This window comes from Pseudomonas sp., from assembly GCF_030690725.1.
In the GTDB taxonomy this organism is placed as follows: domain Bacteria; phylum Pseudomonadota; class Gammaproteobacteria; order Pseudomonadales; family Pseudomonadaceae; genus Aquipseudomonas.
Genome location: NZ_JAUYGD010000065.1, coordinates 1 through 53,219, shown reverse-complemented (window position 1 = coordinate 53,219; position 53,219 = coordinate 1). Strand labels below are relative to the sequence as shown.

Genomic DNA, 53,219 nt, shown 5'->3' with positions numbered 1-53,219 from the left:
CCCAGTCCGTGCGAAAGCGATCAACCGTCACATAGCCACCGAGGGCACTGCTCGGGTTCTCAGTCGCACGCTGCCAAATGTCAAAGTTTCCATTGATCAGCAGGTTTTTACGGAACACCTGGGCCGCAAAATCCTGCGCAGGGCTGGCGATCTGATTACGCACATACTCGGTATTGGCCAGGCGCAGGCTGTCGTCATCGAGCGGCTGGGTCGGCGCGGTTGGGTTGCCTGTAAGTGCAGGTGATGCCAAAGGCGCATAGCCTTTGGTCACGTCCTGAAAGTTCAAGGCCGTTGTGCCCAGTACGATCAGCCCGTCGGTTACCAACTGCCAGCGAGTATCGGCAAGCGTGGCACCCTGCTCGACGCTTACGATCATGGCCGACGTAACCTCGACGCTAGCATCAGCATCAGCAGCGCGCGCCCAGTTACCAACCGCCGCGACATAGATACCATTTAACTTGGCATCGGCCATGTTTTTGACTAGAACGCGGTCGCCAGCAGCAAGCGCCACCCCGTCGACCGCCTGCAAGGTGCTCAGGTTGATCTGGGCGGTAGTTGCCACCCGGACAGACTGCTTATGGTCGAGCTTGGCTAGTTCTGCCGCCACTGTTGTGGTGACAAATTCGCGGGTGGCTAACACCACGCTTGGGTCGATCTTGAGTTGCACTGCTGCGGTGCTGCTGACAATTAGCACCATGCGCAGCACCTGGGTGCGGCCGGAGCCCTCGGCCATTTCCGGCTTATAGCTTGGTGGGCAGTTGCTGACGGCTACCAGATCCCCTGCAGCGTCATACAGGCCCATTTCGCGCAACCAGTACCCGCCCTCTGTTTCCGGAATCACCAGCTCGGCAATGATCTGGCTGGCGTTGAGCGGGTCTGGTGCCAGGCTGTTTAGGTCGGCGCGGTACTGCTCGCCGATAAGTGCGGTTTGGGTGCGTAGCGGTACCGGCAGCACACCGCCGCCATCACCCACTGCCATGCGGCTGATTTGCAGCGGTACGTTAAGGGCTACGGCGTTGGCGAGCTTGGCCTCACCCACGGCGGTCAGGATTGCGAAGTAGGTTTGGCTCATGGGTAGACGCTCATGATGTCGATGGAATGTTCAGCGCCGCCAAACAGCAGCGTCTGGCTGCTGACCTCGATAGGGCCTGGGGCGTAGGGGAATACGGTGAGGACTTCGCCATCCATGGCGGCGACGCCGATATGCACGGTGCCGCGAGTTTCCAGGCTGATGGCCAGACCAACCAGGTGGCGGCTGACGGGCTTGGCGTCGTCGATTAGCAGCACCAGGGAGTCGTACATTTCCTCGGTGATACCGCTGTCGAGCACACCGATATCCAGTGCGAAGGTGCCTGGAACACCCTCGGGGGCGGTTTGCCACCACTCAATAACGCGGATCAGGTAGCCGAGTGGCTCTACCACCCGGCGCAGGCTGCCGATGGTGCCTTTATGGGCGTGCACGTAGTAGCTGCTGGCAATGACCTGGCGTTTGGTGGCCTCGGGCCAGGATTCCTCCCAGCGGTCCACGCTCATGGCCCAGGCGAGGTAGGGCAACAGGTGGACCGGGCAGCGGGTTGGGCTGATCAGATCCCGAATGGGTACCGGCACCCGCTCAATCTGCGCAAGAGCTTGAGCGGCCAGGCGCTCCAGCTGGGTAGCGTTGGAGGGCAGCATGGGGCGCGTCATGGCGTGCCCGCCACGGTTACGGTTACGCCGGTGCAGTAGGCGGCCTGGGCTGTGGTTGGGGTGATGTCGGCCCAGCCAGTGAGCACCACACGGCGCACGCCCTCAACATGCAGGGCGGCGTAGATGGCCGAGGCGGATACCTCAACGCCCAGACGACGGCGCGCGTTGACCAGGGCGAGCAGCGCAGCTTCTGCCGCTTGGCGGATGGGCTCGGCCTCTGGGCCGTTGGTGGCCAGGTGCAGGGCGGCTGTGACGCTGTATTCAATAACATCGGCGCTTTGCACAGTAAGGCGGTCGGCCACTGGGCGGCGGTCGTCATCGGACAGGTAGGTCATCACGGTGTTGAGCAGGGCTTCGTCTGCGCTGCCATCGCCCAGTAGGGCCTGAACGGTGACCACTACCACGGCAGGGCTGGGGCTTTCTGACGTGGCATCCCCCACCAGGCCGGAGGCGCTGCGGGCGTGAAAGATATAGCTGTTGCGCGGGCCGGCAGTGCTGAGGCCTTCAAACGCCATCTGGGCGCGTTCGCGCAGGGCGTCGTCGCTTTCCATCACCGCTGGTTCGTCATCGGTGGCGGGGGTGACCACTAGGCGCGCGACTTGGTAGTTGGCGGCCACTTGCTCTAGATCGGTGCCCTTTGCTTTGGCCAGCATGGTGGCGAGCGCGGCCTCGTTGACTCGCTGGCGCCAGAGTAGCTCGCGGTAGGCGTTTTCCTGCACCAGTTTGGTGAGTGGGTCTGACTCCAGGGCCAGGCGCGCCGCGATTTCTGCCTGCTCGGCAGCGGGCCACAGACTGACGGTGTAAGCCTTGCGCTCGGTGAGGATCTGCTCGTAGTCGAGCTGCTCGACCACTTGCGGGTCGGGCAGGGCTGCCAGGTCGATGGGCGTGAAGACACTCATACGGCTGCCCCCATGCTGAGGGGGATTTTCAGGCTGAGCGGTTCGTTGCTGTCGACCAGGGTGCCTTCGACAGCCAATTCAGCCTGGCCGGCGATGTTGAGGGCGGTGAGTTGCACGCGGCTGAGCCGCACACGCGGTTCCCAGCGGATAAGCGCCATGGCGATGGCGGCATAGCACAGTAACTGGGTGGCGGCGTTGCCGGGCTGGTCGATCAGGTCAACCATCTGGCAGCCGTACTCACGGCGCATAACGCGCGAGCCGATGCGGGTGGTGACGATGTCGCCAATGCTTTGGCTGATGTGCTCAAGCCTGCTGATAGGGCGGCCGGTTTGTCTGTTCACTTAGCCCCCTGCAAATACGTTGGCACTGCCGGAAGCAACGCTGGAGCCGCACGCGACTGGGTCACCGATGCGGCCCAGCGGCATGCCGTTGGCAAATACGGTGGCGCTGCCATCGGCCAGTTGTGAGCCGTGGCAGCTGTTGGGGTCGCAGTGGCTGGCCCAGGTGTCGCCTTTGCGGTGCACGGCGATGCCGTTGGCGTACACGTTGGGGCTGCCGGCGGTGGACGCGCGCGGCGGAAACGCGCCATGGCCGGTGCAGGCGTCGCCTTTGCGGGTTACGGCGGGCATCAGTTGAGGTCCACTTTTGCACCACGGATGGCGACATTGCCGGTGGCTTCGATGGTGATGTTTGCGGCGCTGGTGATGGTGATGTCGCCGGTGGCCGTGGCGCTGAGCGCTGCTTGGGTGGTGATGCTGACGTTGCCCACGGCGGTTACCTCGGCGGTACCGGGAAGGGTGGCGCGTAGGTGTTTGGCGATGCTGTCGTATTCGATCACGGCGCCGTCGCGGTAGGTGCGGCGGTGCAGGCCGTCGCGGTCGCCGTTGGCCTCGATCAGGTCGCTAAACAGGCCTGTGAGTGCAACGCCGTTGGCCAGTTGGCCGGAGGGGCTGAACAGCACGACCTGTTCGCCTTCTGTGGGCGGGTTCCACTCACGATCCAGACCGGCGCGAGGGTTTATCCAGGGCAGCCAGGCGGTAGTGAGGGTGCCGGTTAGAACCTGTACGCGCGGTGGGTCCATCTGCACGGCGGCGATGGTGCCGAAGCGGATCAGGTTTTCCAGCAGGCGGGCGAGGGTGGCGAGATCGTTCATGCCGGTGATGTTGCCGCGCGCGCGTAGGCGGTGCAGCCGGCTTGGCTTGTAGGGCGGGGGCTTACAAGGTGAGGTGGTGCAGCAGGTGGTCGCGGATGAATTCTTTCTCGGCATCACTAAGGCCGAGCAGCTCGCGCTGGGCGTATTGCACGTCGGGCGCGCCTTTCTCGGCCCGGTCGCGTAGGCCGTATTGGTGCACGCGGGCGATGCGGCTGATACGGCCGGCAAAGCTGACGGTGGCCTCGGCGGCGTTGCCTCGGGCCTGGATGTAACGGGCGGTGCGCAGTTTGGTGAACATTTTGGCCTTGCGCTTGATGCGTCCGACCTTGCCGCGCAGGGTGCGCTCTTTGCGCGGGGCGTAGGCGGTGCCGTCGGGGTTGCGCTGGGCGATGATGCGCTGCTGCTGGCTACGGCGCAGCTGCTGGGCCAGGTCGCGGGCCAGCTTGCTGCGCTCGGTGGGTTCTAGCCGGGTGATAAGCGGCGTGAGCCAGCCGCCCAGGTCGTCGAGAAGGTCAGACATCGCGGCGCGGCGGGTGTGGGGTTTCGAGCAGCAGCACGTCTACCGGTTGTGGTGCTGGCCAACTGGTTAACAACTCGCCGCCGGCATAGATTTCGATGTTGCCTTCCACCTCGATTTGCTCGGTGTATTGGGGTTCACCGGGGTGAGTTACGTCGTAACTGCCGTCGGGTTGTTTGCGCACCACTACACGTTCGGTCAGGGGCAGCTTTAGGCCCATATCGACCTTGCTGGCGTCGATGATGTCGGCCTCGAACTGGATGCCTTCTTCGGCTTTGGCCAGGTTGGCCAGCAGCTCACTTTGATTCACGCGCAACCAGCCGAGCAGGGGCAGCATGACGGCATCGGGGTGGCCGGCGTAGTCGGTGAGGATGACTTGCAGGTCGTAGGCGTATTCAAACGACAGGCTTACGGCGGCGGTGCAGCGGATGCGGCCGTTGTCGATGAATATCAGCAACCGATCCGGGTTGTTCTTGAGTTCTGGCACGCTGGCCAACAGGTGGCTGCGCAGGCTTTCGGGCTTGTTCATGGGTCTGCTCGCGGCTGTTGGTGGTTGTAGATCATGTCGACTTGGGCGGCGCATTCGGCCCAGGCCAGTTCGGCGCGTTCGGCGTCGGTGAGCAATTCGCCGTTACTGCTCGGGCTGCTGGGGCCCAGGGTGCAGGGCACGACTGCGGGACAACCAGTCTCGATAAGCGTTTGCTCCGGTGATGGCGGGGCGGCTGCGCAACCGCTGAGCAGCGCTAGGCAAAGGCTGAGCAGCCCAATCCCTAAGATCTGAATTTTCACGTTTAAGCACCTCGATCTGTTGTTCACGTTCGGTCAGGCCCTGGCGCAGCAGGTTTTGCGTGCTGCGCAGGGAGACTTGGGCGGCGCGCTCACCGTCCAGGGCGGCGGTCAGGGTGGTGATGGTGTTGGCCTGGCGCTGGATGCGTTCTTCGGCTGCTTTCTGCCGATCTGCCGCCAGGGTTTCGCGGGCATCCACGGCCTGGCCCTGCTGGTACTGGCCCCAGAACAGCAGCCCGAGGGCGCCGAACAGGGCGAGGCCGTAGCCGATCTGGCGCAGGGTGGTCATTTGCGGTACCAGCCGGCGGCGTTCATGGCGGGCTCATCCAGGGAGTGCACGTTGCCCAGGACGATCAGCACCCGTTTACCTGGGTGCAGCTCCTGCAGTGCATCACTTAACTGCTTGGTGCATTCGTAGCCGGTATCAGCTGGCAGGCAAATGACATCACCGTCGCGCAGCTCCAGCTTGCGGATCTGCTCGGGCTGGATCATGCCGCCACCTTTTGCCCGCAGCCGCAGCCAGCGTGGCGCTCGTAGGCGCGTTCTAGCTTCACGTCGTACAGGTTACGGGCGTAGGCGGGGCCGTTGTAGCGCTTGGCAAACTCAGCCCACTTTTTGGCCTTGAGCGCTTTATGCAGGGCGGGGTCTGCCTCGATGAAGCGCACGAACGCCTCAAACTGCTCGGCCTCGCTGATGGCCATGCGGGTGGTGAAGTCGTCCAGGCTGGCATAGCCAAGGCGCTGCCAGTGGTAGCCCATGATCTGGAACGCGCCCCAGCTGCAGGCCTCTGGTGCGCACAGGGCATCGATCAGCTTGGCACTGGCCAGGCGCTGGTGTTCGGCGGTGTCGCCGGCATAACCACCGGGGCGTACGTTGACCAGGTTGGGGTGCAGGATGGCGAGCTGGTCGGCGTGGGCCTTAAGCGCGGCTGCATCGTCACCCTCATGGCGCGGGGTGCTGAGCAACCGGTGCATCTGGTGCCGCTCAAACAGGATCTTGGGTTTTCCGTTGGACAGGAAGCCAGCCCCGGCGCTTTCCACCTCGTTGACGGCATAGATGCTGGCGAGGTCCACGCCCAGGCGTTTGGCGCCGTCCACCAGGTGGATATTGCCCAGCAGTTTGCTGCAGTCGGCGCCGGCCAGGGCTGCGAGGGTTTTCTCACCGGCAACGCCATCGACCACCAGGCCAATCTTAAGCTGGTAGGCGCGCACGGATTTTTCGGTTTCGTCGCCGAAGTCGCCGTCCAGAAACAGGTTGGCGCCGGCTTGGTTGAGGCGCTGTTGCAGCTGGCGCACGGCCTGGCCTTTGGAACCGTGCTGCAGGCGTTGGGGCTGGGTCATTGGTTGGGCCTCAGTAGGGCGGCGAGGTTGCCGCGCGAGCGGTAAACGAGGATGCACAGCAGGATGGCGATTGCCGCCTGCCACACGCTGACGGGTTGCCGGTAGAGCAGGATCTCTACCCCAGCGCAGAACAGCGCGCCGATCATCAGGCAGGCGAGCAGGGCAATACCGCGGCGAATGCGTGCGCCCTGGCGCTGGAAGCAAACCAGGCGCAGGGCGGCGGCGATGTAGGCGATGGCGGCGATGATGGGCAGCAGGGTGGTGAGCATGATCACTCTCCTTTGCCTTTTTTGAACCAGGCCGGGACAAAGCTGGAAAAGTCGGTTTTTTCGATCAACTCCAGGGCTTTGAGGGCTACCGGCACAACGAGGATGGCCCCGACAAAACCACCGGGACCGGTTTGGGTGATGATGGTTTGCGCGACGATCTCGGGCGCGCTGACGTAGCCCGCACCGACCGATACCAGCAGGCCGGCGCAGCGCTGCCAGGCCTTAAGGTCGCGCTGGTTCATGGCGATAAGCGCCGCACCGATGATTGCGCCGAACAGAGCGTTGCCATCCATGTGCGGCATAACGGTGGCCAGGCCTACGCCTGCTGTGGCGGCGACTACTACGGCGCCGGTTGTTGGCTCAGCCATGGGGCGTCCTTTCTGCTTGGCGTTCGATTTGGCCGTGGGCGAGTTGCACAAACGGCAGGCGGTTAATGCGGTGCACGGTTTCACCGAGCAGCACGGGGCTAAAGCGTTGGCCAATGCCGTGGAAGCCCAGGGCTACGGCGCAGAACTCGCTACAGAACATGCGCCTTTTGTTGTGCATGCCGATGGCGAGCAGCTGGCTCAGAAAGATGCCGGCCCAGTCGTAGCCGGCATCCTCATGGCGGTCGAATACGGACTCAATCAGGCGGGTATTGGCCCATGGCACGGGGATCAGTTCCCAGTGTTCTGGGTTCTGCTCAATGCGTTTGGCGCGCACGCCGCCGTCCATGGCCGAGGCCGACAGCCAGCGACCATCGGGCATGACTATCTCGCAATGGCTGTAGATAGAGCCTGTCCAGAGGCGGATCAGGCGATTGAACAGCTTGCCTTTGCCTTTGTAGAGGGCGAGGTAGATCAGTCCCATAGGTTCACCATCTGGCGTTGGGGTTGTGGGGCTTCTTCGGGAAGGATCACCAGGGTGCCCTGGGGGATCTGCGCGCCGAGGTCGGCCAGGCCGGGGTTGGCGTCGAGCACGGCTTCTGTAACTGCTGCCGTGCGGCCGTAGTGCCGCCAGCAGATGGCGTCTACGGTGTCGCCCTGGATGGCGCGCAGGGTGGTGGCCATCAGATGAGGTCCACTGACATGCGGGGCACGCCGAGCAGGTCACGGATGGCCCAGCGTTGGTCGCGGCGGTATTCGTCGATGTTGAATTGCAGGTCTTCGGCTTTGCGGTCGCCGGTGCCGGTGCTGTCGTAGCTGCGGTAGCGCTCACACACTTCGGCGCCGGTAGCGGCCTGGATGGCGCGGGTGTAGAGGTGCACCAGCTCGGATACGTCTTGGACGGTTTCCGCTGGCACGTCCGCCAGGGTGGCGTAGCCAGCCGCCTGTTGGGCGCCGCGCCACTTGAGCAGCGCGCGGTTGACGCTGATGGCTGCGGCGATAACAGCGGTTTCCAGCCGGGGGTTGGTGACGCTGGCATCGATGCGCAGAGCGGCGCGCATGGCGTCCAGCTCAATGGATGGCCAAAACGGGTCGGTGTTGATGTGTGGGCCGGCTGGTGGGGTGCCGCCGGCTACAAATCCGCTCATGGCTTGGCCTTGGGTAATAAAACGGCGGTGGTCGGGGCGTCACAACAAGGAAAGGAGAGAACCTGTTGATCAGCCCCGAGCCGCCGTGCGCGTGGGGACGCTCGGTTAGCTGGCCGGTGTTACTGGCACAGCGTGTTTCTTGAGGAGGCGTTCGACGCGCTCCAGATCCTTTTTGCCGCCGCAGTTGCTGTGCAGGTCGATGGCTTTGGCCAGGTGCTGTTTGGCTTCTGCCAGGGTTTCCAGCTTTTCAGCGGCAGCATCATCAGGAATGGCCGCCAGGGCCTTGCCGATTGCCAGGTGCAGCTTGGCGCGGGCTTGGTCTGGCATGTCCTGCTCGGCGGTGATGGCTGCTGCGTTCTCCAGAATCGAGAGCGGGAAGCTGTCGCCAGCCTTCTGGGCCTTGAGGGCGGCTTCGGCGATTTCCTCGGCGATCAGGGTGCCGGTGGTGCGCTCGAAGCGGTCCGGCATGTTCAGGCCGTGCTTGATGACGTACTCGGCCACTTCAAGCGCGCCGGGGTAGTCGGCGGCATCGATGCGCCAGAGCATGACGGTGGTGAGCACCTCATCCTGGGCACCGTTGCCAGCTTCCAGCACGCCCTGCACGTAGGGCACGTACTCGGGCAGCAGCTGCGCCTTGAGTTCGGCCTTACCCTGGTTGGACTGCACCTGCTTGAGACGCGCACGGTGCTGTGCGAGCTGGGCAAGTTGGTGCTCGTAGGCGGTTGCGCCTTCCATTGTTTGGCTGGGGCCAGCGACCGCCGCTGCCTCAATGGCAGCGGTAGTGCGTTGGAAGTGGCGCTTGGCAGGGCTCAGGGCCATGGCGATTAAGCCTCCAGTTCGATGTTTTCGATCAGGCAGCCAAGGCCGTAGTCCTCGACGACGTAGTCTTCGTTGCTGGACTCGAAGTTCTCGATACGGCTTTTGCTGGGGTTTTCGATCACGTGGCGACGGCGGCCGCCGATCTGCCAGTAGATAGCGAGGTTTTCCAGGCTGGTGATGAGCATGGCGCCGTCCGGTACGTATGGAACCTCGACCGGCTGCTTACCGCCCATGCGCTTCTGCGCGAGGATCATGTCGGTGGCCAGCTTCTCGGAAGCGGCCTGCTCTTTGTTGACCAGCGGGAAGTACTTGTCGTGCACCAGGTTGCTGCCGAGGATGACCACTAGACCTGGGTCTTTGCGGTGCCAGGGGGCAATCAGGTTGGCGATGGCGTCGTATACCAGGGCGTCGAGGTTGTTGTAGTCGGCATCGACACCGGTGCCGATGAGGATTTTCCCGGCCGCTTTGCCGTCTTTGAGCACGCGGGCCGGTGCGTCGTTACGGTACTTCTGCAGCCAGCCGATGTTGACGTCTTGCAGCAGCGGATTGGCAACGCGGTCGGTGTTGGCTGCAGCGCTGGTGCCGTTGAAGCCAATCGTGATGCGGTCGAGTGCCTGACGCTTGAGAATGGCGTCACGCAGGCGGGCCTGGAAGTCCGGGAATTTGGCCCAGGCGTCGAGCTTGGCGAAGCGGATGCCGGTGTCAAAGTCGGTTTGACGGCACTCGTAGCCGAATTTATCGGTATCAGACACGTCACGCGGCACGCGCACACCGGCGCCTGTGGTGTCGGTGCGGCCGGCGATGGTGCTGCCGACGGTCAAGCCAACTTTTTCGCCCTTGAGTTCATCGACGCCGGGCATACCGATGCTGCTGAGGAATTCACTGGACTCCTGCATGCGGGTTTCCAGCTTCTGCTGGACGGTTGGATCTACGGCGAATGTCTTGGTGGCGTCAGTCACACCGCTCAGCTTGGCGATTTGGCTGAGGTAGGCGTCGAATTGGTGGCGGGTATCGTTACGCATGGGTTTCTCCGGTAATCCTTGGCTGGGCTTGTCCGTTGGTTATCAGCAGTCGGTAACGACTGCGCTGTCGCCGCCGGTTACTACCGGGCGCTTTTGCTGGTTGTGATCCTGGGTTTTGCCGAGCGTGGTTTTCAGCTCGCCGAGGTCTTTTTCCAGCGCGGTGTACTGCTTTTGCAGGGCGGCCAGTGCCTCAGCCGATTTGCCGACCGCTTCGGCCTGCTGGGTGCTGAAGGTGAGCAGGCCCTGCAGGGCTTCGCCCAGGTCGGCAAAATTGGTGGCGTCCTTGCCTTCCTTTTCCTTGCCCTTGCTGATGAGGGCACCGATGGAGTGCTTGAGCGCAGCGAACATGCTGGGCTGATCGGTGACTTCTTCGAATTCGAGTTCTGCCTCCAGGGCCTCGGTAAACATCGAGGTCGCGGAGTAGTGGCGATCCTTGAACGGGCTGGCTTCTGGCTTTTGCGCCGAGAAGGCGAGCACGTCGGTACCCAGGCTGGCCGGGGAGTCGGTGACCGCCAGGCCGACGATGTAGGCCTCGCCGGTATCGGCAAAGCTGTCGTCGATTTCAATCGAGGTGTAGATCTTCTGCTTGGCCTTGTTCATGGCCACCAGGTCGTCAGTCGGTTCGATCTGAGCGAACAGGGCGAGCTTCTTCTGTCCGTGAATTTCCACTTCTTCGGTCTTTACAGCGGTGATGTCGCCATAGGCCTTGAAGGGGCTGTCCGGCAGCAGGCTGCGGAAGTGTTCCAGCCAAACACGGGCACCGTAGGTGCTTTGGTTGAAGTTTTTGGCGGCTTGCTCCAACCAGGAGCGCTCAATTTTGCGTTTGTCGGTGGTGGCACCTTCTACGGCGACACGGAACCACTTGGAGCGGAATTTCTTCGACATGGGGCTGACCTCAATGCGGTGGCGGCGTGCTGCCGTTGCGTTGAGGGCATGTTCGTGAGCTGGCGCGCTACGGGCAACGAGGCGACCTTGTAGGGCGCGCCTTTACAAGGTGCGGCGCGGGTACACCACGCGCGTGCGAGGCAGCATCTGCGCCATGAATGCTGCCGTTGAAATTCCCGTCCGTGATAACCGTCGCCAGGCCAAGTTTTTGTACTGGACGGGTTGGCGCGTCACCGATATCGCCGACTACCTGGGCGAGAAGGAACGCACCGTCCACAGCTGGAAGGCCCGCGATGAGTGGGACCGGGCAGACAACGTAGAGCGGATCGGCGGGGCGTTGGAAGCGCGCCTGGTGCAGCTGATTCTGAAAGACGGCAAGTCGGGCGGGGATTTCAAGGAAATTGACCTGCTGCACCGCCAGCTTGAGCGCCAGGCGCGGATTGAGCGCTTCCAGGGTGGCGGTACCGAGGCTGAGCTAAACCCGAAACTGCATGACCGCAACAGCGGGCCGAAGAAGAAGCCGAGCCGCAATGAGTTCAGTGAGGAGCATATCGAGCTGCTCACTGAGGCGTTTATCGATGGGTGCTTCGGCTACCAGTTGGACTGGTACAAGGCGGGCAACCAGCGCACCAGGGCCATCCTGAAAAGCCGGCAGATCGGGGCGACCTTCTACTTTGCCCGTGAGGCGCTGATTGATGCGCTGACCACTGGCCGCAACCAGATTTTCCTATCCGCCTCGAAGAACCAGGCGCACATCTTCAAGGCGTATATCCAGAGTTTTGCCCGTGAGGTGTGTGGGGTTGAGCTGACTGGCGACCCGATCATTCTGGCCAACGGCGCCGAGCTGCACTTCCTGGGTACCAATGCGCGCACGGCGCAGGGCTATCACGGCAACTTCTACTTCGACGAATTCTTCTGGACGTTCAAGTTTAAGGAACTGAACAAGGTCGCCAGCGGCATGGCGATGCAGAAGCAGTACCGCCGCACGTATTTCAGCACGCCCAGTTCGATGGCCCATGAGGCCTACACCTTCTGGACGGGTGAGCGCTTCAACAAGGGCAAGCCGGCTGCCGCGCGCATTTCGGTGGATATCTCCCACGACGCGCTGCAGCAGGGGCGGTTGTGTGAGGACAAGGTGTGGCGGCAAATCGTCACCATCCTTGATGCCGAGCAGCGCGGCTGCGACCTGTTCGACCTCGAAGAACTGCGCCAGGAATACGACGCCGAGGCCTTCCAAAACCTGCTGATGTGCCAGTTTGTGGACGATGGCGCGAGCATCTTCCCGCTGGCCATGCTGCAGCCGTGCATGGTGGATAGCTGGGTTGAGTGGGCCGAGGACTACAGGCCACTGGCGCCGCGCCCACTGGCTGACCGCCAGGTTTGGGTGGGATATGACCCAGCAGAAACCGGCGACAGTTCGGGCCTGGTGGTGGTTGCACCGCCGATGGTGCCGGGCGGCAAGTTCCGCGTGCTGGAGCGGCACCAGTTCCGGGGGATGAATTTCGACGCCCAGGCCGAGGCCATCCGGATGGTGACCCAGCGCTATTGGGTGACCTACATCGGGATTGATACCACTGGCATGGGCTCAGGCGTGGCGCAGTTGGTGCGGCAGTTCTTCCCTGGGCTGACGACGTTTAGCTATTCACCCGAGGTGAAGACGCGCCTGGTGCTGAAAGCCTATGACGTGATCCACAAGGGCCGGCTGGAGTTCGACGCCGGCTGGACCGACTTCGCGCAATCCCTCATGGCCATTCGCAAAACCATCACCGCCAGCGGGCGCCAGTTCACGTACAGCGCCGGGCGCAATGACACCACCGGCCACGCCGACCTGGCCTGGGCGCTTTTCCACGCACTACACCACGAACCGCTCGAAGGGCAGACCGCTGCCAATACCGGGCGGATGGAGCTTTTTTGATGAATACAGGCAATGAGGTGGCTGTTGCGGCCACGGCGCAGGCGGTTAGCGATCACCGGTCGGTGGCTTTTACGTTTGGCGAGCCTGAATCGGTGCTGTCTGGGCGGGAGATTTTCGACTACCTGGAGTGCTGGTTTAACGGGCGTTGGTATGAGCCGCCGTTGTCGTTGGACGGCCTGGCGCGCTCGGTTAAGGCCAGCGTGCACCTTGATTCGGGCCTGCGCTTCAAGCGCAACCAACTGACGCGCACCTTTATCCCGCACAAGTTGCTGAGCCGTGAGGCGTTTGACCAGTACGCCCAGGACTATCTGGCGCTGGGCAACGGCTATGTAGAGGCGCGGCGCTCAATGATCGGCACGCGGATGGCGTTGAAGCCGACCCTGGCGAAGTACATGCGGGTGGGCAAAGACGACCGTTATTTTCAGGTGCAGGGCTGGAAGGATGAGCACGAATTCGACCAGGGCAGCATCTTCCACCTGCGCGAGCTGGATCTACACCAGGAGATTTACGGCTTGCCGGAATGGCTCTGTGCGTTGCAGTCGGCGCTGTTGAACCAGTCGGCGACGTTGTTCCGCCGCAAGTATTACGAGAACGGCAGTCACGCCGGTTTCATCCTGTACATGACCGACGCGGCGCAGAACGAGTCCGATATCGATGATCTGCGCACGGCGCTGAAGAACTCGAAGGGGCCAGGCAACTTCCGCAACCTGTTCGTGTACGCGCCGAACGGCAAGAAGGAGGGCATCCAGCTGATCCCGGTGAGCGAGGTGGCGGCGAAGGATGAATTCAACTCGATCAAGGATCAGACCCAGGGCGATGTGCTGGCCGCGCTGCGGGTGTATCCGCAGCTGATGGGCATTGTGCCGAAGAACGCGGGCGGCTTTGGCTCGCCACAGGAAGGTGCGCGGGTGTGGGCCACCTTGGAACTTGAACCCATCCAGACGCGCCTGGCGCTGCTGAATGACTGGGTGGGCGAGGAGGTGGTGAAGTTCAAGCCATTTGAGATTGCTGGCACCACGTAACAGCTGCTGCACCACGCATACCAAGCCGCCTTCGGGCGGCTTTTTTGTGCCTGCACGTCGGGCAGGGCAGCCACGGCGCGTATCACGGCCAAGGGGGGGCTGGCAGGGCCATTCTGCACCCGGCGCGCGCCGTCGTCCCCCCACCTCGCCTGCGGGCTAAATGGGTCGAATTCTCTGCACACCTGCATGACAAAGCGCGCCACGCCAGCTCTGGGCTGCGTAGGGGGTGGCTAGGGCTTATTTACCTGCGAATCCCTGCGGCGTCGGGGTATTTCCCGGGCAGGTTGCGGAACGGCTTGTAGATCACAGGTATAGGGGGGGCTTTGCAGAAAGAGTAATTTCAGTAATCGATGCGGGAGGCTTGTCTGGAGCCTGCGTGTTTCGGGGCTTTGGAGATTACAAAGGGGAGTAACAGAGGAGTAACCAAAAAGGTAATTTTTCTCTAAGTGCCTGATCTGTAAGGCTTTTGAGTTTTAGGAATATCACCTATTTAAAGAGTAATCAGATTACTTCAATGTTACTTAAAGATTACTCCTGCTCGCTTTCGGAAAGCCTATGTATTTCAAGGGCTTGCCGGATTTCAGCGGTCAAGATTACTGATGTTACTCTTTTTTAAGACCCCCCCACTACCTTGAGAAAAAGCACCTCACGTGAGGCGCGCAGGCGTGTGCGCGTCTTAAGTCTTGTTACGTGCGTTGTTACGTACGGCGGATAAAACAAAGGCCTGCATCGCTGCAAGCCTTTGGTTTATATGGTGCCGGCACCAGGAATCGAACCCGGGACCTACTGATTACAAGTCAGTTGCTCTACCAGCTGAGCTATACCGGCCTTTGAGGGTCGCCATTATATCCATTCATTTGGCTGAGTAAAGCCGTCTGAGCGTAGTTCTGTGCAGGCATTGTTATCAGTAGCCAAATCGTTATGCACATATGCGGGGCATCTGGTACGGACGTGCGCAGACTTTGTGCGCTGGTTCGCGGTATCGGCTAAGTGCATGTTTTTACAGGGTATATTTTCAGACTAAAAAATGCGCAGGTTGGCGATATGCAGCTGGGGCGGGCTTTTGCGCGGTTTGCTCAGATTCTGTCAACAGAGTTATCCACAGATGCTGTGGGCAATTTTTGCTGGCGCTCTGCCAGCAGTAGCAGGTTTCGCGGGCTCTGTTGGTGGCTGCAAAAGGTGCCTAGGCGCACGGTGTAGCCTTGTTCTTGTAGATAGAGGGCGCGGTCGAGCAGTAGCCAGAGTTCCAGTGGGCGGCGGAATAAACCGCGTAGCAGTTCCAGATTGCGCACCTCGGCCAGGCGTTGCCAGCCTTGTTGCTCAAGCAGTTGCCAGTTTTGTGCGGCGGGTGCTGGTAGCTGTTTGAGTGCGGCGAGGTCTTGGCAGTACTCAGCAAACTTTTTGTCGAGCCAGGCGGGCGGCAGGGATGGCGTTGGTAAGTATTCGTCGACGCTACGCAGCTGGCGCTGCAGCAGGTCGAAGGCCAGGCGCCTGGCCATGGATTTATCGCGCTGGCGGCGTACCCGTGCGCCAGCGGTGACGGTTTCGCTCAGGGGTAGGCCGAGATCGTCGATAGACAGTTGCAGTGTTGAGGCCTGGGCGCTTGCCGAAAGCGGCTGATAGCGCTGTGTGCTGATGCGGTTGTAGCAGCAGGGCGCCACGGCCAGTTGTTGGCAGCCGGCCTGGCTGGCCAGTTGCAGCAGGCGCGTATGCAGTTCGCCGCAGGCGTGCAGGGCCACGGGCGTGTGTTGCGCCTGCAGTTGCGCCACAGCGTTGTCAGCCAGCACATCCTGCTCGATATGCTGTGCGGCGATGCCGAGCTTGTGGCTGAGTTGTTGACCACTGCTGACCAACTGCGGGTCGTATTCCAGGCAAGTCAGGCGGCCGCCGTCGTGTGCGAGCATGCGCCCGAGGTGGCCTTTACCAGCGCACCAGTCCAGCCAGTGTTGTGGTGTATGGCTAAAGCTCAGGCTGCGGGCGAACGCGTCGATTTGCTGCCACTTGCGCCCCGGTACATCGCTGCTAAAGCGGGCGGGTAATACCTGCGCGGGTGACTGTGGCAATTCACCGATCTGGCTTAGCTCGTAAGCCTGAGTGGCCAGTTGCGGGAAGGGTGCGGGTGCTTGCAGCAGATGCGGCTGGTTATGCGCGGCTTCGGCATGCTCCAGGCTTTGTGCCCTGAGCCAGGCGGCCAGTTGTGGGTGCTCGGCTTCCCAGGGCAATGTCGGGTAATGCACAAAGGGTCGTGGTCGCCACAGCGCCTGGTGCTCAATGAGAAAGCTGTCGAGTGCGTTGAAGCGCTGCAACAAGGCAGCGTCTTGCAGGATCTGGGCGGGTGAGGTGGTTGGCATGATGGATGGTGCTTGAGGGCGTGAACCCTCAGGCAATCAGCGGCCCTGGCAGGCGTCGACGCGCAGCCAGCGCTCCAACAGCTTGAAGCCGCGCACCAGGAGGAAGGCGATCAGCAGGTAGAACATCCCGGCGGCAAAGAAGATCTCCACCGGCAGGTAGGTGCGGGCGATGATGGTGCGGGCCATGCCGGTCAGCTCTAGCAGGGTCACGGTGCTGGCCAGGGCGCTGGCCTTGAGCATCAGGATCACTTCGTTGCTGTAGGCCGGTAAGCCGATACGCGCGGCGCGTGGCAGGACGATATAGAACATGGTCTTGGCGCGTGACATGCCCAGGGCGCGGGCGGCCTCGATCTCGCCCGGCGGTACGGCCTGAATCGCGCCGCGCAGAATCTCGGCGATATAGGCGGCGGTGTGCATGGTCATGGTCAGCACCGCGCACCAGTATGGGGAACGCAGATAGGGCCAGAGTGGGCCTTCGCGCACCGCATCGAACTGCGCCAGGCCGTAGTAGACCAAAAACAGCTGCACCAGCAGCGGCGTGCCACGGAAGAAGAAGATGTAGCCGTAGGGCAGGGCGCGCACATACCAGTGCCGCGAGGCGCGGGCGATGCCCATGGGTAGGGCGAGAATCAACCCGGCGAGAACCGCGATGGCCACCAGTTCCAGGGTCAGCAGGGCGCCTTCAGACAGGCGCGGCAGCCATTTGATGATCACGTCCCAGTTGAGCGCAGTCAGGCCGCCCCAGAGCGCATAGGCAATCAGCGCAACGGCAGCCGACCAGGCGGCTATTTCAGAGATTTTTCTCATGACGCGCTCCTGACAAAGCCACGGCTGGAGCGTTTTTCAAGGAAGTGCATGCCGATCATCGCCAGCACGGTCAGGCCCAGATAGATAAAGGCCGCCACCATATAAAAGGTGAAGGGCTCCTTGCTGGCGGTCACGGCGATTTGCGAGCGGCGCATGATTTCTTCCAGGCCGATCACCGACACCAGTGCGGTGTCCTTCATCAGAATCATAAACAGGTTGCCCAGGCCGGGCAGGGCGATGCGCCACATCTGCGGCAGGATCAGCCGCCAGAAGATTCGTGGTTTGGACATGCCCAGTGCTTGGCCTGCTTCACGATGGCCCTTGGGGATGGCCAGGATCGCGCCGCGAAACACTTCGGTGGCGTACGCGCCGAAGCAGATGCCGAGGGCGATGGTCCCGGCGGCGAAGGCATTCAGCTCAAGGCTTTCGATGCCGAGCAGGTCCGCCAGGTTGCGCATCAGCTGCACGGTGCCGAAATAGATCAGCAACACCCAGAGCAGCTCGGGAATTCCGCGCACGATGGTCGAATAAGTACCGCCAAGCCATTGCAGCGGCTTGTACGGGGAAGTCTTGGCGAGGGCGCCGAGCAAGCCGAGCACCAGACCCAGGCACAGCGCGCTAAGCGCCAGCTTGATGGTCATCAGGGTGCCAGCAGCCAGGGCCGGGCCGAATCCGTAGAGGTCGAAATTCATAGGGGCTCAGAAGCCTGCGCCGCCCGGGCGGGCGGCGCAGTGCCGGCAGCTTAGTAGATGCTGAACGGGAAGTACTTGTCGTTGATCTTCTTGTAGGTGCCGTCAGCCACGATCTCGGCCAGTGCGGCGTTCAGCTTGTCGCGCAGGGCATCGCCCTTGCGTACGGCAATGCCGATCTTGTCGTTGTCGAATACCGGGTCGCCTTTGAATTCGAAGCTCTTGCCAGCGTCGCTCTTCAGCCATTCCCAGTTAACGAAGGTGTCAGCCAGCACGCCATCGAGGCGGCCCGAGGACAGATCGAGGTAAGCGTTTTCCTGGGTGTCGTACAGCTTGATATCGACCACGCCATTGAGGTTGTCTTCCAGCCAGGTGCCGGCGATGGTGGCACGCTGAGCGCCGATCACTTTGCCTTTGAGGCTGGCTTTATCAGTCTTGAAGTCGCCGCCTTTCGGGGCGATGAACTGCAGCTTGTTGGTGTAGTAAGGCTCGGTGAAATCCACTGCCGCCTTGCGCTCTTCGGTGATCGACATGGAGGCGATCAGGAAGTCGAATTTCTTCGCGTTCAGGGCCGGGATGATACCGTCCCAGTCGGAGGTGACCACTTCGCACTCGGCCTTCATCTTGGCGCACAGGGCCTGGCCGATTTCCACGTCAAAACCGCCGACCTGGCCGCTGGCGTCAATCAGGTTGAACGGCGGGTAAGCGCCTTCAGTACCCAGTTTCAGCTTGTCCGCGGCGACGGCGCTGGTGCCGAATGCCAGGGTGGCGGCCGCGGCCAGCAGGATCTTCTTATAGTTCTGCATGCGTAGTTGCTCCGTGTTTTCAGTGATTACTGGACATGAATTGTTTGCAGCGCGCCGAGTTCGGGTTATCGAACACCTGCTCCGGGGAGCCCTGTTCTTCAACCAGGCCCTGATGCAGAAACACCACCTCGCTGGACACCTGACGGGCAAAGCCCATCTCATGGGTGACCAGCAACATGGTGCGGCCTTCCTCGGCGAGTGCGCGGATCACATTAAGCACTTCTTGTACCATCTCCGGGTCGAGGGCCGACGTTGGCTCATCGAACAGGATGACTTTCGGCTGCATGGCCAGCGTGCGAGCAATCGCCGCGCGCTGTTGCTGGCCGCCGGAAAGCTGATTCGGATAAACGTGACGCTTGTCGGCGATACCGACCTTGGCCAGCAGCGCCTCGGCCACCTCGATGGCCTCAGCCTTGCTCTGCCCCAACACGCGGCGCGGCGCCTCGATGATGTTGTCGAGCACGCTCATATGCGGCCACAGATTGAAATTCTGGAAGACGAAGCCGATTTCGCTGCGCAGGCGATTGATCTGGCGGCTATCGGCAGCGACCAGGTCACCATTCTTCGCGGCTTTGAGCTTGAGCTCTTCACCCGCGAGGATGATCTGTCCCTTGTGCGGGTTTTCCAGCAGATTGATGCAGCGCAGAAAGGTCGACTTGCCGGAGCCGGAAGAACCGAGGATGGAAATCACATCGCCGTCGCGAGCGGTGAGGGAGATGCCCTTGAGCACCTCAAGGTCGCCGTAGCGTTTGTGCAGGTCGCGTATTTCCAGCGCGGGCGTGGCCTCGGCCATGGAGTGTCCTCTTATTCTTCGGTTGCGCTCAGGCGTTGCGTGGCCTTCCTGGCGAGGCGTCAAGCTAGCATAGCGTTTCGCTGACCGCCAAGCCGTTTACCGGCCGTGCTGGGCTTGGCCGGTCACGGTGTCGCCTGGTTACAGCTGGCTGTCGCGCAGATGCAATTCATTTGCACGGCAGCCCAAAGTGCAGATAACCAAAGCTGATCTTGTTAAGCGGTGTGGGGTGTTTCTCGCCCATGTCGAGCTTACGTATTGGCTTGCCCGCGTAGCGCTTCGTACAGCCGCGCAGGCCCCAGCAGCAGATTGATCACCTCGCGTTGAATCTGCTCCGAGTTCAGCGCCTGCAAGCTCAGGTTGCTCTGCGCCGAATGGCTGTCGATCAGCGCATCGATAAACACCCGCGTCAGATCAGGCGAACTGGCGAATTGTTCTTTGGTGTTGTTCGCCGCCTGCTGCGCCAGCACCTCGGATTCCAGCAGCTTCTCGCGCTGGCTATTGAGCCAGGACAGCTTGTCGCCGTCGGTGGTATCTGCGCCGAACAGCTCGTTGACCTTCTCGACGATTTGGCTGAGGTAGAGCTTTTCCTTCTCCTGTACCTGGCCGCTGCCGGTGGCGCTCATCGGTGGCAGTTTCGGGTATTCGCCGTTTACCAGTGGCAGGTCGCGGGTGCCTTTGTCTTTCAGCTTGTAGCGCACCAGTTCCAGGCGCGACAGATCCACGCCTTCGCGCTCCCGGCCGAATTCGATCAGTGGCAGCAGATGTTTGAAGAACAGCTGGCGCTTCTCGATATCGGTATTGCCGTAGTCGAAGATCTGCGAGAGGAAGGCATACAGACGCTGGAAGCTACCCATGTCGCGCTTGAACAGCACCAGCGCATCCATTTCATCTTTGGCCTCTTTCATTGTCTGGCCATCGCCGTTCGCCTCGGCAGCGCGCAGCTCATCCTGAGCAATGCGGTAACGCACCAGCAGGCGGTTGGCTACTGGCTCCAGGGCCGCACTCAGTTCGCTCTGACGTGCCGCTGGATTGAGCAGCACCGCCACCACACGCTCGACCTCAAACTGGTCGTAGTGCCCGGCGCTATCCAGCTTGGTGCGCAAGTCGTAAACCAGGTGCGGGTCGGTCACATCCTCCAACTCGGCGGTGCTGTAGTAAGCCTTGAACGCCGTGAGGATCTCGTCCGGCTCGTTGACGAAGTCCAACACGTAGGTGGTGTCTTTCTTCGGGTGGGCACGGTTGAGTCGTGACAGCGTTTGCACGGCCTGAATGCCGCCCAGCTTCTTGTCCACGTACATGCCGCAGAGCAGCGGCTGGTCGAAGCCGGTCTGGAATTTATTGGCGACCAGCAGGATCTGGTATTCATCGCCGCTGAACGCTTCGCGGATATCGCGGCCACGCAGGTGCGGGTTCAGCGCCTGGCTGGTTTCAGTGAACGGGTCGGGGCCAGACTCGGAATCATTCACTTCGCCGGAGAACGCTACCAGGGTGCCGATCGGATAGCCCTGGCGTTTCACGTACTGGTCGATTGCCAACTGCCAGCGCACTGCCTCCTGCCGGCTGGAAACCACCACCATTGCTTTGGCTTTGCCCTCCAGCAGCGGCTGCACGTTTTCGCGGAAGTGCTCGATGACCACCTGCACCTTCTGCGCGATGTTGTAGGGGTGCAGTTTCACCCAGCGCATGATGCCTTTCAGTGCCTGGCTGCGCTCCACCTCGGCTTCGCTCAGCTCCTCACCGTTGTGCGCCAGCTTGAAGGCGGTCTTATACGCCGTGTAATTGTGCAGCACGTCGAGGATAAAGCCCTCCTCGATAGCCTGGCGCATGGAGTACACATGGAACGGTGCCGGCAGGTTGCTGCTCGATGCCGGCAGCTCTGGATTTGGCCGCCGCCCGAACAGCTCCAAGGTTTTGGCCTTGGGCGTGGCGGTAAAGGCCACGTAGGTGATGCCGCTTTCGGCCGAGCGTGCACTCATCTGCGCCGCAAGAATGTCCTCGGTACTGGCTTCGCCACCGTCGGCCAGCTCTTTCAGCTCTTCGATGGACAGCACCTGCTTGAGCTTGGATGCGGCCTCGCCGGTTTGCGACGAGTGCGCCTCATCGGCGATTACCGCGAAGCGCTTGCCCTCGGTGGCGGCTAACTCTTGCACCGCCTTCAAGGCGAACGGAAAGGTTTGGATGGTGCACACCACGATCTTCTTGCCGCCAGCCAGCGCCTTGGCCAGCTCACCGCTCTTGCTCGCCGACTCACCGGTGATGGTCGCCACTACGCCAGTGGTGCGCTCGAAGCTGAAAATCGCCTCCTGCAGCTGCGCGTCCAGCACCGTGCGGTCAGACACCACCAGTACCGACTGGAACAGCTTCTGTTGCTCGGCGTCATGCAGGTCAGCGAGGAAGTGCGCGGCCCAGGCAATCGAATTGGTCTTGCCGGAGCCGGCCGAATGCTGGATCAGGAACTTGCCGCCTGGCCCTTCCTCCAGCACCTTGGCCAGCAGTTTGCGGGTGGCATCAAGCTGGTGATAGCGCGGGAAGATGATCGACTTGAGTTGCTTCTTCTTGTCCTTCTGCGCCACCAGGTAGCGGGCGATGATCTCCAGCCAGCTGTCGCGTTGCCATACCTGCTGCCAGAGATAGGCCGTGGCATGGCCAGCCGGGTTGAGTGGGTTGCCGGCACCGCCGTCGTTACCCAGGTTGAACGGCAGAAAGCGCGTCGCCGCTCCTTCCAGGCGGGTGGTCATCTGCACTTCACGGTTGCTCACGGCAAAGTGCACCAGTGCGCCACAGGGGAAGCTCAGTAGCGGCTCTGTCCGGCCCTTGGGCTTTGGCTCGCGGTCGAAGCGGTATTGATCCACTGCATCCTGCACCGACTGGGTGAAGTCGGTTTTCAGCTCGCAGGTCGCGACGGGGATGCCGTTAAGGAACAGCACCAGATCGATGGAGTTCTCGCAGGTCAGCGAGTAGCGTACCTGGCGTACCACGCGCAGACGGTTGGCCGCGTACTTGGCAGTCAATTCCGGGTTCATGCTCAGCGCCGGCTTGAACTGCGCCAGTTGCAGCGGTTGACGCAGGCCCAGCAACTCAATGCCCTGGCGCAACACATCGAGGGTGCCGCGCTCATCAAGGGATTTGCGTAAACGATCAAGCAGTACCGCTTCGGCAGCTGTGCCATGGTTTTTGCTCAGCGCCTCCCAGGCCTTGGGCTGGGTGTTCTTGACCCAGTCAATCAGGTCGGCAGGAAATAGCGCCCGAGCACGGTCATAGGCCTGCGCGTCACCTGCAGCATGCAGCCAGCCGTGGGCGGCCAGCTGCTCGCAGATCTCGTTCTCGAAGGACACTTCCTTATGCAGGCTCATGCCGGGCGCTCCCTATTGTATTCGTTCAGCTGTAGCCGATGCGGCTGCAGTCTTGGTCACTATGGCGAAAGAGTCCACCACGCCGCTTGGGCAGGCGAATCAGTTTTCCTGGTAACTACGTTCGATCAGCTGCTTGGCGCGCTCCAGATCGGCAGGGGTGCGCAGGCTCAGTTCCAGGTCGCCGGTGCCCCAATGGCCGATGCTGCGCACGTCACGGCTGAAGTCCTCGACCAGCTCGACCGAGTCCGGGTTGAGCTTGAGGTACAGCTGCAGGCGTTTGGATTGCACCACGATGCTGGCGAAGTTCTTTAGCCGACGGAAGGCCAGGTAGAGCTTGAGGGGCTTTTCCTGCACATCGTCGCCGAGCGAATGCAGGTAGCTGGTGGTCTGCTCGAACAGCGCGGCAATTTCTGCCGGAGCCAGCGCCAGTTGTTCCTGCCAGGTCTTGTCTTTGCTCGCAGCTGCGGGCTTGCCCGCTTCGGCCTCGGCCGTTGGGGCGGCAACTACGGTACTGGTCACGCTGACCGAATTGACCAGCTCCAGCAGCAACAGGTCATCGCCGAACAGCTTGTAGCGGATCAACTCGATATTGCGCTGGATCAGCTGCACCGCGTGCTGATCGTAGCGGGTGAAGTCGGCAGCGATGCACAGCAAGCGAGTGCCGCCCCATTCGATCTGCTCGGCAGCCTGCTTGCCCAGTTTTTCCATCACCAGCCAGCGGAACTCGGCCTGGTGGTCGAGCAGCCAATCCAGGTAGAACAGGCCCTGGTTGATCACGTTCTCGTTGCTGTGGCGTTTGTATTCGATGATTACCGGGCAGCCGTTCTCGTCAAGCCCAAGGGAGTCGATACGGCCCTTGTGGGTCTTGCCGGTGGCGTATTCACTGGCAAGAAAGCGCACGCCGAGAAAGCACTCCATCTGCGCCTCGATCAGGCTTTGCAGCTGTTTTTCCACCGCCACCGCGCGGCCGGGCAGCTCACAGGCGGAACCATTGGCACCCAGGCGAAATAGCTGGATATCGCTCATGCGGCTTGCTCCTGTTCTTCCTTGATCAGGCCGCGCACATCGATCTGGCCGGTAACAGCGGCGGAGATTAGGGCGGTGCGGCGTTCTTTGAGTAGGTCGATGGCGTGCTGAGCTTCAACTTCGAGTACTTCGAGCTTGTCATTTACTGCGGCAATAAAAGCAAGGATCGCCTTTTGTTCCTCTTTGTCAGGTAGCGCGACCTGGATGCACTTGAACTCTTGCCAGTACAGGCGCAACCGGAAGTCCGTAACGCCTCGGGAGTGCCTGCGCATTTCTTCAACAGCTTGCGGCGTTCGCAGCGTCTGCTCGATAAATGCAGTAATAAAGTCCGCAACAGGCCGTGCTACTACATAAGCGGGGCTGACTTGTCCCGGTACTGTCACAGAGCCAAAGCCGCCTTGCCAGGCCCGCATCATGTTGTAAACCAGATCGCTAGGCTGAACTTTCTTGTATTTACCGCGATCATCGCTACGCGTCACTTTGCGGTCGAGTTCTGAATCATTCAGCTCTTTATCAGATACACCGCTGTGAATGGATACGCTTAGAACAGGCAGGCTGTCATCGCCACTTTCCACTACTTCCTTGAATAGGTTAGCCATGCGCTGGACTTGCCAATGCGTTGGCACCTCACCCAACCACTCCACCCCGGAATCCTTCATCGGCACTGTCGGGTCGAGCCCCTTGGTCACGGCATGAGCAATCACCGCCTGGCGCTTTTCCTTAAGTAGCGCGATCAGCTTTTCCTGCTCGGCCATCAGCTCATCGAGTTTGGCGGTTTCGTGATCGAGAAAGGCCACTATCACTGACTGTTCATCAGGTGTGGGTTTAGGAAAAACAAAACTTCTAAACTGATCTTGAGCCAAATTTTGCATGCTGGAGCTTGTGCCCGCACAAGCCATCTGTACCTGCGCACGGTATCCGCCGGTCAGCGTCCAATAATGTACATACGCAGGCTCAGCATCGGTGAAGGCTACTTGCCAGAGTCGATCAGGCAGAAATAAAGCGCCATTGCTTTTTTGTACTAGCCCGGCCGCCCCTACTAGGTCAGGAGTATTCATCCTGCTAACTACGAGGGTGCCTGCAGTCACCGGGCAAGCGACGCGGTCATACTCTTCAGGCACGACGGCTTTATTCTCGCCTGCTTCAAAGGTGCCACTATAAACGCAGCTGGTTTTCAGTACTCCGAGTTCGCCCTCTCCAGCAGGGGTATCCGTTGAGTTCACACTAGTACCGGATTCGATTTTTTTGATTACGTGCCTGAGTGGTACAACCTCCCAATGCCCCGGCACCTCTCCCAGCCACTCAACCCCAGAGTCTTTATATTCCGGATAACGCGGAAAACTCATGCCGACAGCCCCCCGATCATCGCCAGAATGCGGTCGGTCACGCCTTTCAGTTCGGCGTCGATCTCGGCCAGCGGCCGTGGCGGCTCGAATACATAGAAGTGCTGATTAAAGGGGATCTCGTAGCCGACCTTGGTTTTGTCGTGATCGATCCAGGCATCCAAGGCGTGGGGCAGCACTTCGCGTTTGAAATAGGCCTGCACGTCTTCGTCGAGCGGCACGTTCTCGCTGTCACGAAGGCTGCTATCGGGCTGCCGTTTGCCTTTCTGCTTGCCCTTCTGGCCGATAACGATGGCGCCGTGCTCGTCGCGTAGCGGGCGTTCGACGGTGATGTTCTGGTAGCCGAAGGCCTGGTTGGGCAGCAGGCGCGATAGCGGCGCGAGTTTGACCTTGCCGCCAACTGGCGCGCTGGGCTCGGCTTCGCCGTCACGCAGGATTTGCCGGGCAACTTCCTTGCCGTTGGCATCCAGCACGGTGGCCAGGCGCGCTTCGGCGCACTGGCCGAACAGCTGGGTAATTTCCTCGATGGCGCTGTCGGGCATTTCCTTGCGCTTGGAGCCGAGGCTTTTGCGCATCTTCTGCCAGAAGCTCGACGCATCAATCAGTTGCACCAGGCCCTTGCGCGGGGTTGGCTTGCGGTTGGTCAGCACCCACACATAGGTACTGATGCCGGTGTTGTAGAACATATCGGTGGGCAGACCGATGATCGCCTCGACCAGATCGTTCTCCAGCACATAGCGGCGGATCTCGCTCTCGCCGGAGCCGGCACCGCCGGTAAACAGCGGCGAGCCGTTAAGTACGATGGCAAAGCGGCTGCCGCCTTCGTTGGCGGGGCGCATCTTGGCGATCAGGTGCATCAGAAACAGCAGCGAGCCATCGGATACGCGCGGCAGGCCTGGGCCAAAGCGGCCATTGAAGCCCTGCTGCTCATGCTCCTGGCGGATGGCCTTCTCGACCTTCTTCCACTCCACGCCGAACGGCGGATTGGACAGCATATAGTCGAAGCGCTTGCCGGCATGGCCGTCGTCGCTAAGGGTGTTGCCGGCCTTGATATTGGCTACTTCCTGACCCTTGATCAGCATGTCCGCCTTGCAGATGGCGTAGGACTCGTCGTTGAGCTCCTGGCCATGCAGGTTCAGGCGCGCCTGGGGGTTGTGCTCGACCAGGTATTCCTCGGCAATCGACAGCATGCCGCCAGTGCCAGCTGTTGGGTCATACAGGTTGCGCACCACGCCTGGGTTGGTCAGCACCTCGTCGTCTTCGATAAAGATCAGGTTGACCATCAGGCGGATCACTTCGCGCGGGGTGAAGTGCTCCCCGGCGGTTTCGTTGGAGATTTCCGCAAACTTGCGGATCAGCTCCTCGAACACCAGGCCCATCTGCATGTTGTCCACGGCTTCTGGGTGCAGGTCGATCTGGGCGAAGCGTTCGGCCACCTGGTAGAGCAGGCCGCATTTGTGCAGGCGGTCGATCTGGGTCAGAAAGTCGAAGCGCTCGAAGATATCGCGCACCGGCAGGGAGAAGCCCTGGATATAGCTGTAGAGGTTGTCGCGGATATGGTCGGAGTCGCCCATCAGCGTGGCCATGTCCAGCTGCGAGATGTTGTAGAAGCCCTTTCCAGTTTTGCGCAGCAGGAAGGGCTCGGGGTTGGCCACCAGCTTCATCTTCTCGGCCTGTTCGGCCAGCACCGCTGCCTTGGTCTTCTCCAGCACGCAGTCCAAGCGGCGCAGCACGGTGAAGGGCAGGATCACCTTGCCGTATTCGGACTGGCGGTAATCACCACGCAGCAGGTCGGCAACCGACCAGATAAAGGCGGACAGGGCTTGTTGGTTCATGGGGCACAAAATCCTTGAGTGACAACTTCCTGGGTGAGCGAGCGCGGCACCGGGGAACAGATGGCAGGATTATGCCGGGCGAGCGCCTGGAGGCCTACCTTTGCTTTCGGCCCATAGTCGGGAGTGATGTTGCTGGCAGGCGGACGAAGTGCGCCAGGTGGTGGGCTTTAGGGACGGGTAAATACACGGGAATTGCAGGCAATAAAAAACCCGCACTAGGCGGGTTTCTTAGGTGTTTTCGAGTGGTTTTGACATCACCAGAAAACTATATGTGGTGCCCGGGGACGGAATCGAACCGCCGACACGGGGATTTTCAATCCCCTGCTCTACCGACTGAGCTACCCGGGCTAACGGGGCGCTATTAGACGGATTTGAGGGGTAGGTGTCAAGCGTGAGTTTGAAAAATATTTAATTATTACGGGCGGTTAGGTTCGAGCGAGGGCTGAGCGGCACATTGCGATGTGGTGGATGGATAAGGCGTCATCCACCCTACGGTCTGGGCGATGCGCGTGGGAGGGGCTTTAGCCGCGACTGCTGTTAGAGCATTTCGCCGCTAAAGCGCCTCCCACGTTTCGCTAGGGTTACTCGCTGGGCGGCACGTAGCCGTCGGCCTGGGCGTATTCCTCGCCGGAGAGGAATTTGTCCATCTCGGCCTGGAGGAATTTGCGGTCTTCGGCGTTCATCATGTTCAGGCGGCGTTCGTTGATCAGCAGAGTCTGGTGCTTCTGCCATTCGTCCCAGGCTTGCTTGGAGACGTTGTTGAAGATGTCCTCACCTTTGGCGCCCGGATACGGTGGGCGGTCCAGGCCGGGGAGTTCTTGCTTGTGTTTGCGGCACTGTACGGTGCGGGTCATGGTGTCTCTCCAGTGTTCTGTGTTGTTGCGAGTGCATCGGCCGCGCGCTTCAGCAACTTCTTCACCGGGGCGGCGAGGCCCAGGCGCGGCGGGGTGGCGAGGTTATACCAGAGCCAGTCAGCCTCGGCCACGGCGGCTGGCGCGGCGTCGACCTGGATCAGCCAAGGTTCGATGGCCAGCTGGAAGTGGCTGAAGGTGTGAGTCAGGCCGCTCAGTTCGCGCTGTGCGCCGAGCTGCAGGGTGTGGCGGCTGGCGAGTGAGGCGATGGCCGTTGCTTCGTCCAGCTCCGGCAGGCTCCACAGGCCGCCCCAGAGGCCGCTGGACGGGCGGCGATAGAGCAGCACCTCGCCGTTGCGGTTGGCGAAGATCGGCATCAGCGTGCGTTTCTGTGGCAGCGCCTTGCGCGGTTTGGGAATCGGGTAGCGGATCTCCAGGCCGAACAGGTGCGCCTGGCAGCCGCTTTTCAGCGGGCAGAGCAGGCAGCTGGGTTTGCTGCGGGTACACAGCGTGGCGCCGAGATCCATCATCGCCTGGGTGTAGTGGTTGACTCGGGCGTGCGGGGTAAAGCGCTCGGCTACATCCCACAGTTGTTTCGCCACTTTCGGCTCGCCGGGATAGCCTTCCTGCGCCACGTAGCGCGCCAGGACGCGTTTGACATTGCCGTCGAGGATCGGTGCGCGCAGGCCCATGCTGAGGCTGGCGATGGCGCCGGCGGTGGAGCGGCCGATGCCGGGAAGTTCGGTGAGCTGGTCGACATCGCGGGGGAATTCGCCGGCATGTTCGCGCATTACGATCTGCGCAGTTTTCTGCAGGTTGCGCGCGCGGGTGTAGTAACCGAGGCCCGTCCACAGGTGCAGCACTTCGTCTTCCGGTGCGGCGGCCAGGTCATTTACCGTCGGCAATGCGGCCATAAAGCGGTCGAAATAGCCGAGCACGGTGCTGACCTGGGTCTGCTGCAGCATGATCTCCGAGACCCACACGCGGTACGGCGTGATGCCCTGTTGCCAGGGCAGGTCCTTGCGCCCGTGGCTGTCGTACCAGTGCAGTACTGCGTCAGAAAATTGCTCGGGGCTCATCGGTTGAACAGGCCCTTGAGCGCGTCTTTCAGCTCGGGGCTGACCTTGTCGCCGAGTTTTTCTTCGATCTTCTCGTTGAGCTTGTTGCCGGCCAGTTTCGCGGCGACCTTGCCCAGGCCGTCCTGATCCAGGCGGCAGGCCTTGCCGCCCATTTCCAGCGGGCCACGGCAGCGCACCGGCCATTCGATGCCGACATAGCGCTCGTTGACCTGGCAGGCCGGGTCGGGCATTTCGCGTTGATCACCGATAACGGTGATGCCGACGCGGTAGTCGAGGCCGAGGATGCGCAGGTCCAGATCGCCATTGCCGCTGACTGCCAGGCCCGGAATAACGGCCTTGAGGTCGGGGTTGTGGGCCACGCCGTTACGCAGGATCAGGCGGCCTTGCAGGGTTTCGAAGGGCGTGTCCTTGCCGCGTGGGTCGCTGCTCAGGGATTTGCGGTTGAGCGTGGCGATGCCGCGGCACAGCTGTTGTTCCAGGTTGGCGTCGACCAGCACGCCGTCGTTGAGCAGGAAGCTGGCATCGCCCGTCAGTCCATCGACCCAGGCGCGCTGGCTGTTGCCGCTGGTGGTCAGGTTGGCTTTGAAATCCAGCAGGCCTTTGACCGGTGAAGGCTGGTCGGGCTTTTTCAGGAAGGGCTCAATCTGGATGCTGCTGAGGTTCTTTTGCACGCTGAGCAGCGGGATGGCTGGGCGCACGTCGATGCTGGCCTTGGCGTCGAAGCTGCCGTTGCCGATGTTGCCGCGCACGTCCTGCAGGGTCAGCAGGCCGCCTTTGCTCTGCGCCTTGGCGCTGAAATTGCTGATCACCTGCTGCTGGGCGGTGAGCTGATCCAGGCTGAGGTTGAGTTGCATATCGAGCTTGCGCAGCGTCTCGATGGGCAGCACTTCGCTGCTGCTCCAGGCGTGCTGGGTTGGCGCATCAGGCAGCGGTGTGCTGCCGCTCTGCCCGGCGCTGGCGACACTGGCCTTGACCTCGGCCTTGCGGGCGGCGCCGGCATCCTTGGCGTCCTTGGATGGTGCTGGCAGGTAGCGGTCGAGGTTCAGCTGGTCGCCCTTGAGTTGCACACGCAGGGCTTGCTTGGCGAAATCGGCAATCGCCAGTTGGCCGCTGAAGTGGCTGTCATCCAGGGTCAGCTTCAGCTCTTCAAAGGTCAGGCTGTTGTCACTGCCGCTGAGGCGGGTGACCAGTTCGAACTGGCTGAGGGTTTTTTCATCGGTCATCGGCGGCAGTTTCTGGCCGATGGTGGCGAGGAATTCACGCAGGTTAAGGGGTGCGATGGACAGGCCGCCGCTGAGTTTTGGCTGCTTGTCGAGGTCGCGTACTTTCAGCTCGCCAAGGGCGCGCAGCTGATTGCCGGAGAACTTCAGGCCATTCCATTCGGCGACCTGAGCAGCCATGTCGACCAGCAACTGGCCCTGGGCCGAATAGGTCAGGGTCTGGCCATCGAAGGGCTCGCCGGACACTTCGCCGGAGAGTTTGGCGTCTTCCAGCTGATAGCGCTTGAGGGCGCGGTCGAAGCGCAGTTCGCCCTGCAGTTCGCTACGAGCGCGCAGAACCGGCTTGTTGAGGCCGAAGAAGGTACTGAGTTTGACCGGGATGCCCGCGCCTTCGCGGATTGCTCCGGTGGTCAGCTGGATGCTTTCGGCGCTGAATTGCTGGCCTTTCTGCGCGTCGTGATAGTCGATGCGCGCGCTGTTGACGATCAGGCTGTCGATATCCAGTTTCAGCGGCTGGCCGCTGCCTTTTGCTTCAGCTGTGGTGCTTGTAGTTGGCGCGCTGTCAGCGGTTGCTGGTGGGGTGTTGGCTGTTGTGGTCGCGGGCTTGGCCGGTTTGCCGACATCTTCCCAGTTGCTATGGCCTTTTTCGTCGCGCTGCAGGTTGAGGTTGAGGCCGTCGATGCGGATGTCGCTCATCTGCACTTCTTTGCGCAGCAGCGGCAGCACGCGTACCGACAGGCCGAGCAGGCGCAGGTCAGCGAACGGCTTGTCCGGCGTGCTAAGGCTGGCGAGGGTGGCGTCAGTCAGCTCCAGGCCGAGCCAGGGGAACAGGCTCCAGCCGATATCGCCCTTGAGGGTCAGCTCCAGGCTGGCCTTGTCGCGGGCAAGCTGGCGGATTTCGTCTTTGTAATCGTTGGGATCGAACAGGTGGGTGAGGGCAAAGCCCAGCGCCACGATGATCAGCAAGAGCCCGAGAAAAAACAGGCCGAGAATTTTGCCGAGCGCTTTCATGTGCGAATCCTTGTTTCGAAACTGGATGGTGAAGAGCAGCAATTCAAGCCGGCGAGTATAGCGCCAGCGCTTTTACCTGGACCGCCGACAGTCCCGTTTACGCGGTGATTTTGCAAGCGGCTTTTACAGGGCCTGCGCCACGCGCTCGGCAATCGCCAGGCTGGCGGTAAGCCCTGGCGACTCTATGCCGAACAGATTGACCAAGCCTGGCAGGCCGTGATCATTGGGCGTTTGGATAATGAAGTCGGCCGCCGGTTCCCCCGGGCCTGCGAGTTTTGGCCGGATGCCGCTGTAGCCTGGCACCAGGCGCGCGCTGTCGATAGCGGGGAAATAGCGGCGGATGGCATCGGCGAACGGCTCACGCAGGTTTTCGTCAACCTGATAGTCGACCTGCGTGAGGTAGTGGGTATCCGGGCCGAAGCGCAGTTGGCCGCCAAGATCCAGGGTGGCGTGGATGCCAAGGCCGGTGGTGTTGGTTTCCGGCATCGGGTAGATCAGGTGCTGGAAGGGCGAGCGGCCGCTGTAGCTGAAATAGCGGCCCTGGCACAGATGCAGCGGCGGCACGTTCTGCAGGCCTTGGGTTTGCCTGGCCAGTTGCTGGGCGAACAGGCCGCCGGCATTGATCACTCGCTGGGCTTTGAGCTGGAACGGCTCGCCGCCGCTGTGGCCCGAGGCTATCCAGCCGTCGCCGTTTGCTTCGAGTCGCTCGACGCAGGTGTGCAATACCAGCTGCGCGCCACGGCTCTCTGCGGCGGCCAGCAGCGATTGCAGGTAGGCGTGGCTGTCGATAATCCCAGTGCTGGGCGAAAGCAGTGCGGCAACTCCGCGCACGGCGGGCTCAAGCTCATGCAGGCTTTTCTGCTCGAGAGGTTGCAGGTCATGCACGCCGCAGGCTTCAGCATTGCGTTGCAGCTGTTCGAGCTTGGTGATTTCCGCGCTTTCCACCGCCACCAGCAGCTTGCCGAGCTGGCGGTGCGCCACCTGATACTGGCGGCACCAGGCATACAGGCGTTCGCGGCCTTCCAGGCACAGTTCGGCCTTGAGCGAGCCGGGCGCGTAGTAGAGACCGGCGTGGATCACCTCGGAGTTGCGGCTGGAGGTGTGGCTGCCGATCAGGCTTTCCGCCTCGACTATCAAGGTACTCTGCCCCGGCGTGCTCAAGCGCGCGGCGCAGGCCAGCCCCAGAGCGCCTGCGCCGATAATCAGGGTGTCGATACTGTCCATGGTTTCCCGCTGCTTATTCTGTGATTGCTGTGCTGGTCGTTTGGGCGGAAACATGCCCTAACAGCCTATGCAGCCGATAGTCGGCACCTCTGATCGCCGCCGGTAGCCGCCCAGGCGGATGCCCGCCTATAATGCCAGCCTTTTTCCGTGGGCAATTTCTGGAGCTGGTGATGGCCGAACGTACGGCATCCGTCGAGCGCAATACCCTGGAGACCCAGATCAAGGTCTCGATCAACCTGGATGGGACTGGCAAGGCCAAGTTCGATATTGGCGTGCCATTCCTCGAGCACATGCTCGACCAGATCGCCCGCCATGGTTTGATCGACCTGGATATCGAGTGCAAGGGCGACCTGCATATCGACGACCACCACACCGTGGAAGACGTCGGTATCACCCTCGGCCAGGCGTTCACCAAGGCCATCGGCGACAAGAAAGGTATGACCCGTTACGGCCATTCCTACGTGCCGCTGGATGAAGCGCTGTCGCGCGTGGTGATCGACTTCTCCGGTCGTCCCGGCTTGCAGATGCACGTGCCGTTCACCCGCGCGGTGGTTGGCGGCTTCGATGTGGATCTGTTCCAGGAGTTCTTCCAGGGCTTCGTCAACCACGCGCTGGTGTCGCTGCACATCGACAACCTGCGCGGCACCAACACCCACCACCAGATCGAAACGGTATTCAAAGCCTTCGGCCGCGCGCTGCGCATGGCCGTCGAGCTGGACCCGCGCATGGCCGGGCAGATGCCGTCGACCAAGGGCTGCCTGTAAATGCAGACAGTTGCAGTAATCGACTACGGCATGGGCAACCTGCACTCGGTGGCCAAGGCCCTTGAGCACGTAGGTGCCGGCAAGGTGCTGGTGACCAGCGATGCCCAGGTGATTCGCGAAGCCGACCGCGTGGTATTCCCCGGCGTCGGCGCGATTCGCGATTGCATGGCCGAAATCAAGCGCCTGGGCTTCGACAGCCTGGTGCGTGAAGTCAGCGCGGATCGGCCGTTTCTCGGTATCTGCGTGGGTATGCAAGCGCTGCTGGAGCACAGTGAAGAGAACGACGGCGTTGATTGCATCGGTCTGTTCCCTGGCCAGGTGCGCTTCTTCGGCAAGGGCATGGTCGAAGACGGCGAGCCGCTGAAGGTGCCGCATATGGGCTGGAACGAGGTGGCGCAGTCGGTCAAACACCCGCTGTGGCACAACATCCCGGACCTGGCGCGCTTCTACTTTGTGCACAGCTATTACATCGAGGCCGGCAACCCCAAGCAGGTTGTCGGTCGCGGGCATTACGGCAAGGATTTCGCCGCAGCGTTGGCTGAAGGTTCGCGCTTTGCCGTGCAATTCCACCCGGAAAAGAGCCACACCCACGGCCTGCAGTTGCTGCAGAACTTCGCCGCCTGGGATGGTCGCTGGTAAATGAGCCGGGCCAAGAGCAAGCCGCCGCTGATGACCTTGAGCGCCGAGCAGGAGCGTGAAGCCTGCCTGGTGTTCAAGCGTTTTATGGCTGAGCGCTTCGAGCTTGAGCTGGGCAGCTTCGAGGCCGCCGAAGTGCTGGAGCTGTTTGCCCGCGAGATTGCACCGCACTACTACAACCGGGCGATTTTCGATGTGCAGACTCACCTGAAAGAACGGTTCGAGAGCATCGAAAGCGACCTCTGGGCGCTGGAAAAGAGCTGACCCACCGAATTCACACGACTTGAGCAGGTTCAACCGATGCTGATTATCCCCGCTATCGATCTGAAGGACGGCGCTTGCGTGCGTCTGCGCCAGGGCCGCATGGAAGACTCCACGGTGTTTTCCGATGACCCGGTGAGCATGGCCGCCAAGTGGGTCGAGGGCGGCTGCCGCCGTCTGCACCTGGTCGACCTCAACGGTGCCTTCGAAGGTCAGCCGGTCAACGGTGAAGTAGTCACCGCCATCGCCAAGCGCTACCCGCACCTGCCGATCCAGATCGGTGGCGGTATCCGCTCGCTGGAAACCATCGAGCATTACGTCAAGGCCGGCGTCAGCTACGTGATCATCGGCACCAAGGCCGTGAAAGATCCGGCGTTCGTTGCTGAAGCCTGTCGTGCTTTTCCGGGCAAAATTATCGTCGGCCTCGACGCCAAAGATGGTTTTGTCGCCACTGACGGCTGGGCTGAAATCAGCACCGTGCAAGTCATCGATCTGGCCAAGCAGTTTGAAGCAGACGGCGTGTCTTCGATCGTTTATACCGATATCGCCAAAGACGGCATGATGCAGGGCTGCAACATCGAAGCCACTGCGGCCCTGGCTGCGGCCAGCCGCATTCCGGTAATCGCCTCCGGCGGCATCCACAACTTGGGTGATATCGAGAAACTGCTGCTGGCGCGCTCGCCCGGCATCATCGGCGCGATCACCGGCCGGGCCATTTACGAAGGCACCCTGGATGTGGCCGAGGCCCAGGCCTTCTGCGATAACTTCAAGGGCTAAACCGTAGGGCGCGTGAAACCCGCCGCAATTGACGCAATCTTTATCGGTGGGTTGCACCCACCCTACGGGAGCTCCGTATGGCACTGGCTAAACGCATTATCCCCTGCCTCGACGTGGACAACGGCCGCGTGGTCAAGGGCGTGCAGTTCGAGAACATCCGCGACGCTGGCGACCCGGTGGAAATCGCCCGGCGTTACGATGAGCAGGGTGCCGACGAGATTACCTTTCTCGACATCACCGCCAGCAGTGATGGCCGCGACACCACGTTGCATACCGTGGAGCGCATGGCCAGCCAGGTGTTTATTCCGCTGACCGTGGGTGGCGGTGTGCGCACCGTGCAGGACATCCGCAACCTGCTGAATGCCGGTGCTGACAAGGTCTCGATCAACACCGCTGCGGTGTTTACTCCGGAGTTCGTCGGCGAAGCCGCCTCACGCTTTGGCTCGCAGTGCATCGTCGTCGCCATCGACGCCAAGAAAGTCTCCAAACCGGGCGAAACCCCGCGCTGGGAAATCTTCACCCACGGCGGGCGCAAACCCACCGGCCTGGATGCGGTGCTCTGGGCGAAGAAGATGGAAGACCTCGGCGCCGGCGAAATCCTCCTGACCAGCATGGATCAGGACGGCGTAAAGAGCGGTTATGACCTCGGCGTAACCCGCGCCATCAGCGAAATGGTCGGCATCCCGGTGATCGCCTCCGGTGGCGTCGGCAATCTGCAGCACCTGGCTGACGGCATTATTGAAGGCAAGGCCGCTGCGGTACTGGCTGCAAGCATCTTCCACTTCGGCGAATACACCGTGCCGGAAGCCAAGGCGTATATGGCTGCTCGCGGGATTGTCGTGCGCTAAACCTCGCTGGCCGGCAGCTCTGCCGGCCACTGCTGCGGGCGAGTCGACAGCAAAATGTCGACTAGCCCGCTAAAATCAGAATGTTTGCGCTCAGGTCGATGCATTGGGCATCCCTTTGAGCGCTCCTATTTCTAATAAATGGTTTTTCCATACACGGAGTTCTTATGCCCGCTATCCGGCTATTCACCGCGGTTTGGCTGTTGTGTGCTGTCAGCCTGGCTCGCGCAGAGCCTCTGGTTCTGCTTACCGAAAACCTGCCGCCGTTCAGCATGGCGGCCAGTGGTGGCAATTTTGCCAAGGATGCTGATGTGCAGGGCATTAGCAGCGATACGGTGCGTGCGCTGTGCAGCAAGGCGCAGCTTGAGTGCCAGATGATTCTGCGCTTCCCCTGGGATCGTCAGTACAAGCAGGCGCTCGAGAGCAAGGGTTATGGGGTGTTCTCCACTATTCGCACGGCGGAGCGTGAGTCGCTGTTCAAGTGGGTTGGGCCGATTGCGGTAAGCGATTGGGTGTTGCTAGCTAAGGCCGATAGCAGCATTACGTTGGACAGCCTGGAGCAGGCTGGTGCTTATCGGATCGGCGGTTATCGCGACGACGCGATTTCGCAATTTCTGATCGAGCGTGGCGTTACAGTGCAAACCAGCCTGCAGGACAAGGAAAATCTCAGCAAGCTGGAGAAGGATGTGATCGATCTGTGGGCCACCGATGAAGTCGGTGGGCGCTATATGGCCAAGCAGTCGCCACTGGGTGCGCTCAAGGTGGTGCATCGTTTCAACAGTGCCGACCTCTACTTGGCGCTGAATATAGAGACGCCCGATGATGTGGTGCAGAAGTTGCAGAAAGCCCTGGACGATATGCGCGCTCAAGGTGAGCTGGGTACGATCAAGGACGGTTATCTGTAAGCGTGTTGCTGCCGTACCTGCGCAAAACCTGGGCTGGGCTTAGTCGGACGTGCTGGGTATGCTTGTATGCTCAGCCCAACTATCGATGTGAGACATCATGTTCAAACAATTACTAGTCGCCCTCGCCGGCACAGTTATGGTGCTCGCGGGCAGTGCTCGGGCCGAAATTGACCCGAACTACCGCATGGTCCTGCTGACCGAGAATTTCCCGCCGTACAACATGGCGATCAACGGCAAGAACTTCGCCCAGGAAGACAATATCGACGGTATTGCCGTGGATATCATCCGCGAGATGTTCAAGCGCGCCGGTATTCAGTACAGCATGACCCTGCGTTTCCCTTGGGATCGCATCTACAAGCTGGCGCTGGACAAGCCTGGCTACGGCGTGTTTGTTGCGGCGCGGCTACCGGAGCGTGAGGCGCTGTTCAAATGGGTCGGCCCGATTGGCCCGGATGACTGGGTGCTGCTCGGCAAGGCCGACAGCAGCATTACCCTGAACAGCCTGGAAGACGCCAAGCAGTACAAGGTCGGTGCCTACAAGGGCGACGCGATTGCCGAGCACCTGGTGGAGAAAGGCCTGGAGCCGATTACTGCCCTGCGCGATACGGAAAACGCCAAGAAGCTGATGGCCGGTCAGATTGACCTGTGGGCAACCGGCGACCCTGCCGGCCGCTACCTGGCCAAGCAGGACGGTATTTCTGGCCTGAAAACCATTCTGCGTTTCGATAGTGCAGAGCTGTATCTGGCGCTGAACAAAGAGGTGCCGGACGAGGTTGTACAGAAGCTGCAAGCCGAGCTGGACAAGATGCGCAGCGAAGGCTTTGTCGACGATACCCTGAACAACTACCTGTAATACGTACACCAGCGGGTCGGCCACAAGCCAGCCCGCGGCCATGGATGGCTGACGCCACGTACCATACGTCGCCGGGATTCGCCCGAGCATGGATGCCGCTAGCCATAATCACAATTCATGCGAGCGGAATGACCTATGTTGAAAACCCTGAAAGCCAGCCTATTGTTCGGGCTTGTCCTGAGTGCCTGCGCAGCCCGTGCAGAGCTTCCAGCCGATTACAAAGTGGTGTTGCTGACCGAGAACTTCCCGCCATTCAACATGGCCGTGGATGACAAGAACTACGCCCGCGACGACGGTATCGATGGCATCAGCACTGAAGTCGTCCGTGAGATGTTCAAGCGCGCCGGCATCAATTACACCCTGACCCTGCGCTTCCCCTGGGATCGCTTGTATCGCCTGACCCTGGACAAGCCCAACTACGGTCTGTTCTCCACCACCTTCACTCCTGAGCGTCAGCCACTGTTCAAGTGGGTGGGGCCATTGGCCAAGACGGGTTGGGTGCTATTGGCTGCGCCGGGTAATAACTTGAGCGTCGCCAGTCTTAAGGACGCCGCTCAGTACCAGATCGGTGCCTACAAGAACGACGCGGTCAGCCAGCATCTGGAAAGCCAGGGGTTGAGCCCGATCAATGCGTTGCGTGATCAGGAAAACATCAAGAAGCTGCTCAGCGGCAAAATCGACCTGTGGGCCACCACTGACCCGGTCGGTCGCTACCTGGCCAAGCAGGAAGGCGTCAGCGGCCTGAATACCGCGCTGCGCTTCAACGAGGCGGAGCTGTATCTGGCGCTGAACAAGGACACCCCGGATGAGGTGGTGCAGCGTCTGCAGAAGGCGTTGGATGAACTGCGTGCCGAAGGCTTTATCGACGAAATGACCAATAACTACCTGTAACTTCAGGCGTTATTAAAAAGCCCGACCTTGAGTGATCAAGGTCGGGCTTTTTCTTGGCTATCTGTAGGAGCGGCCCATGGCCGCGATTGCGGGTTCGCGGGCATGGCCCGCTCCTACAGAGGGGGAGATCAGTCGCCGCGGGTAACGCTTAGGCCCTTGAGCAGGTTGAGGGCCTGGCTCAGCTGGTAGTCGTCATCCTGTGGGCGTGCCGGGGTGCTGCTTTTGCCCTTGCTGGGCTTGTCGGCGCCGCCGTTACCATTGCCCAGGTGACCTTGCAGGTCGGCTTCCTTGATGCCGCTTTCATCCTGCTCACGGGTGAGCTTGGCGCGCGCTACCTCGATGTCCGGGACGATGCCCTGAGCCTGGATCGAGCGGCCCTTGGGAGTGAAATACAGCGCGGTGGTGAGTTTCAGCGCGCGGTCATTGTTCAGTGGCAGCACGGTTTGCACCGAACCTTTGCCGAAGCTGTCGGTGCCCATCAGCACGCCGCGTTTGTGATCCTGCAGAGCGCCGGCGACAATCTCGGAGGCCGAGGCGCTGCCACCGTTGATCAACACCACCAGCGGCACGCCTTCGCTGGCGTCGGCCGGATCGGCATTGAAGCGCAGCTCGGAGTTGGTGATGCGCCCTTCGGTGTAGACGATCAGGCCCTTCTTGAGGAAATGGTCGGTGACCTCCACCGCCGCCTGCAGCACGCCGCCGGGGTTGTTGCGCAGGTCGAGGACCAGGCCGCGCAGCTTCTTGCCGTTGTCCTTGCGCAGCTTGGCCAGGGCTTTGCCGACTTCTTCGCCGCTGTTGACCTGGAACTGGGTGATGCGCACATAGCCGTAGCCGTCGTCGAGCAGCTGGCTTTTCACACTCTTGACCTTGATCACCGCGCGCGTCAGCTCGACATCGAAGGGCTTGCCGCCTTCGCGTACCAGGGTCAGCTCGATGTTGCTGCCAGCTTTGCCGCGCATCTTCTCGACGGCTTCCATCAACGACAAGCCCTTGGTGGGCTGGCCGTCGATCTTCACGATCAGGTCGCCCGGCTGGATGCCAGCAGCGGAGGCTGGTGTGTCATCGATTGGCGAGACCACTTTGAGAAAGCCGTCTTCGCTGCCGAGCTCGATGCCCAGACCGCCGAACTCGCCGCTGGTGCTTTCCTGCAGGTCGCGGAAGGCTTCCGGCTCCAGGTAGGCCGAGTGCGGGTCAAGGTTGCTGAGCATGCCCTTGATCGCGTTTTCCAGCAGAGTCTTGTCGCTGACCGGCTCGACATAGGCGGACTTGATGCGGTCCATCACTTCGGCAAAGGTGCGCAGGTCGTCCAGCGGCAGTGGCGCGCTGTCGTTGGCGGTGGCCGGTGCTGGCGCGGCAAATACGGCAGTGCTACCCAGCAGGGTAACGGCCAGCGCGAGGGCGGTGAGGCGGAACAGATGCGGCATGTCGAACTTACTCCTGTCCTAAAGCGGTAATCGCGACACTTATCCTTGTGCGCGGCACCATTGAGCGGGGTCGATCGGGCGGCCCTGCTGGCGAATTGCGAAATACAGTGCTGGGGTTTCCTGGCCGCCGCTGTTGCCAACGGTGGCGATGGCTTCGCCGGCTTTGACCACGTCGCCGGCATCCTTGAGCAGGCTCTGGTTATGCCCGTAGAGGCTCAAGTAGCCGTTGCCATGGTCGAGAATGACCAGAAGCCCGGCGCCACGCAACCAGTCGGCAAACACTACGCGGCCGCCATGCACGGCATGTACCTGGCTGCCAGCGGAGGCGCCGATCAGCACGCCATCCCATTTGGTACGAGCATCGCCACCGCGTGGTGTGCCGTAGCGGGCCACCAGGCGACCATCAACCGGCCAGGGCAATTTGCCCCGGGCCTTGGCGAATGGACCGCCAAAGCTGGCGCCAGAACTCACCAGTGGACCCGTCGGCGCCGGATTAGTGCTGCTGCGTGATTGTTCGCGTTCGGCGAGCAGGGCTTGCTGGCGCGCGGCTTCAGCTTCGCGAGCCTGGCGAGCGAGGGTTTCCTCGATGGTTTTCAGCACCCGCGCCAGGTTGGCCTGTTCCTGCTGGCGGGCCTTGAGCTTCTGGTCGCGGGCGGAGAATTCCGTGTTCAGCTTGGCCAGCGCCAGCTGACGCTCCTTGCGCACACTGGCGAGTTGTTCGCGGCGGCCATCCAGAGCGCTTTTCTGCTCCAGCAGCTGGCTTTGCTGGTTGGCGATATCCAGCTCGACATTGGCCAGCTGGCGCAGGGTTTCATTGAAGGCGGCGAGTTGTTCCATGCGCGCTTCGCTGAGGTAGTCGTAGTAAGTCAGGGTGCGCGAGAATTTTTCCGGGTTCTGCTGGTTGAGCAGCAGTTTGACGTATTCCTGGCGACCGCTCTGGTAGGCGGCGCGGGCCTGGATGCCGATCAGGCGCTGCTGTTCAAGGCGCGCGCCCTCGAGTTTTTTTTTCTCTTTATCGAGGCGCTGGATTTCCTCTTCGCTCTTTTTCAGGTCCTGCTGCAGGCCTTTGACCTGTTTCTCCAGCTGGCCCATCTCGCTTTCGGTTTTCTTCAGGTCTTTCTGCACGCCGGATTTTTCCTGCTGCAGCTTCTCCAGCAGTTGCTTCAGCTCGGCGACATCGGCGCGCGTGGCATCCAGTTGCTTCTGCGCATCGCTCTTCTCGTCGGCGAAGGCAGGCGGCAGCAGGAGGGTCAGGAAAATAAGGGCGAGGGCACGAAACATGGGGCTGGCAGCACCTGGGGCAAGGACGCGCCTAGTATGCCTAAAAAAACAGCGGCAAGCTGCATGTCATCAGCGCTGTGCGCGGGGCTGCACTTGCAGCGTGAGGTAGCCGGCAATTTGCCCGCAGGCCAGGCATTGCACCTGGCCGGCGGGCAGCAGCTTAGTTCAGCTCGACGATGCTGGTGCCGGTCATTTCCGCCGGTACCGGCAAGCCCATCAGGGTCAGTAGGGTCGGGGCTACGTCGGCCAGCACACCGCCAGCGCGAATGGTCGCCGGGCGCTTGCCGACATAGATAAACGGCACCGGCTCGCAGGTGTGTGCGGTGTGCGCCTGGCCGGTGCTTTCGTCGGCCATCTGCTCGACGTTGCCGTGGTCGGCGGTGATCAGCGCTTCGCCGCCGACTTTGTCCAGCGCGGCGACGATACGGCCGACGCAGCCGTCCAGGCATTCCACGGCGGCCACTGCGGCGGAAAACACGCCGGTGTGGCCGACCATGTCGCCGTTGGCGTAGTTGACGATGATCACGTCATAACGCTGGTTTTCGATGGCGTCGACAATTTTGTCGGTGACTTCCGGCGCGCTCATCTGCGGCTGCAGGTCATAGGTGGCGACGTTTGGCGAAGGGATCAGGATGCGTTCTTCACCGGCAAAGGGTTCTTCACGCCCGCCGGAGAAGAAGAAGGTAACGTGGGCGTATTTCTCGGTTTCGGCGATGCGCAGCTGGGTTTTGCCGTTGTTCGCCAGGTATTCGCCGAGCACATTGGTCAGGGCTTCCGGCTTGTAAGCGCTGGGTGTCGGGATGCTTGCGGCGTACTGGGTGAGCATGACGAAGCCGGCCAGTTGTGGCACGCGCGTGCGCTCGAACTCCTTGAAGCCCGGTTCGACAAAGGCGCGGGTCAGTTCGCGGGCACGGTCGGCGCGGAAGTTCATAAACACCACGGCGTCGCCGTCTTCCATTCGTACTGGCTCGCCAATGGTAGTGGCTTTGACGAACTCATCGCTTTCGCCACGCTCGTAGGCGGCCTGCAGGCCTTCCACGGCAGTGGCAGCGTTGAACTGGCCGTTACCGTCGACCAGCAATCCGTAGGCCTGCTCGACACGGTCCCAGCGGTTGTCGCGGTCCATGGCGAAGTAGCGGCCGCTGAGGCTGGCGATGCGGCCCTTGCCGAGCTTGGCGAAGGTGGCGTCGAGCAGCTCGATGGACGGCTGCGCGCTTTTCGGTGGCGTGTCGCGGCCGTCAAGGAAGGCATGCAGGTAGATACGCTCGGCACCGCGTTGGGCGGCCAGTTCGACCATGGCCGCCAGATGGTCCTGATGGCTGTGTACGCCGCCGTCGGAGAGCAAACCGAGGATATGCACGGCCTTGCCGGCGCTTACCGCCTTGTCCACAGCGCTGGTGATGGCTGGATTAGTGAAGAAATCGCCATCGCGAATCGCTTTGGTCACCCGGGTGAAATCCTGATACACCACGCGGCCCGCGCCGAGGTTCATATGGCCGACCTCGGAATTGCCCATCTGCCCGTCCGGCAGGCCCACGTCCATGCCTGAGCCCGAGATCAGTCCGTGGGGCTGGGTGGCGCGCAGATGGTCGTAGACCGGCGTGTTGGCCGCCATGATGGCGTTGGATTCGGGGCTGTCACTGTGGCCGAAGCCATCGAGGATGATCAGTACCAGGGGTTTGGGCGTGGCGCTCATAAAGCTGGTTCGCTCTGGGTCGATGGGCGGGAAACAAAGAATCGGTTCAACGTCTCGCGAGCTAGAGTCCTGCAAGGCAAAAACAGGCGAGGAAGCGGAGTGTACTTTTGTACATGAGCATTCCGAGGCTGTTTTTAACGCAGCAGGGCCGACGCGCAGCAGACTTTGAGCCGGTTCTGAGGCTGGGCATTTTACGGCCATGTGTGGCAAACGTCACCGCCGGGCGGGGTTTGGCCGACCTGTGCGGCTGTGTATACTGGCCGACATTTTACCGCCCCGGAACCGCACAATGCTTGCCAACTTGATTGAATTTGCCACTACCCACTATGTCCTGAGCGGTTTGTTCGCAACTTTGCTTGCGCTGCTGATCTTCACTGAAGCGCGCAAGGGCGGGCAGAGCCTGAGCAGCCGCGAGCTGACCGCACTGGTTAACAGCGAGCAGGGCGTGGTGCTGGATATTCGCGGGCAGAAGGACTTTTCTGCCGGGCATATCGTCGGCGCGCTGAATATCCCCTTTGAAAAGCTCGCTGGGCGTATGGTTGAGCTGGACAAGCACAAGGCCAAGACCATCATCGTGGTCGACGCCATGGGCCAGCACAGCGGCGGCGTTTGCCGTGACCTGAAAAAGGCCGGCTTCACCGCTGCCAAGCTGTCCGGCGGGATTGCCAGCTGGCGTGGCGACAACCTGCCATTGGTGAAGTGAGATGCAGCCTGTCGTCATCTATTCCAGCGATTGGTGCCCGTACTGCATCCGCGCCAAACAACTGCTGACGCACAAAGGCGTGGCCTTTAACGAGATCAAGGTTGATGGCAAACCGGATGTGCGTGCTGAAATGACCCGCAAGGCGCGGCAGACCTCGGTGCCGCAGATCTGGATCGGCGACACCCACGTGGGTGGTTGCGATGATCTTTACGCCCTGGAACGCGCGGGCAAGCTCGACGCGCTGCTTAAGGCTTAATTCCCTGTTTACCCGTACCTAACGACAAGAAGGCTTTGCCATGACAGAACAAGCTAGCAACGGCGCCGCTCAGGGCGAACAAAACCCACAATTCTCCCTGCAGCGTATCTATGTACGTGACCTGTCCTTCGAAGCGCCGAAGAGCCCGGAAATCTTCCGTCAGGAGTGGGCGCCTAGCGTCGCCATGGACCTCAACACCCGTCAGAAGGCGCTGGACGGCGACTTCCACGAAGTGGTGCTGACCCTCTCGGTAACCGTGAAGACTGGCGAAGAAACCGCCTTTATCGCTGAAGTTCAGCAGGCCGGTATCTTCCTGATCAAGGGGCTGGACGCGGCTTCCATGAGCCACACCCTGGGCGCGTTCTGCCCGAACATCCTCTTCCCCTATGCCCGCGAAACCCTGGACAGCCTGGTTGTGCGTGGCTCGTTCCCGGCGCTGATGCTGGCTCCGGTGAACTTCGACGCCCTCTACGCCCAGGAACTGCAGCGTATGCAGCAGGCCGGCGAAGTGGCCACCGCACACTAAGGTTTGCGGTTGGAACAAAAAACGCCCTACGGGGCGTTTTTTATGGGCTGCCATCCCTGGCGGCCACCCTGCAGGCCGTCGCTGCGCGACGTTAAAAATTGCTCCCGGCAATTTTTTATGGGCGCTACTGTGCGTCGGCAAAACCTTGCTGACGCCAGGCTTCATAGACCGCCACGGCGACGGTATTGGACAGGTTCAGGCTGCGGCAGCCTTCGCGCATCGGCAGGCGCAGGCGTTGTTCGGGCGGCAGGCTGTCGCGAATCTCCTGAGGCAGGCCGCGGCTTTCCGGGCCAAACAGGAACGCATCGCCAGGCTGATAGCTAACGTCGTGGAACGCCTGTGAACCCTTGGTGGTAAAGGCAAACACGCGCGGCTGGCCGATGCTGGCCAGGCAGCTGTCGAGGTCGGCGTGGCGCTGCAGGGTGGCGTATTCGTGGTAATCCAGGCCGGCGCGGCGCAGGCGTTTGTCATCCAGTTCGAAGCCCAGCGGCTCGATCAGGTGCAGGTGGCAGCCGCTGTTGGCGCAGAGCCTGATAATGTTGCCGGTATTGGGCGGTATTTCCGGTTGAAAAAGGATGACGTGAAACATGCGCGGCTCCGAGCTTGAAGACGAGCAGCATTCTACAGACCCGCGCCCCCGTCCGTGGGTGCGGGTGATTGCTTCATTGGCGGTGTTTGGTTTTTTAATCGGTTTGATGATTGGTCGGCTGTTGCAGCCGGACCCGCTGTGGCTTGAGCGCGTGGATGTGGTCGAGCAGGGCCTTGAGCTGTGGTTCAACGTCGAGCCAGTGCCGCGCGAGGAGCATGCCGACGGTGTGTTTATCCTGCGCCTGCAGAGTTTTGGCCGCCAGCAACAGGGCCAGCTGCACGTGCAGGGAAGGTTGGCCAATTGGCGTTTGCAGCGCGAGCGAAGGGATTTGTTGCTGAGGGTGGTGGCAGCCCGTCCATTGCGCGGTGAGTGGCGCGCTGAGGAAGTGGACGGGCGCTGGCGGCTGGTAGTCAGCCTGGTGGAGCAATAAAAGAGGGGAATCCCCGGCCTGCCTGTACCAAGGTCCCCAAAACTGGGATTACTTGAGTCTATGCAGGCTGTGTGCCAGTTTTGTTACGTTGGCTGCAGGCCGCGTAAATGCTGGGTTTCAGCGGTTGTCTAGGGTGCTGCTGGCGCGACGCAGGCGCTGGGATGTGAACCGTCGCTGTGCACAGGGTCGATGCCGGTGCATTGCTCTGGCGCATTCTCAGGTTGTTTACCGGTGTAAATAAAAACGGGCCCTGGTGGGCCCGTTTTGCGTCCAGTGCGGCGTGAGCGGTTTAGTCGTCGCTGTCCTCGTCATCGGCGCTTTCGACGTTCATGCCCAGTTCCTTGATCTTGCGGGTCAGGGTGTTGCGGCCCCAGCCCAGTAGCACGGCGGCGTCGCGGCGGCGGCCGGCGGTGTGCTTGAGGGCGGTCTCGATCATGATCCGCTCGAAGGCCGGCACGGCGGTATCCAGCAGGCTGGACTGACCGCGGCCCAGCGCCTGATCGGCCCATTGGCGCAGCGCCTGTTCCCAGTTGCTCACCGGTGCGCTTTCCTGCGGCTGGCTGAGCAGCTCCGGCGGCAGGTCGTCGACATGCACCTCACGGCCCGAGGCCATCACGGTGATCCAGCGGCAGGTGTTCTCCAGCTGGCGCACGTTGCCTGGCCACGGCAGCTGCTGCAGGTAGTCTTCGGTTTCGCTTTTCAGCAGCTTGGGCTCGACCGCCAGCTCCAGCGCGGCGCGGCTAAGGAAGTGCCGGGCCAGGGTCGGAATGTCTTCGCGGCGATCCGACAGGCGCGGGATATGAATGCGGATCACGTTAAGGCGGTGGAACAGGTCTTCACGGAACTTGCCGGCCTGCACCAGGCTTTCCAGGTTCTGGTGGGTGGCAGCGATGATGCGCACATCGACCTTTACCGGCGTGTGGCCGCCGACCCGGTAGAACTCGCCGTCGGCCAGTACGCGCAACAGGCGAGTCTGGGTATCGGCCGGCATATCGCCGATTTCATCGAGAAACAGCGTGCCGCCATCGGCCTGTTCGAAACGCCCGCGACGCTGGTTGGCTGCACCGGTAAAAGCGCCTTTTTCATGGCCGAACAGCTCGGATTCCATCAGGTCCTTGGGAATCGCCGCCATGTTCAGCGCGATAAACGGCGAGGCGGCGCGTGGGCTGTGGCGGTGCAGGGCGTGGGCCACGAGTTCTTTGCCGGTACCGGATTCGCCGTTGATCAGCACGGTGATATTGGAGTGCGAGAGACGGCCGATGGCGCGGAACACCTCCTGCATGGCCGGCGCTTCGCCGATGATCTCCGGCGTACGTGGCTGCTCGACCGGAACGGCCAGGCTCTGCTGCTCCTGCGCATGCATATTGGCGCGCTTGACCAGCGACACCGCCTCGTCGACGTCGAACGGCTTGGGCAGGTATTCGAACGCGCCGCCCTGGTAGGACGCCACGGCGCTGTCCAGGTCGGAATGCGCGGTCATGATGATCACCGGCAGGCGCGGGTACAGCTCGCGGATGCGCGCCAGCAGATCAAGGCCGCTGGCCCCCGGCATACGGATATCGGAAATGATCACATCGGGTTGCTGACGGCTCAGGCGGCTGAGCACGCCATCGGCGCTGTCGAAGCTCTGGGTGGTCATACCTTCCTGTTGCAGGGCTTTTTCCAGGACCCAGCGGATGGAGCGGTCGTCATCGACAATCCAGACGGTTTCACTGCGACTCATGACGGAGTTACTCCTTGTTCCAGCGGCAGGAAGATCGAGAACACGGTGTGGCCAGGATGGCTCTCGCACTCGATCAAACCTTGGTGCTGACTAATGATGTTCTGGGTAATGGCCAGGCCCAGGCCGGTGCCGTCGGCACGCCCGCTGACCATGGGGTAGAAGATGGTTTCCTGCAGCTCGGCCGGAATGCCCGGGCCGTTGTCGATGATTTCGATCTTGGTCACCAGGCGATGGCGACAATGGCCGATGGTGAACTGGCGCAGGGTGCGGGTGCGCAGGGTGATGCGGCCCAGGCGCAGTTCGTTCTGCGCGCCGATTGCCTGCATGGCGTTGCGCACGATATTGAGCACGGCCTGGATCATCTGCTCGCGATCGATCAATACGTCGGGAATGCTCGGGTCGTAATCGCGCACCAAAATGATGCTGCCCTGGCTTTCTGCCTCGACCAGGCTGCCGACCCGTTCCAGCACTTCGTGGACGTTGGTCATCGCCAGCGACGGCAGCTTGTTCGAGCCGAGCATGCGGTCGACCAGGTTTCTCAAGCGGTCGGCTTCTTCGATGATGACGTTGGTGTAGTCCTTGAGGTCTTGGTTCGGCAGCTCGCGGGCCAGTAACTGGGCGGCGCCGCGAATGCCGCCGAGCGGGTTCTTGATCTCATGGGCCAGGCCGCGCACCAGCAGTTTGGTGGTTTCCTGCTTGGACAGTTGCGCCTCTTCCTTGGTGATGCGCAGCAGGCGGTCGCGCGGGTGCACCTCCAGCAGCAGCAGGGTTTCGCCGCGATTGAGGATCGGCGTCACCGCGTAATCGACGGTGAGGGTCTGGCCGGTGACGGCGGTCAGCACCGCCTCGCGCTTGTTGAACGGATGCGCCTCTTCGACGGCCTGGCGTAGCGCGCTCAGGGCCTCGGCCGATTCGGTGAACAGCTCGCTGATGAATTGCCCATGGCTGCGCTGGCCGCTGACGGCCAGGAGCATTTCCGCCGCCGGGTTCATGTACTCCAGACGCAGCTCGGCGTTGAGCAGCAGGGTGGCGGTGGTCAGGTTGTCCAGTAGCAGGCGGTGCAGTGCGTCATTGATAGTCATAGGCAGAGGCTTCCGGCAATGCAGCAGGAAAATGCAAGAAGCAAACCAAAGCCCCGAAAAGGCGCGCGGAATCAGCGATGGCGGCAAATTGGGGGAGATTCGGTTCGGCAGCCGGGCGCGCGGGCGAACCAAAACAGGGAAAGTATAGTGGCTGCTGCGGCATTACGCACCAATATGGTGCGCTGTTTGCGCGATCAGATAAAGGGCACGAAGGGGATGTCGCGCTTCTGCGCCGGCTTGTCCTTGAGGGGACATTCCGGGCGCACGCCGTAATCGTCTTGCTTGCAGGGTTTGACCAGGCGTTTCTGCACCATGGAAATACGCAGCATATGCAGCGGCTGGCTGGGGGTGCGTTCCAGGGTTCGGCCGTGAGCGTCGAGGATTTCCACGGCCAACTGGTGGGTGCCACGGTCGATGTTCTCCAGCGCAAAAACCGGGCTGCGTCCGCCTTCGCCGCGTGCCTGGCCGTCCAGCAGCAGGCGAAAGCGGTGGCCGCTGTGCAGTGCCGGCTCGCTGGTGGCGGTGACGATCAGGCTGCCGGCGTTGTCGCGGATGGTCGCATCGGGCAGCGGCAGCAGAATGCGCAGCATCCGGTAGGCTGGCGCGGGTGTCGACGAGGCGGCCGCAGCCGCGGGCGGGGTGCTGGCGGGCAGGCTCATGTTATTGGTCGCGGGCAGTTCAACGCGTTCAGCATTGTCGCTGGTGGGGCGGTCGGTGAAGACGCGGTTGCCGTCCGCGTCGACATAGGTATAGACCTGGGCGGCAGCCGGCAGGCCAATCAGTAACAGGCAGAGCAGCAGGATGCGCATGGGTCAGGGGGCCGGCTTGGGAGGCGTTGCTGGCGGGCGTAGCGCCGGGCTGCTGGTATTGACCCGCTGCACGGTGAAGGTGACGCTGGCGCTCTGTTGGATCGACTCGTCGCCGCTCAGCACTTCAACCGCCAGGCTGTGTTCGCCGCGGTCGAGATTGATCAATTGCAGGCGCGGTACATTGCTCGGTTGGCCGTAGGGTTGGCCATCGAGCAGCAGGCGCAGGCGGTGGCTGGGGGCCAGGCGTGGCTCCAGCTCGACGCCGACGCTGAAGGTGCCGTTGTTGGCGCGCAAGGCTTCAGCGCTGGGCAGGTCGGTGAGTTGCAGGGTGCTATAGGGCGCTTCCCGCTCGGCCTCGCGGCTGCCGCTGGCCGGTACGCTCGGTGCGGACATCTCGACAGTATTGGTGGTCGGCAGCTCGATGCTTTGTGCCGCCTGGCCTTCCGGTGGCTGGTCGGTAAACACCGTGTTGCCGTTGGCGTCGGTGTACTTGTAAATCTGTGCGCTGGCCGGCAAGGCCAGGGCCAGCAGCAGGCAGGTGAGTATTCGGCGCATGGCCAGACTCCCGGTGGATGTATGGCTAAGACTTGCATTGGCGGGGCGCGCTGGCAAGGGCGCTGATGTGGCGATCGTGACGGGCGCAACAAATTGGCTGCTCCGCGTAAGCGTTCGCTGAGCGGCCACAAAAAAGGCCACCCGAAGGTGGCCTCTGGTCTTGCCTGCGGGCTTAGACGCTGTAGTACAGGTCGTATTCCAGCGGGTGAACGAAGGTGCGAACCTTGATTTCTTCTTCGCTCTTCAGCTCGAGGTAAGCGTCGATGAAGTCGTCGGAGAACACGCCGCCCTTGGTCAGGAACGCGCGGCCCTTGTCCAGCTCTTCCAGGGCTTCTTTCAAGCTGCCGCAGACTTGCGGGATCAGCTTGCCTTCTTCCGGTGGCAGGTCATACAGGTTCTTGTCCGCCGCGTCGCCGGGGTGGATCTTGTTCTGGATGCCGTCCAGGCCGGCCATCAGCAGCGCGGCGAAGGCCAGGTACGGGTTGGCAGCCGGATCCGGGAAGCGTGCTTCGATGCGGCGGGCTTTCGGGCTCGACACATACGGGATACGGATCGAGGCGGAGCGGTTACGTGCCGAGTAGGCCAGCATTACCGGTGCTTCGAAGCCCGGAACCAGACGTTTGTAGGAGTTGGTCGAGGGGTTGGTGAAGCCGTTCAGCGCCTTGCCGTGCTTGATGATGCCGCCGATGAAGTACAGGGCGGTATCGGACAGGCCGGCATAGCCTTCGCCGGCGAAGGTGTTCTTGCCGTCTTTGCTGATCGACAGGTGCACGTGCATGCCTGAACCGTTGTCACCGTACAGTGGCTTCGGCATAAAGGTAGCGGTCTTGCCGTAGGCATCGGCGACGTTGTGCACGCAGTATTTCAGGGTCTGAACTTCGTCAGCCTTTTTCACCAGGGTGTTGAACTGCACGCCGATTTCGTTCTGGCCGGCAGTTGCCACTTCGTGGTGGTGTACTTCGATGACCAGGCCCATTTCTTCCATGGCATTACACATGGCGGTGCGGATTTCGTGGTCGTGGTCGAACGGCGGAACCGGGAAGTAGCCGCCTTTGACGCCTGGACGGTGGCCCTTGTTGCCGCCTTCGACGTCCTGGTCGGACATCCAGGAGCCCTGTTCGGAGTAGATCTTGAACATGGAGCCGGAGATGTCGGACTTGAACTTCACTTCGTCGAAGATGAAGAACTCGGGCTCCGGGCCAACGAACACGGTGTCGCCGATGCCGGTGGACTTGAGGTATTCCTCGGCGCGAGCGGCGATCGAGCGCGGGTCGCGATCGTAGCCCTGCATGGTGCTCGGCTCGACGATGTTGCAGACCAGGATCAGGGTCGGCTCTTCGGTGAAGGGGTCGAGTACGGCAGTGTCGTCGACCGGCATCAGGATCATGTCGGAGGCTTCGATGCCTTTCCAGCCATGAATGGAGGAGCCGTCGAACATCTTGCCGATTTCGAAAAAATCATCATCCAGTGCGTCACGCGCGGGCATGGTGATGTGGTGCTGCTTGCCCTTGGTGTCAGTGAAGCGCAGGTCAACCCACTTCACGTCGTGTTCTTTGATCAGTTGAATCGACTTCGACATGCTGTCCTCCAGGTGGATAAGGCTCGGAATGGTGAGCCCTCGATAATAGGGTGCGGTCCGGCGCGATAGTCCGCCAGGATAACCTGCCTCACAAGGGAGCAAATTGCATGCCAGTGCACGGGAATGGGTTGGGCGGCTGAAACTCAGGCATGACGGGGCCTGCGAGTAGCCAGGACGATATTCTGCGCACCAAAATAGGTCACTGATGCCTTGCGATGCACCAGTAAGGTGCGCAATACCGGGGCAATGGTATTTTTGATCAAAGCTTGCACAATTTCCGCTATAATCCGCGCCCCTGTTTTCTTAGCCGTCTCGGTATGCGCCGTTTTAATGAAACTGATCGTTAAAGTCTTTCCGGAAATCACCATCAAAAGCCGGCCGGTGCGTAAGCACTTTATCCGGCAGTTGGCGAAGAACATCCGCTCGGTGCTGCGCGATCTCGATCCGCAGCTGCTGGTCAGTGGCGTGTGGGACAACCTGGAAGTCGAGACTCGGGTCAGCGAGGCGAAGACGCTGCAGGCGATGATCGAGCGGCTCAGCTGCACTCCCGGCATCACTCATTTTCTCCAGGTCGACGAATACCCGCTGGGCGACTTCGACGACGTGCTGGACAAATGCAAGCAGCACTTCGGCGACCGCTTGCCGGGCAAGATCTTCGCCGTGCGCTGCAAGCGTGCCGGCAAGCACGCCTTCAGTTCCATGGACATCGAGCGCTATGTCGGCAGCCAGTTGCGCCAGCAGTGCGGCGCCGCCGGCATCGACCTGAAGCAGCCCGAAGTCGAAGTGCGCATGGAGATCCGCGACCAGCGCCTGTTCGTCATCCATAACCAGCACCAGGGCCTGGGCGGTTACCCGCTGGGTTCGCTGGAGCAGACCCTGGTGCTGATGTCCGGCGGTTTCGATTCCACGGTCGCCGCCTACCAGATGATGCGCCGCGGTCTGGTCACCCACTTCTGCTTCTTCAACCTGGGCGGCCGTGCCCACGAGTTGGGCGTCATGGAAGTGGCGCATTACCTGTGGCAGAAGTTCGGCCGTTCCCAGCGCGTGCTGTTTATCAGCGTGCCCTTCGAGGAAGTGCTCGGCGAGATTCTCGGCAAGGTCGACAACAGCCAGATGGGCGTGATCCTCAAGCGCATGATGCTGCGCGCCGCCACGCACATGGCCGAGCAGCTGCAGATCAATGCCCTGGTCACCGGCGAGGCGATTTCTCAGGTCTCCAGCCAGACCCTGCCCAACCTCTCGGTGATCGACTCGGCCACCGACATGCTGGTGCTGCGCCCGCTGATCGCCAGCCACAAGCAGGACATCATCGACACCGCCACGGCCATCGGCACCGCCGAGTTCGCCAGGCACATGCCCGAGTATTGCGGCGTGATCTCGGTGAATCCGACCACCCGGGCGAAAAAAGAGCGTATCGAACATGAGGAGCGCCAGTTCGATATGGCGGTTCTCCAGCGCGCCCTCGAGCGCGCGACCTTGCTGCCGATCGACAAGGTGATCGACGAGCTGGGCAAGGACGTCAAGGTCGAGGAAGTCAGCGAAGCCCTGACCAGTCATGTCATCATTGACATCCGTCACCCGGATAACGCCGAAGAGCAGCCATTAGAGCTGCCCGGTATCGAAGTGCAAACGCTGCCGTTCTATGCCTTGAACAGCCGCTTCAAAGAGCTGGATGCCAATCGCCAATACCTGCTGTATTGCGACAAGGGCGTCATGAGTCGTTTGCATGCCCACCATCTGCTTAGCGAGGGGTATGCCAATGTGCGCGTTTATCGTCCGGCATAAGACGCCCGGGTTGAATGGCGGCAGCATCCGCCATCGCCCTCCCGACCTGCAGGCGGGGTAAAAGCCGCTGCGCTTTTGCACCGTCTGGCCGAATTCGTATTTAGTTAATATCTGCCGCGTAAACTATGCGGCAAACCGAATCCTCTGATCGAGATACACCAGTGATCGAAAAACTACGCAACATCGCCATCATCGCCCACGTCGACCATGGCAAGACCACTCTGGTTGACGCCCTCTTGCGTCAGTCCGGCACCCTCGAGCGCAACGAGCTCGACACCGAGCGCCTGATGGACAGCAACGACCAGGAAAAAGAGCGCGGCATTACCATCCTGGCGAAAAACACCGCGATCAACTGGAATGGCCACCACATCAATATCGTCGACACCCCCGGCCACGCCGACTTCGGCGGTGAAGTCGAGCGCGTGATGTCGATGGTCGACTCGGTGCTGCTGGTGGTCGATGCACAGGACGGCCCGATGCCGCAAACCCGCTTCGTGACCCAGAAAGCCTTCCAGGCTGGCCTGCGTCCGATCGTGGTGGTGAACAAGGTCGACCGTCCGGGCGCACGTCCGGATTGGGTGGTCGAGCAGATCTTCGACCTGTTCGACAACCTCGGCGCCACCGAAGAGCAACTG

The 53,219-nt window shown here is 61.4% G+C and carries 57 protein-coding genes, 2 tRNA genes and 1 pseudogene (1 of these 60 running past the window's edge); 16 read left to right on the top strand and 44 right to left on the bottom strand.

What is annotated here, in order from left to right; all coding sequences use genetic code 11:
- From Q8O69_RS15655 to Q8O69_RS15560, 20 genes and pseudogenes are all read right to left on the bottom strand, one after another.
- Positions 1-1,072, bottom strand: partial view of a phage tail protein gene (locus tag Q8O69_RS15655; protein ID WP_305593179.1) — the 5' portion only. It extends 806 nt beyond the left edge of the window; only the first 1,072 of its 1,878 coding nucleotides appear in the window; it begins with the start codon at positions 1,070-1,072; its stop codon lies beyond the left edge, outside the window.
- On the bottom strand, positions 1,069-1,686 hold the full coding sequence (locus tag Q8O69_RS15650; protein WP_305593178.1) for a phage tail protein I: 618 nt from the start codon (positions 1,684-1,686) through the stop codon (positions 1,069-1,071). The genes Q8O69_RS15655 and Q8O69_RS15650 overlap by 4 nt, the downstream gene beginning before the upstream one ends.
- A complete protein-coding gene (locus Q8O69_RS15645) occupies positions 1,683-2,585 on the bottom strand; it encodes a baseplate J/gp47 family protein (RefSeq protein WP_305593177.1) in 903 nt (300 codons plus the stop codon). The genes Q8O69_RS15650 and Q8O69_RS15645 overlap by 4 nt, the downstream gene beginning before the upstream one ends.
- Entirely contained in the window at positions 2,582-2,926 is a 345-nt protein-coding gene (locus Q8O69_RS15640) for a GPW/gp25 family protein (RefSeq protein ID WP_305593176.1), read from the bottom strand. Before Q8O69_RS15640 ends, Q8O69_RS15645 begins: the two co-directional genes overlap by 4 nt.
- Positions 2,927-3,214 (bottom strand): PAAR domain-containing protein, encoded by a 288-nt coding sequence (locus Q8O69_RS15635; RefSeq protein WP_305593175.1) that lies wholly within the window; start codon positions 3,212-3,214, stop codon positions 2,927-2,929. It abuts the gene before it with no gap.
- Entirely contained in the window at positions 3,214-3,738 is a 525-nt protein-coding gene (locus Q8O69_RS15630; protein WP_305593174.1) for a phage baseplate assembly protein V, read from the bottom strand. The genes Q8O69_RS15635 and Q8O69_RS15630 overlap by 1 nt, the downstream gene beginning before the upstream one ends.
- Positions 3,739-3,799: 61 nt before the next feature.
- Positions 3,800-4,258, bottom strand: coding sequence for a phage virion morphogenesis protein (locus Q8O69_RS15625; RefSeq protein ID WP_305593173.1), 459 nt, complete (start codon positions 4,256-4,258; stop codon positions 3,800-3,802).
- Positions 4,251-4,784, bottom strand: coding sequence for a phage tail protein (locus Q8O69_RS15620; RefSeq protein WP_305593172.1), 534 nt, complete (start codon positions 4,782-4,784; stop codon positions 4,251-4,253). The genes Q8O69_RS15625 and Q8O69_RS15620 overlap by 8 nt, the downstream gene beginning before the upstream one ends.
- Positions 4,781-5,044: an Rz1-like lysis system protein LysC gene (gene lysC, locus Q8O69_RS15615; RefSeq protein ID WP_371136155.1), complete on the bottom strand. Its 264-nt coding sequence runs from the start codon at positions 5,042-5,044 to the stop codon at positions 4,781-4,783. The genes Q8O69_RS15620 and lysC overlap by 4 nt, the downstream gene beginning before the upstream one ends.
- Positions 4,968-5,330 (bottom strand): annotated as a pseudogene (locus tag Q8O69_RS15610) (LysB family phage lysis regulatory protein); the annotation flags it as partial. The pseudogene Q8O69_RS15610 and the gene lysC, both read right to left, overlap by 77 nt.
- The gene (locus tag Q8O69_RS15605; protein WP_305593170.1) at positions 5,327-5,533 is read right to left on the bottom strand and encodes a hypothetical protein; all 207 of its coding nucleotides are present in this window, start codon (positions 5,531-5,533) and stop codon (positions 5,327-5,329) included. The pseudogene Q8O69_RS15610 and the gene Q8O69_RS15605, both read right to left, overlap by 4 nt.
- Positions 5,530-6,381 carry an N-acetylmuramidase family protein gene (locus Q8O69_RS15600; protein WP_305593169.1) on the bottom strand — a complete coding sequence of 284 codons (852 nt, stop codon included), beginning with the start codon at positions 6,379-6,381 and terminating at the stop codon, positions 5,530-5,532. Before Q8O69_RS15600 ends, Q8O69_RS15605 begins: the two co-directional genes overlap by 4 nt.
- Positions 6,378-6,650, bottom strand: a complete 273-nt coding sequence (locus Q8O69_RS15595) for a phage holin family protein (RefSeq protein ID WP_305593168.1) — start codon at positions 6,648-6,650, stop codon at positions 6,378-6,380. The genes Q8O69_RS15600 and Q8O69_RS15595 overlap by 4 nt, the downstream gene beginning before the upstream one ends.
- Positions 6,651-6,652: 2 nt before the next feature.
- The gene (locus Q8O69_RS15590) at positions 6,653-7,018 is read right to left on the bottom strand and encodes a putative holin (RefSeq protein WP_305593167.1); all 366 of its coding nucleotides are present in this window, start codon (positions 7,016-7,018) and stop codon (positions 6,653-6,655) included.
- Positions 7,011-7,499, bottom strand: a complete 489-nt coding sequence (locus Q8O69_RS15585; RefSeq protein WP_305593166.1) for a hypothetical protein — start codon at positions 7,497-7,499, stop codon at positions 7,011-7,013. Before Q8O69_RS15585 ends, Q8O69_RS15590 begins: the two co-directional genes overlap by 8 nt.
- Positions 7,490-7,699, bottom strand: a complete 210-nt coding sequence (locus Q8O69_RS15580) for a tail protein X (RefSeq protein ID WP_305593165.1) — start codon at positions 7,697-7,699, stop codon at positions 7,490-7,492. The genes Q8O69_RS15585 and Q8O69_RS15580 overlap by 10 nt, the downstream gene beginning before the upstream one ends.
- Positions 7,699-8,163 carry a head completion/stabilization protein gene (locus tag Q8O69_RS15575; RefSeq protein ID WP_305593164.1) on the bottom strand — a complete coding sequence of 155 codons (465 nt, stop codon included), beginning with the start codon at positions 8,161-8,163 and terminating at the stop codon, positions 7,699-7,701. Before Q8O69_RS15575 ends, Q8O69_RS15580 begins: the two co-directional genes overlap by 1 nt.
- A gap of 105 nt (positions 8,164-8,268) precedes the next feature.
- Positions 8,269-8,982: a phage terminase small subunit gene (gpM, locus tag Q8O69_RS15570; protein ID WP_305593163.1), complete on the bottom strand. Its 714-nt coding sequence runs from the start codon at positions 8,980-8,982 to the stop codon at positions 8,269-8,271.
- A gap of 5 nt (positions 8,983-8,987) precedes the next feature.
- Positions 8,988-10,004: a phage major capsid protein, P2 family gene (locus tag Q8O69_RS15565; protein ID WP_305593162.1), complete on the bottom strand. Its 1,017-nt coding sequence runs from the start codon at positions 10,002-10,004 to the stop codon at positions 8,988-8,990.
- A gap of 42 nt (positions 10,005-10,046) precedes the next feature.
- Positions 10,047-10,889: a GPO family capsid scaffolding protein gene (locus Q8O69_RS15560; RefSeq protein WP_305593161.1), complete on the bottom strand. Its 843-nt coding sequence runs from the start codon at positions 10,887-10,889 to the stop codon at positions 10,047-10,049.
- 154 nt (positions 10,890-11,043) lie between these two features.
- Here Q8O69_RS15560 and Q8O69_RS15555 point away from each other — a divergent pair, with 154 nt between their 5' ends.
- A complete protein-coding gene (locus Q8O69_RS15555) occupies positions 11,044-12,804 on the top strand; it encodes a terminase ATPase subunit family protein (protein ID WP_305593160.1) in 1,761 nt (586 codons plus the stop codon).
- Complete coding sequence (locus Q8O69_RS15550) at positions 12,804-13,826, top strand: phage portal protein (RefSeq protein ID WP_305593159.1); 1,023 nt, start codon at positions 12,804-12,806, stop codon at positions 13,824-13,826. The genes Q8O69_RS15555 and Q8O69_RS15550 overlap by 1 nt, the downstream gene beginning before the upstream one ends.
- Positions 13,827-14,578: 752 nt before the next feature.
- On the opposite strand, the gene Q8O69_RS15545 is transcribed toward Q8O69_RS15550, so the two are convergent.
- The 15 genes from Q8O69_RS15545 to Q8O69_RS15475 form a co-directional block, all read right to left on the bottom strand.
- Positions 14,579-14,654, bottom strand: a tRNA-Thr gene (locus Q8O69_RS15545).
- 248 nt (positions 14,655-14,902) lie between these two features.
- Positions 14,903-16,177, bottom strand: a complete 1,275-nt coding sequence (locus tag Q8O69_RS15540; RefSeq protein WP_305593158.1) for a methyltransferase — start codon at positions 16,175-16,177, stop codon at positions 14,903-14,905.
- Between the two features lie 36 nt (positions 16,178-16,213).
- Complete coding sequence (locus tag Q8O69_RS15535) at positions 16,214-16,984, bottom strand: ABC transporter permease (RefSeq protein WP_275962160.1); 771 nt, start codon at positions 16,982-16,984, stop codon at positions 16,214-16,216.
- The gene (locus tag Q8O69_RS15530) at positions 16,981-17,676 is read right to left on the bottom strand and encodes an ABC transporter permease (RefSeq protein ID WP_090254729.1); all 696 of its coding nucleotides are present in this window, start codon (positions 17,674-17,676) and stop codon (positions 16,981-16,983) included. The genes Q8O69_RS15535 and Q8O69_RS15530 overlap by 4 nt, the downstream gene beginning before the upstream one ends.
- 50 nt (positions 17,677-17,726) lie before the next feature.
- Positions 17,727-18,479, bottom strand: a complete 753-nt coding sequence (locus Q8O69_RS15525; RefSeq protein ID WP_275962162.1) for an ABC transporter substrate-binding protein — start codon at positions 18,477-18,479, stop codon at positions 17,727-17,729.
- A 19-nt stretch (positions 18,480-18,498) separates the two neighbouring features.
- Positions 18,499-19,272 (bottom strand): ABC transporter ATP-binding protein, encoded by a 774-nt coding sequence (locus Q8O69_RS15520; protein WP_167146445.1) that lies wholly within the window; start codon positions 19,270-19,272, stop codon positions 18,499-18,501.
- A gap of 248 nt (positions 19,273-19,520) precedes the next feature.
- Positions 19,521-22,625, bottom strand: a complete 3,105-nt coding sequence (locus Q8O69_RS15515) for a type I restriction endonuclease subunit R (protein WP_305593157.1) — start codon at positions 22,623-22,625, stop codon at positions 19,521-19,523.
- A gap of 99 nt (positions 22,626-22,724) precedes the next feature.
- A complete protein-coding gene (locus tag Q8O69_RS15510; protein WP_305593156.1) occupies positions 22,725-23,651 on the bottom strand; it encodes a DUF5655 domain-containing protein in 927 nt (308 codons plus the stop codon).
- On the bottom strand, positions 23,648-24,997 hold the full coding sequence (locus Q8O69_RS15505; protein WP_305593155.1) for a restriction endonuclease subunit S: 1,350 nt from the start codon (positions 24,995-24,997) through the stop codon (positions 23,648-23,650). The genes Q8O69_RS15510 and Q8O69_RS15505 overlap by 4 nt, the downstream gene beginning before the upstream one ends.
- Positions 24,994-26,829 carry a class I SAM-dependent DNA methyltransferase gene (locus Q8O69_RS15500; RefSeq protein ID WP_305593154.1) on the bottom strand — a complete coding sequence of 612 codons (1,836 nt, stop codon included), beginning with the start codon at positions 26,827-26,829 and terminating at the stop codon, positions 24,994-24,996. The genes Q8O69_RS15505 and Q8O69_RS15500 overlap by 4 nt, the downstream gene beginning before the upstream one ends.
- A 272-nt stretch (positions 26,830-27,101) precedes the next feature.
- Positions 27,102-27,177 (bottom strand) — tRNA-Phe (locus tag Q8O69_RS15495).
- A gap of 233 nt (positions 27,178-27,410) precedes the next feature.
- Positions 27,411-27,683 (bottom strand): oxidative damage protection protein, encoded by a 273-nt coding sequence (locus tag Q8O69_RS15490; RefSeq protein WP_275962172.1) that lies wholly within the window; start codon positions 27,681-27,683, stop codon positions 27,411-27,413.
- Entirely contained in the window at positions 27,680-28,759 is a 1,080-nt protein-coding gene (mutY, locus tag Q8O69_RS15485) for an A/G-specific adenine glycosylase (protein WP_305593153.1), read from the bottom strand. Before mutY ends, Q8O69_RS15490 begins: the two co-directional genes overlap by 4 nt.
- Complete coding sequence (locus tag Q8O69_RS15480) at positions 28,756-30,990, bottom strand: AsmA family protein (protein WP_305593152.1); 2,235 nt, start codon at positions 30,988-30,990, stop codon at positions 28,756-28,758. Before Q8O69_RS15480 ends, mutY begins: the two co-directional genes overlap by 4 nt.
- Before the next feature lie 123 nt (positions 30,991-31,113).
- Complete coding sequence (locus Q8O69_RS15475; RefSeq protein WP_305593151.1) at positions 31,114-32,214, bottom strand: NAD(P)/FAD-dependent oxidoreductase; 1,101 nt, start codon at positions 32,212-32,214, stop codon at positions 31,114-31,116.
- 170 nt (positions 32,215-32,384) lie between these two features.
- Between Q8O69_RS15475 and hisB the strand changes: the two genes are divergently transcribed.
- From hisB to Q8O69_RS15435, 8 genes are all read left to right on the top strand, one after another.
- Positions 32,385-32,978, top strand: coding sequence for an imidazoleglycerol-phosphate dehydratase HisB (gene hisB / locus Q8O69_RS15470; RefSeq protein ID WP_305593150.1), 594 nt, complete (start codon positions 32,385-32,387; stop codon positions 32,976-32,978).
- Positions 32,979-33,617: an imidazole glycerol phosphate synthase subunit HisH gene (gene hisH, locus Q8O69_RS15465; protein WP_305593149.1), complete on the top strand. Its 639-nt coding sequence runs from the start codon at positions 32,979-32,981 to the stop codon at positions 33,615-33,617.
- On the top strand, positions 33,618-33,878 hold the full coding sequence (locus Q8O69_RS15460) for a DUF2164 domain-containing protein (protein ID WP_305593148.1): 261 nt from the start codon (positions 33,618-33,620) through the stop codon (positions 33,876-33,878).
- 36 nt (positions 33,879-33,914) lie between these two features.
- Positions 33,915-34,652 carry a 1-(5-phosphoribosyl)-5-[(5-phosphoribosylamino)methylideneamino]imidazole-4-carboxamide isomerase gene (gene hisA, locus Q8O69_RS15455; RefSeq protein WP_305593147.1) on the top strand — a complete coding sequence of 246 codons (738 nt, stop codon included), beginning with the start codon at positions 33,915-33,917 and terminating at the stop codon, positions 34,650-34,652.
- 77 nt (positions 34,653-34,729) lie between these two features.
- Complete coding sequence (gene hisF / locus Q8O69_RS15450) at positions 34,730-35,500, top strand: imidazole glycerol phosphate synthase subunit HisF (RefSeq protein WP_305593146.1); 771 nt, start codon at positions 34,730-34,732, stop codon at positions 35,498-35,500.
- Between the two features lie 164 nt (positions 35,501-35,664).
- On the top strand, positions 35,665-36,402 hold the full coding sequence (locus Q8O69_RS15445; RefSeq protein WP_275962179.1) for an ABC transporter substrate-binding protein: 738 nt from the start codon (positions 35,665-35,667) through the stop codon (positions 36,400-36,402).
- Between the two features lie 97 nt (positions 36,403-36,499).
- Positions 36,500-37,255 (top strand): ABC transporter substrate-binding protein, encoded by a 756-nt coding sequence (locus Q8O69_RS15440; RefSeq protein WP_305593145.1) that lies wholly within the window; start codon positions 36,500-36,502, stop codon positions 37,253-37,255.
- 135 nt (positions 37,256-37,390) lie between these two features.
- Positions 37,391-38,146 carry an ABC transporter substrate-binding protein gene (locus Q8O69_RS15435; protein WP_305593144.1) on the top strand — a complete coding sequence of 252 codons (756 nt, stop codon included), beginning with the start codon at positions 37,391-37,393 and terminating at the stop codon, positions 38,144-38,146.
- Between the two features lie 128 nt (positions 38,147-38,274).
- Here the strand turns inward: Q8O69_RS15435 and Q8O69_RS15430 are convergent, their stop codons facing one another.
- The 3 genes from Q8O69_RS15430 to gpmI all read right to left on the bottom strand — a co-directional run bounded on the left by Q8O69_RS15430 (position 38,275) and on the right by gpmI (position 42,547).
- Positions 38,275-39,570: a S41 family peptidase gene (locus Q8O69_RS15430; protein ID WP_305593143.1), complete on the bottom strand. Its 1,296-nt coding sequence runs from the start codon at positions 39,568-39,570 to the stop codon at positions 38,275-38,277.
- Positions 39,571-39,609: 39 nt separating this feature from the next.
- Positions 39,610-40,851: a murein hydrolase activator EnvC gene (locus Q8O69_RS15425; RefSeq protein ID WP_305593142.1), complete on the bottom strand. Its 1,242-nt coding sequence runs from the start codon at positions 40,849-40,851 to the stop codon at positions 39,610-39,612.
- Between the two features lie 160 nt (positions 40,852-41,011).
- Positions 41,012-42,547, bottom strand: a complete 1,536-nt coding sequence (gene gpmI, locus Q8O69_RS15420) for a 2,3-bisphosphoglycerate-independent phosphoglycerate mutase (RefSeq protein WP_305593141.1) — start codon at positions 42,545-42,547, stop codon at positions 41,012-41,014.
- Positions 42,548-42,836: 289 nt separating this feature from the next.
- On the opposite strand from gpmI, the gene Q8O69_RS15415 reads away from it, so the two are divergent.
- Genes Q8O69_RS15415 through secB form a run of 3 tightly spaced genes read left to right on the top strand, consistent with a single transcriptional unit; the run spans position 42,837 to position 44,032 of the window.
- Positions 42,837-43,250 (top strand): rhodanese-like domain-containing protein, encoded by a 414-nt coding sequence (locus Q8O69_RS15415; protein WP_305593140.1) that lies wholly within the window; start codon positions 42,837-42,839, stop codon positions 43,248-43,250.
- 1 nt (position 43,251) lies between these two features.
- Entirely contained in the window at positions 43,252-43,506 is a 255-nt protein-coding gene (gene grxC, locus Q8O69_RS15410) for a glutaredoxin 3 (protein ID WP_090254765.1), read from the top strand.
- Between the two features lie 40 nt (positions 43,507-43,546).
- Positions 43,547-44,032 carry a protein-export chaperone SecB gene (secB, locus tag Q8O69_RS15405; RefSeq protein ID WP_275962187.1) on the top strand — a complete coding sequence of 162 codons (486 nt, stop codon included), beginning with the start codon at positions 43,547-43,549 and terminating at the stop codon, positions 44,030-44,032.
- Between the two features lie 124 nt (positions 44,033-44,156).
- Here the strand turns inward: secB and trmL are convergent, their stop codons facing one another.
- Positions 44,157-44,621 (bottom strand): tRNA (uridine(34)/cytosine(34)/5-carboxymethylaminomethyluridine(34)-2'-O)-methyltransferase TrmL, encoded by a 465-nt coding sequence (gene trmL, locus Q8O69_RS15400; RefSeq protein ID WP_167146493.1) that lies wholly within the window; start codon positions 44,619-44,621, stop codon positions 44,157-44,159.
- Between trmL and Q8O69_RS15395 the strand changes: the two genes are divergently transcribed.
- Positions 44,620-45,051 carry a hypothetical protein gene (locus Q8O69_RS15395; RefSeq protein ID WP_305593139.1) on the top strand — a complete coding sequence of 144 codons (432 nt, stop codon included), beginning with the start codon at positions 44,620-44,622 and terminating at the stop codon, positions 45,049-45,051. The genes trmL and Q8O69_RS15395 overlap by 2 nt on opposite strands.
- A 289-nt stretch (positions 45,052-45,340) precedes the next feature.
- Here Q8O69_RS15395 and ntrC read toward each other — a convergent pair whose 3' ends face one another.
- The 5 genes from ntrC to glnA all read right to left on the bottom strand — a co-directional run bounded on the left by ntrC (position 45,341) and on the right by glnA (position 50,799).
- Positions 45,341-46,774 (bottom strand): nitrogen regulation protein NR(I), encoded by a 1,434-nt coding sequence (gene ntrC / locus Q8O69_RS15390; protein WP_090254813.1) that lies wholly within the window; start codon positions 46,772-46,774, stop codon positions 45,341-45,343.
- Entirely contained in the window at positions 46,771-47,856 is a 1,086-nt protein-coding gene (gene glnL / locus Q8O69_RS15385; RefSeq protein WP_305593138.1) for a nitrogen regulation protein NR(II), read from the bottom strand. Before glnL ends, ntrC begins: the two co-directional genes overlap by 4 nt.
- A 194-nt stretch (positions 47,857-48,050) precedes the next feature.
- Positions 48,051-48,665: a DUF4124 domain-containing protein gene (locus Q8O69_RS15380; RefSeq protein WP_305593137.1), complete on the bottom strand. Its 615-nt coding sequence runs from the start codon at positions 48,663-48,665 to the stop codon at positions 48,051-48,053.
- Between the two features lie 3 nt (positions 48,666-48,668).
- Entirely contained in the window at positions 48,669-49,220 is a 552-nt protein-coding gene (locus Q8O69_RS15375; RefSeq protein WP_305593136.1) for a DUF4124 domain-containing protein, read from the bottom strand.
- 172 nt (positions 49,221-49,392) lie between these two features.
- A complete protein-coding gene (gene glnA, locus Q8O69_RS15370) occupies positions 49,393-50,799 on the bottom strand; it encodes a glutamate--ammonia ligase (RefSeq protein ID WP_305593135.1) in 1,407 nt (468 codons plus the stop codon).
- A 330-nt stretch (positions 50,800-51,129) separates the two neighbouring features.
- On the opposite strand from glnA, the gene thiI reads away from it, so the two are divergent.
- Positions 51,130-52,584, top strand: coding sequence for a tRNA uracil 4-sulfurtransferase ThiI (gene thiI, locus Q8O69_RS15365; protein WP_305593134.1), 1,455 nt, complete (start codon positions 51,130-51,132; stop codon positions 52,582-52,584).
- Between the two features lie 161 nt (positions 52,585-52,745).
- Positions 52,746-53,219 (top strand): GTP-binding protein (locus Q8O69_RS15360; protein WP_305593133.1); only part of this gene is annotated, 474 nt, incomplete at its 3' end.

What these genes read in the sequence shown, in the direction of transcription:
- Q8O69_RS15575 (WP_305593164.1), bottom strand. Translation starts at nt 8,163, where the DNA reads ATGAGCGGATTTGTAGCCGGCGGCACCCCACCAGCCGGCCCACACATC.
- Q8O69_RS15605 (WP_305593170.1), bottom strand. Translation starts at nt 5,533, where the DNA reads ATGATCCAGCCCGAGCAGATCCGCAAGCTGGAGCTGCGCGACGGTGAT.
- Q8O69_RS15425 (WP_305593142.1), bottom strand. Translation starts at nt 40,851, where the DNA reads ATGTTTCGTGCCCTCGCCCTTATTTTCCTGACCCTCCTGCTGCCGCCT.
- Q8O69_RS15650 (WP_305593178.1), bottom strand. Translation starts at nt 1,686, where the DNA reads ATGACGCGCCCCATGCTGCCCTCCAACGCTACCCAGCTGGAGCGCCTG.
- Q8O69_RS15490 (WP_275962172.1), bottom strand. Translation starts at nt 27,683, where the DNA reads ATGACCCGCACCGTACAGTGCCGCAAACACAAGCAAGAACTCCCCGGC.
- Q8O69_RS15590 (WP_305593167.1), bottom strand. Translation starts at nt 7,018, where the DNA reads ATGGCTGAGCCAACAACCGGCGCCGTAGTAGTCGCCGCCACAGCAGGC.
- mutY (WP_305593153.1), bottom strand. Translation starts at nt 28,759, where the DNA reads ATGAGCCCCGAGCAATTTTCTGACGCAGTACTGCACTGGTACGACAGC.
- Q8O69_RS15505 (WP_305593155.1), bottom strand. Translation starts at nt 24,997, where the DNA reads ATGAGTTTTCCGCGTTATCCGGAATATAAAGACTCTGGGGTTGAGTGG.
- ntrC (WP_090254813.1), bottom strand. Translation starts at nt 46,774, where the DNA reads ATGAGTCGCAGTGAAACCGTCTGGATTGTCGATGACGACCGCTCCATC.
- Q8O69_RS15620 (WP_305593172.1), bottom strand. Translation starts at nt 4,784, where the DNA reads ATGAACAAGCCCGAAAGCCTGCGCAGCCACCTGTTGGCCAGCGTGCCA.
- gpM (WP_305593163.1), bottom strand. Translation starts at nt 8,982, where the DNA reads ATGGCCCTGAGCCCTGCCAAGCGCCACTTCCAACGCACTACCGCTGCC.
- Q8O69_RS15500 (WP_305593154.1), bottom strand. Translation starts at nt 26,829, where the DNA reads ATGAACCAACAAGCCCTGTCCGCCTTTATCTGGTCGGTTGCCGACCTG.
- Q8O69_RS15625 (WP_305593173.1), bottom strand. Translation starts at nt 4,258, where the DNA reads ATGTCTGACCTTCTCGACGACCTGGGCGGCTGGCTCACGCCGCTTATC.
- Q8O69_RS15550 (WP_305593159.1), top strand. Translation starts at nt 12,804, where the DNA reads ATGAATACAGGCAATGAGGTGGCTGTTGCGGCCACGGCGCAGGCGGTT.
- Q8O69_RS15480 (WP_305593152.1), bottom strand. Translation starts at nt 30,990, where the DNA reads ATGAAAGCGCTCGGCAAAATTCTCGGCCTGTTTTTTCTCGGGCTCTTG.
- Q8O69_RS15645 (WP_305593177.1), bottom strand. Translation starts at nt 2,585, where the DNA reads ATGAGTGTCTTCACGCCCATCGACCTGGCAGCCCTGCCCGACCCGCAA.
- Q8O69_RS15635 (WP_305593175.1), bottom strand. Translation starts at nt 3,214, where the DNA reads ATGCCCGCCGTAACCCGCAAAGGCGACGCCTGCACCGGCCATGGCGCG.
- thiI (WP_305593134.1), top strand. Translation starts at nt 51,130, where the DNA reads ATGAAACTGATCGTTAAAGTCTTTCCGGAAATCACCATCAAAAGCCGG.
- Q8O69_RS15585 (WP_305593166.1), bottom strand. Translation starts at nt 7,499, where the DNA reads ATGGGACTGATCTACCTCGCCCTCTACAAAGGCAAAGGCAAGCTGTTC.
- Q8O69_RS15535 (WP_275962160.1), bottom strand. Translation starts at nt 16,984, where the DNA reads ATGAGAAAAATCTCTGAAATAGCCGCCTGGTCGGCTGCCGTTGCGCTG.
- hisF (WP_305593146.1), top strand. Translation starts at nt 34,730, where the DNA reads ATGGCACTGGCTAAACGCATTATCCCCTGCCTCGACGTGGACAACGGC.
- Q8O69_RS15445 (WP_275962179.1), top strand. Translation starts at nt 35,665, where the DNA reads ATGCCCGCTATCCGGCTATTCACCGCGGTTTGGCTGTTGTGTGCTGTC.
- trmL (WP_167146493.1), bottom strand. Translation starts at nt 44,621, where the DNA reads ATGTTTCACGTCATCCTTTTTCAACCGGAAATACCGCCCAATACCGGC.
- hisA (WP_305593147.1), top strand. Translation starts at nt 33,915, where the DNA reads ATGCTGATTATCCCCGCTATCGATCTGAAGGACGGCGCTTGCGTGCGT.
- Q8O69_RS15520 (WP_167146445.1), bottom strand. Translation starts at nt 19,272, where the DNA reads ATGGCCGAGGCCACGCCCGCGCTGGAAATACGCGACCTGCACAAACGC.
- Q8O69_RS15380 (WP_305593137.1), bottom strand. Translation starts at nt 48,665, where the DNA reads ATGCGCATCCTGCTGCTCTGCCTGTTACTGATTGGCCTGCCGGCTGCC.
- hisH (WP_305593149.1), top strand. Translation starts at nt 32,979, where the DNA reads ATGCAGACAGTTGCAGTAATCGACTACGGCATGGGCAACCTGCACTCG.
- Q8O69_RS15375 (WP_305593136.1), bottom strand. Translation starts at nt 49,220, where the DNA reads ATGCGCCGAATACTCACCTGCCTGCTGCTGGCCCTGGCCTTGCCGGCC.
- Q8O69_RS15530 (WP_090254729.1), bottom strand. Translation starts at nt 17,676, where the DNA reads ATGAATTTCGACCTCTACGGATTCGGCCCGGCCCTGGCTGCTGGCACC.
- Q8O69_RS15510 (WP_305593156.1), bottom strand. Translation starts at nt 23,651, where the DNA reads ATGAGCGATATCCAGCTATTTCGCCTGGGTGCCAATGGTTCCGCCTGT.
- gpmI (WP_305593141.1), bottom strand. Translation starts at nt 42,547, where the DNA reads ATGAGCGCCACGCCCAAACCCCTGGTACTGATCATCCTCGATGGCTTC.
- Q8O69_RS15395 (WP_305593139.1), top strand. Translation starts at nt 44,620, where the DNA reads ATGCGCGGCTCCGAGCTTGAAGACGAGCAGCATTCTACAGACCCGCGC.
- grxC (WP_090254765.1), top strand. Translation starts at nt 43,252, where the DNA reads ATGCAGCCTGTCGTCATCTATTCCAGCGATTGGTGCCCGTACTGCATC.
- glnA (WP_305593135.1), bottom strand. Translation starts at nt 50,799, where the DNA reads ATGTCGAAGTCGATTCAACTGATCAAAGAACACGACGTGAAGTGGGTT.
- Q8O69_RS15415 (WP_305593140.1), top strand. Translation starts at nt 42,837, where the DNA reads ATGCTTGCCAACTTGATTGAATTTGCCACTACCCACTATGTCCTGAGC.
- Q8O69_RS15580 (WP_305593165.1), bottom strand. Translation starts at nt 7,699, where the DNA reads ATGGCCACCACCCTGCGCGCCATCCAGGGCGACACCGTAGACGCCATC.
- Q8O69_RS15525 (WP_275962162.1), bottom strand. Translation starts at nt 18,479, where the DNA reads ATGCAGAACTATAAGAAGATCCTGCTGGCCGCGGCCGCCACCCTGGCA.
- Q8O69_RS15475 (WP_305593151.1), bottom strand. Translation starts at nt 32,214, where the DNA reads ATGGACAGTATCGACACCCTGATTATCGGCGCAGGCGCTCTGGGGCTG.
- Q8O69_RS15460 (WP_305593148.1), top strand. Translation starts at nt 33,618, where the DNA reads ATGAGCCGGGCCAAGAGCAAGCCGCCGCTGATGACCTTGAGCGCCGAG.
- glnL (WP_305593138.1), bottom strand. Translation starts at nt 47,856, where the DNA reads ATGACTATCAATGACGCACTGCACCGCCTGCTACTGGACAACCTGACC.
- Q8O69_RS15565 (WP_305593162.1), bottom strand. Translation starts at nt 10,004, where the DNA reads ATGCGTAACGATACCCGCCACCAATTCGACGCCTACCTCAGCCAAATC.
- Q8O69_RS15440 (WP_305593145.1), top strand. Translation starts at nt 36,500, where the DNA reads ATGTTCAAACAATTACTAGTCGCCCTCGCCGGCACAGTTATGGTGCTC.
- Q8O69_RS15540 (WP_305593158.1), bottom strand. Translation starts at nt 16,177, where the DNA reads ATGCCAACCACCTCACCCGCCCAGATCCTGCAAGACGCTGCCTTGTTG.
- secB (WP_275962187.1), top strand. Translation starts at nt 43,547, where the DNA reads ATGACAGAACAAGCTAGCAACGGCGCCGCTCAGGGCGAACAAAACCCA.
- Q8O69_RS15555 (WP_305593160.1), top strand. Translation starts at nt 11,044, where the DNA reads ATGAATGCTGCCGTTGAAATTCCCGTCCGTGATAACCGTCGCCAGGCC.
- Q8O69_RS15430 (WP_305593143.1), bottom strand. Translation starts at nt 39,570, where the DNA reads ATGCCGCATCTGTTCCGCCTCACCGCCCTCGCGCTGGCCGTTACCCTG.
- Q8O69_RS15515 (WP_305593157.1), bottom strand. Translation starts at nt 22,625, where the DNA reads ATGAGCCTGCATAAGGAAGTGTCCTTCGAGAACGAGATCTGCGAGCAG.
- Q8O69_RS15435 (WP_305593144.1), top strand. Translation starts at nt 37,391, where the DNA reads ATGTTGAAAACCCTGAAAGCCAGCCTATTGTTCGGGCTTGTCCTGAGT.
- hisB (WP_305593150.1), top strand. Translation starts at nt 32,385, where the DNA reads ATGGCCGAACGTACGGCATCCGTCGAGCGCAATACCCTGGAGACCCAG.
- Q8O69_RS15560 (WP_305593161.1), bottom strand. Translation starts at nt 10,889, where the DNA reads ATGTCGAAGAAATTCCGCTCCAAGTGGTTCCGTGTCGCCGTAGAAGGT.
- Q8O69_RS15630 (WP_305593174.1), bottom strand. Translation starts at nt 3,738, where the DNA reads ATGAACGATCTCGCCACCCTCGCCCGCCTGCTGGAAAACCTGATCCGC.
- Q8O69_RS15595 (WP_305593168.1), bottom strand. Translation starts at nt 6,650, where the DNA reads ATGCTCACCACCCTGCTGCCCATCATCGCCGCCATCGCCTACATCGCC.
- Q8O69_RS15600 (WP_305593169.1), bottom strand. Translation starts at nt 6,381, where the DNA reads ATGACCCAGCCCCAACGCCTGCAGCACGGTTCCAAAGGCCAGGCCGTG.